Here is a 57,671-nt window from a genome sequence, read left to right as displayed (position 1 = left end):
GGCTTCCCCATCGGCACGGCGCCCGACCACCTGCCCGCCGCCTACCCCGACGGCGACGAGGAGCGGCTCGCCGCCCGCTGGCGCCGGGACGGCGTCCCGGCCGTGTACGAGCGCTGCGGCACGGCGGCCGGCGAGGCGGACCTGTTCCTCCAGGAGTGGCACGGCTGGTACGGGCAGCCGCCGGACCACCAGCTGGCGTTCGCCACCGCCCTCACCCGCACGGTGTCCGCAGCGATGGACATGGCGGGCGGCCGCCGCGACAGCCTGGACGGCAAGCCGGCCCCACGACGCCCCTGGGAGCGGGCGCTGAGCTGGTTCGTCTCCTCCTACCCCCTGCTCGGCGGGATCGCCTCCGGCATCACCCTCGTCGCCGACGCCGAACTCGCCCGCGCCCACGGCATCTCCGTCGCCGCCGTCAACGCCGAGGCCGGCGAGATCTACGTCAACCCGCTGCGGCGGTTCGACGACGAGGAATGGCGGTTCGTCCTCGCGCACGAGATGCTGCACGCCGCCCTGCGCCACGGCGACCGCTGCGGCGGCCGCGACCCGTACCTGTTCAACGTCGCCTGCGACTACGTCATCAACGGCTGGCTGGAGGAGATGCGGGTCGGCACCATGCCCGAGGGCCTGCTATACGACAAGGAGCTCGCCGGCCTGTCCGCCGAGGAGGTCTACGACCGGATCGCCGTCGACCTCCGGCGGATGCGCCGGCTGGCCACCCTGCGCGGCAAGGGGCTCGGCGACGTCCTCGGCGCCCCGCTCGGTCCGCCCCGGGACTGCGTCGACCTCGACGGCTTCTACCGCCGGGGTCTCGCCCGGGGCCTGGACCTGCACGATCAGCAGGAGCGCGGTTTCCTGCCCGCCGGCCTGGTCCAGGAGATCCGCGCGCTCAGCCACCCGCCGGTGCCCTGGGACGCCCGCCTCGCCCGCTGGTTCGACGAGTTCGTGCCGAGCCCCGAGCCGCTCCGGTCGTACGCGCGTCCCTCCCGGCGCCAGGCGTCCACCCCCGACATCCCCCGCGCCGGGCGCTATTTCCCGCCCGAGGAGATCGCCCGCTGCACCTTCGGCGTCGTCCTGGACACCTCCGGCTCCATGGACCGCGTCCTGCTCGGCAAGGCGCTCGGCGCCATCGCCTCCTACGCCGAGGCCCGCGACGTACCGGCCGCCCGCGTGGTGTTCTGCGACGCGGCACCGCACGACGCCGGCTATGTGCCGGTCACCGAGATCGCCGGGCGGGTGCGGGTGCACGGCCGGGGCGGCACCGTCCTGCAGCCCGGCATCGATTTCCTCCAGCGCGCCGACGACTTCCCGCCCGCCGCGCCGGTCCTGGTCATCACCGACGGCTGGTGCGACGTGCTGCGGGTCCGGCGCGAGCACGCCTATCTGATCCCGCAGGGCGCGCGGCTGCCGTTCACCGCGAGGGGGCCCGTCTTCCGGGTGAGTTGAGCCGTGATGTGATCGGATGGGGGCGGGCATCCGGTGATCCGGGCGCCCGGACCGAGCACCGCCGGACACCCGGCCGGACATTTTCGAAAGGATGCGTCATGGCAGCCACGCGCTCCGCACACACCGTTTGGGAAGGCAGTCTCTTCAAGGGCAGCGGGGTCGTCGCCTTCGACTCCTCCGGCAGCATCGCCGAGCAGCCGGTCACCTGGGCGTCGCGGGCCGAGGAGGCGAACGGGAAGACCAGCCCGGAGGAGCTGATCGCCGCCGCGCACTCCAGCTGCTTCTCGATGGCCCTCTCCAACGGTCTCGACAAGGCCGGCACCCCGCCGACCAGGCTGACCACCTCCGCCGACGTCACCTTCGTGCCCGGTGAGGGCATCACCGGCATCCACCTCACCGTCGAGGGTGCCGTCCCCGGCCTGGACGAGGCCGGTTTCGTCGCCGCCGCCGAGGACGCCAAGGTGAACTGCCCCGTCAGCCAGGCCCTGAAGGGCACGGACATCACCCTGACGGCGAAGCTCGCCTGACCCGCTCGCCGTACCACCGCAGGCCGCCCCCTTCCGGGGCGGCCTGCGGCACGTCCCCTCCCGGAGAGCCGACCGCCATGACGCCACGCCCCGCCGTCTCCGCCCACCGGGGAGGTTCCGAGCGCGCCGCCCCGGCGACCTGGGAGGCGTACGAGGACGCGCTCGCCTCCGGCGCGGAGTACGCCGAGTTGGACGTACGGCGCACGGCGGACGGGGTCTTCGTCGTCCACCACGACGCCCGCGTACACCGCACCGGCCCGTCGCTGTCCACGCTCACCCACGCCGAGCTGAACGAGCGCGCCGGGTACCCGGTGCCCGTCGTGGACGAGGTCATGGAGCTGGTCGCCGGGAAGCTCGTCGCCCATCTGGACCTCAAGGAGACCGGCCACGAGCGGGAGCTGATCGACCGCGCGGTCGCCCTGCTCGGCGAGGACGGACTCGTCGCCACCACCCTCGAGGACCGCTCCGTCGCCGCCATCACCGCCGCCCGTCCGCGGGTGCGCACCGTGCTGTCCCTCGGCCGGGACGGCAAGGACATCGCCCGGGGCCGGCTGGTGCGGACCCGGATCGGTGAACTGCTGCCCATGCGCCGCGTCCGCGCCTGCGGCGCCCACGGCGTCGCCGTGCACTGGCGGCTGGCCCGCGCCACCGTACTGCGCGAGGCGGCGCGCGGCGGACTGTTCACCATGGTGTGGACGGTCAACGAGGACGCGGCGCTGCGCGGCTTCCTCGGCGATCCGCGTGTGGACGTGCTGATCACCGACCGGCCCCGGCGTGCCGTGGTCCTGCGGGACGCGGAACCCCCTTGTTGACAACCACCCGCTCAACCTATTGACAACAGGCCGCTCAAGTTTTGTGCTGGAAGTCCGGAGAGGTGCCCTGGCGGAAGGGGACAGCGATGGGACGTGCGGTCGGAATCGACCTGGGAACCACGAACTCGGTGGTGGCCGTGCTGGAGGGCGGTGAGCCCACCGTCATCGCCAACGCGGAGGGCGCCCGCACCACCCCCTCGGTGGTGGCCTTCGCCAAGAACGGCGAGGTGCTGGTCGGCGAGGTCGCCAAACGGCAGGCCGTGACGAACGTCGAACGCACCGCCCGCTCGGTCAAGCGGTACATGGGCGACGCGCACTGGCGGTTCCCCGGGCAGGGCTCCGTCGACGGCACCCGCTACACGGCGCAGGAACTGTCCGCCAGGGTGCTGCAGAAGCTGCGCCGGGACGCCGAGTCCTACCTCGGCGAGGACGTCACCGACGCGGTGATCACCGTACCGGCGTACTTCGACGACACCCAGCGGCAGGCCACCAAGGAGGCCGGGGAGATCGCCGGCCTGAAGGTGCTGAGGATCATCAACGAGCCCACGGCGGCGGCCCTGGCGTACGGCCTGGACAAGGAGAACGACCAGACCGTCCTCGTCTTCGACCTGGGCGGCGGCACCTTCGACGTGTCGCTGCTCGACATGGGCGAGGGCGTCATCGAGGTGAAGGCCACCAACGGCGACACCCACCTCGGCGGCGACGACTGGGACCAGCGCGTCGTGGAGTACCTCGCCAAACGCTTCAAGGGGCAGTACGGCGTCGACCTGGCGCAGGACAAGATGGCCGTGCAGCGGCTGCGGGAGGCCGCCGAGAAGGCGAAGATCGAGCTGTCCTCGTCCACCGAGACCTCGATCAACCTGCCCTACGTCACGGCCTCCGCCGAAGGACCCCTGCACCTCGACGAGAAGCTCACCCGCGCCCAGTTCCAGGAACTCACCGAGGACCTCCTCGAGCGCTGCAAGAAGCCCTTCCACCAGGCCGTCAAGGACGCCGGCGTGCAGCTCTCCGCGATCGACCACGTCATCCTGGTCGGCGGCTCCACCCGGATGCCCGCCGTCACCGACCTGGTCCGCGAACTCACCGGCAAGGAGCCGCACAAGGGCGTCAACCCCGACGAGGTCGTGGCCCTCGGCGCCGCCCTCCAGGCGGGCGTCCTCCGCGGCGACGTCAAGGACGTACTCCTCCTCGACGTCACCCCGCTGTCCCTGGGCATCGAGACCAAGGGCGGCCTCATGACCAGGCTGATCGAACGCAACACCACGATCCCCACCCGGCGTTCGGAGATCTTCACCACCGCCACCGACAACCAGCCCTCGGTCGGCATCCAGGTCTACCAGGGCGAACGCGAGATCGCCGCGTACAACAAGAAGCTCGGCGTCTTCGACCTCACCGGCCTGCCCCCGGCCCCGCGCGGCGTCCCGCAGATCGAGGTGGCCTTCGACATCGACGCCAACGGCATCATGCACGTCTCTGCCAAGGACCTCGCCACCGGCCGCGAACAGAAGATGACCGTCACCGGCGGCTCGGCCCTCCCCAAGGACGACATCGACCGCATGATGCGCGACGCCGAGAGTTACGCCGAGGAGGACCGCAACCGCCGCGAGGCCGCCGAGACCCGCAACCAGGCCGAACAACTCGTCTACCAGACCGAGCGGTTCCTGCGGGACAACAGCGACAAGGTGCCCGGCGAGACCAAGGCCGAGGTCGAGTCGGCCGCCACGGAGGTGAAGCGGCTGCTGGAACAGCAGTCCTCCGACACCGCCGGGCTGCGCGCCGCCGTCGAGAAACTCGCCTCCGTCAGCCAGAAGATGGGCCAGGCGATGTACGCGCAGGCCCAGCAGACCCCCGCGGAGGGCACCGGACAGCACACCCCGCCGCAGGACGACGACGGCGTCGTCGACGCGGAGATCGTCGACGACGACAAGGACACCGGCCGGCGGGAGGACGGCGCGGCCTGACCGCCGTACGCCGCACCGGTCAGGGCTTGCGGGCGACCCCCGCGTACACCGGCACGATGCCCTCCGCCTGCGCCGCCACGTCCTCCGCCTCCGGACGCCACCCGTGCACCGGGATCACCCCCGGACCCAGCAGTTCGAGGCCGGTGAAGAAGCGTGAGAACGCGGCCAGCGAGCGTGGGTGGAAGGGCGTACCGCCGCGCCGGAAGTGCTCCGCCGCCTGCCCGACGGCGTCGGGGCTCAGATCGGGCGTGACCTGGGAGAGGATCAGAAAGCTGCCCGGCGCCAGCGCGGCCGTGTACCGCTGGAGCAGGCCGTACACGTCGTCGCCGTCCGGATCGTCGTCCAGGTAGTGGGTCAGCGCGACCAGCGACAGCGCCACGGGCCGGCCGAGGTCCAGCGACTCGGCGGCCCGGTGCAGCAGCGTGTCCGCGTCCCGCACATCGGCGTGCACGTACCGCGTGCTGCCCTCGGCGGTGCCGTGCAGCAGGGCCTCGGCGTGCCGCAGCACGATCGGGTCGTTGTCCGCGTACACCACGCGGGACTCCGCGGCGACGCCCTGCGCCACCTGGTGCAGATTGGGTTCCGTGGGGATGCCCGTGCCGATGTCCAGGAACTGGCGTGTCCCCGCCTCGGCGACGGTGCGCACGGCCCGGTGCATGAACCGGCGGTTGGCCCGCGCCCCGCGTAACACCGTGCCGTCCGACGCGAGGATCCTGCGCGCCAGTTCCTCGTCGACCGGGTAGTTGTCCTTGCCGCCGAGCCACCAGTCGTAGACCCGGGCCGGATGCGGCCGGCTGGTGTCGATGCGGGCGGGCGGGGTGTCGGATCCGGTCATGGGCGGTCTTCTCCTCATGGGCGCGAAGGCGTGCTCGGGCGCGCGGTTCAGTAGTGCTCGCGGCACTCCCGCAGCAGTTTCTCGGTGCGCTGTGTCGAGGCCGCCCGCGCCGTCATGTGGTCCAGGACCTCCAGATGCGCCGACACCTCCTTGCGGGAGTCCAGGTACAGGGCGCCGGTCAGATACTCGGTGAACACCATGTCCGGCAGCTCCGGCTCGGCGAACCGGAACAGCGAGAACGGCGCGTACGTCCCCGGGTGCGGGCCGTCCGCGAACTCGGCGATCTGCAGCGTGATCCGGTCCCGCGCGGACCACTCCAGGAGCTTGTCGAGCTGCTCGCGCATCACCCGGCCGTCGAGGCTCACCGGACGGCGCAGCACCGTCTCCTCCATCAGCACCCACAGGTGCGGCGGGTCGGGGCGCTCCAGCAGCCGCTGGCGCTCCATGCGCAGCGCCACGTGCCGCTCGACCGCTCCGGGACCGATGTTCCCGATCGTCCCGGCCTCCAGCACGGCACGCGCGTACCCCTCGGTCTGCAGCAGTCCCGGCACGAAGTGCGGCTCGTAGGAGCGGATGATACGGGCGGCGCCCTCCAGGCTCACGTACATGCTGAACCACTCGGGCAGCACGTCGCCGTACCGCTGCCACCAGCCCGGCCGGTTCGCCTCCTCGGCGAGCTCGACGAACGCGGCGGACTCGCCCTCGGGCACCCCGTAGGCGCTCAGCAGCAGCTGGACGTACGGGATCTTCAGCGCGACCTCGGCGGTCTCCATCCGCCGTACGGTCGCGGGCGCCACCCGCAGGACGCGGGCGGCCTCCTCCCGTGAGAGGTCCGCCGCCTCCCTCAGTTCCTGCAGCCGCCTTCCCAGGACCACCTGGCCCACGGTGGGTGCGGCCCGCCGCTCACTCACGCCACGCCTCCCCAACGCGCCCGGGCATGCGCCCAGTCTGCCATGTTCCTCCGACACTCTCACGAGCCGCAGGTGACCGCCCTGTTTCGCTGGTCCTCGCCGCATTACCCGGCAGGTAATCGACCGGGTTCGGTCCGCGGGGGATCGTGGGCGCACCGGGTTCCGGGCCGGCGCACTCCGGCCCGGGACCCGGCCACCGATCCCGACGGAGGATGATGCGTCATGTCCACGACCCAGCTCGCCGTGCTCGCCCGGACCGTGGAGCCGCAGCGGATGCTGCGCCGCTTCCTGGCCCTCGACGCCGTGGTGACCGGCGCCAACGCGCTCGCCTACCTCGCCCTTTCGGGACCGCTCGGCCGGTTCCTCGGGGCCGGTTCCGGCCTGCTGCTCGGGATCGGCGCGTTCCTCGCCGCGTACGCGGCCGGCGTGGGCCTGCTGGCCGCCCGGCCGCACCCGCCGGCGTTCGGCGTGCGGATCGTCGTCGAGGCCAACCTCGCCTGGACGGCGGTGAGTCTCGCCGCCCTCGCGCTGTGGCTCACCCCGACCGCGGCGGGCGCGGTGTGGACGGTCCTCCAGGCGCTCACCGTGGCGGGCTTCGCCCTGCTCCAGCACATGTCCCTGAAGGAGCGTCAGCTAAGCCAGGTCTGAAGGTACTTGGCCGTCGCCGGGTCCGCCGGGAGCAGTGTCTCCACGGCCAGCTCGGCGACGGTCACGTCCATGGGCGTGTTGAACGTGGAGATCGACGACACGAACGACAGCGTCCGCCCCTCGTGCTCGATCAGCATCGGCAGCGCGAAGTACGCCACCGGCTCGGCCGGTTCCTCCTGGCCGGCGGTGTCCGGTACGGGGAACGCCGCCACCTCGTCGTACAGCGCCCGCAGCCGCTCCGAGCGGTGCAGGGCGATCTGCCGCCGCATCTGCTCCAGCAGGTGCCCGCGCCACTCCCGCAGATTCCGGATCCGCGGCGCGAGACCCCGCGGGTGCAGGGTGAGCCGGACCGCGTTCAGCGGCGGCGTCAGCAGGGACTCCGGGACGCCGCCGAACAGCGCCATGACCCCCCGGTTGGCCGCCACGACGTCGTACATCGCGTCCACCACCAGCGCCGGATACGGCTCGAAGCCGCCGATCAGCCGCTCGATGCCCGCGCGCACCACCTCCAGCGCGGGGTCGTCCAGCGGGGTCTCCGGGTAGTGGGGCGCGTAACCGGCCGCCAGCAGCAGCGCGTTGCGCTCCCGCACGGGTACGTCCAGGTGCTCGGCCAGCCGCAGCACCATCTCCTGGCTGGGCCGGGAACGGCCGGTCTCGATGAAGCTGATGTGCCGGGCGGAGGAATCGGCGCGCAGGGCCAGCTCCAGCTGGCTGACCCGCCGCTGCTCCCGCCAGGCGCGCAGCAGCGGGCCCACGCCCTCGGTGCGGGAAGCGGTACCGGACGTGACAGTGGTCATGTCAGGACGGTAATCGAGAAACGGCCGTACCGGGGAGCCGCCCCGTCTCCGACCGGGCCCCGGGGGGTCTTCTGTGACAGCCTGGGAGTCCCGCACGAGACCCGCACCGGCGAAGGAGCGCAGCCCATGCCCGTCGAACCGCTGTCGCAGAAGGAGATCGAGGACCGGCTGGCCGAACTGCCGGGCTGGTCGCTCGACGGTGACCGGCTCACCCGCTCCTACCGGCTCGGCTCGCACGTCGCGGCGACCGCGATGGTCGTCCACATCGCCCAGGTGCAGGAGGAGCTCGACCACCACTCCGACCTCACCCTCGGCTACGACACCGTGGCCCTGTCCGTGCACACCCACAGCGCGGGCGGCGTCGTCACCGAGAAGGACCTCGAGCTCGCCCGCAGGGTGGAGGACCTGGCGCCCGCACACGGTGCACACTGAGGCGCGTGCTGGACTACGACGAGGAAGCGGAACGGTACGACGCCTCACGCGGCGGTGAACCGCGGGCGGCGGCCGCCGCCGACGCCGTGCTGGGCCTCGTACCGGGCCGTGCGCGGGACCTGCTGGACGTGGCGTGCGGCACCGGCATCGTGACCCGGCGGCTGGCCGCCGCCCGCGCCGGTCTGCGGGTGACGGGCGCCGACCTCTCCCGGGCGATGACCCGGACGGCCGTCGCCCGCCTGCCGGGCGCAGTGGTCCGCGCCGACAGCCGCCGGCTGCCCTTCGGCGACGCCCGGTTCGACGCCGTGGTCAGCGTGTGGCTGCTGCACCTGATGTCAGGACCCGAGGACGTACGGGCGGTCGTCGCCGAGTGCGCCCGTGTGCTGCGGCCCGGCGGGGTGTACGTCACCACCGTCCACAAGGGCGCCTCGCACAACGTCGGCAGCGACATCGACGCGATCCTCGCCGCCCGCCCGCGCAGCCCGGTCCCCGACGCCCCCGACGCCGTCGGGGCCTGCGCCGCCGCGCACGGTCTGCTCCCCGCGGGGGAGGCCCGCTTCCGGGGCCACGGGCAGGGCCGCAGTCCTCGCCGCACCATCGCCGACCTGCGACGCGGCTGGTTCGTCACCCTGCCGCCCGGTGAACCCCTCGCCGAGGAGTTCGCCGCCCGCCTGGCCGCACTCCCCGACCAGGACCGGCCCCGCCCCGACCCCGTGTTCGCTCTCCGCGCGTACCGGAAGCGGGAGGACGGCAACCTGGAGCGCCCCGGCGGCGACTGAGGGACGGAACCCATCCGTCCTCCCAGGAGGTCCGCCCCGTGACCCACCCCCACAGGCACCGCAGACGCCGTGTCGTCCTGCCCGCGGCGCTCGCCGCGGCCGCGCTGGCCGGCGCCGGTCTGACCGCGCTGTCGGACGCGCCCGCCGAGGCCGCCACCGCACGGCAGGTCGAGAAGCTGGACCGCGGCGTCGTCAGCGTCCACACCGGCAGCGGCAACCTGGTCGGCTGGCGCTGGCTCGGCACCGACCCGGACGACGTCGCCTTCAACGTCTACCGGGCCGGAACCAAGGTCAACTCCACTCCGATCACCGGCTCCACCACCTACTTCCACTCCGGCGCGCCCTCCCACGCCGACTACACCGTCCGCGCGGTGGTGAACGGCACCGAGCAGGGCGACTCGGTGCACGCCGTCCAGTTCCGCACCGGCTACAAGGACGTGCCGATCAGCCCGCCGGCCGGCGGCACCACCCCCGACGGCGTCTCCTACACCTACGAGGCCAACGACGCCTCCGTCGGCGACCTCGACGGCGACGGCGCCCTCGACATCGTGCTCAAGTGGCAGCCCACCAACGCCAAGGACAACTCCCAGTCCGGCTACACCGGCAACACGATCGTCGACGGCGTCAAACTCGACGGCACCCGGCTGTGGCGCGTCGACCTGGGCCGCAACATCCGCTCCGGCGCCCACTACACGCAGTTCCAGGTGTACGACTACGACGGCGACGGCAAGGCCGAGGTCGCCATGAAGACCGCCGACGGCACCAAGGACGGCACCGGGACGGTCATCGGCAGCTCCTCCGCCGACCACCGCAACTCCAGCGGGTACGTCCTGACCGGCCCCGAGTTCCTGACGATGTTCAACGGGCAGACCGGCAGGGCGATGGGCACCGTCGACTACGTCCCGGCCCGCGGCACGGTCTCCTCCTGGGGCGACTCCTACGGCAACCGCGTCGACCGCTTCCTCGCCGGCACCGCGTACCTGGACGGCGCCCGCCCCTCCCTGATCATGGCCCGCGGCTACTACACGCGCACGGTCGTCGCGGCCTGGGACTGGCGGGACGGCCGGTTCACCCGCCGCTGGACCTTCGACACCAACTCCTCCAGCAACAGCGGCAAGGGGTACGACGGCCAGGGCTCCCACGCCCTCTCCGTCGGTGACGTCGACAACGACGGCCGGGACGAGATCGTCTACGGCTCGATGGCCGTCGACGACAACGGCAACGCCCTGTGGACGGCCAGGACCGGCCACGGCGACGCCCAGCACCTCGGCGACCTCGACCCGTCGACCTCCGGCCTGGAGTACTACAAGGTCTCCGAGTCAACGAGCCAGCCCGCCGCGCTGTACATCAACCCCGCGAACGGCGCCGTTCGCTGGAAGCTGGGAGCCTGCTGCGACAACGGCCGCGGGGTCGCGGCGGACGTCTGGTCGGGCAACTCCGGGCCGGAGATGTGGTCCTCCTCCGACAGCTCCGTCCGGGACGAGGGCGGCGCCACCAAGGGCCGCAAGCCCTCCTCCGCCAACTTCCTCTCCTGGTGGGACGGCGACCCGGTGCGCGAACTCCTCGACGGCACCCGCATCGACAAGTACGGCACGTCCTCCGACACCCGCCTGCTGACCGGTTCGGGCGTGGCGTCGAACAACGGCACCAAGGCCACCCCGGTCCTGTCCGGTGACATCCTGGGCGACTGGCGCGAGGAGGTCGTCTGGCGCACCGGCGACAACAAGAACCTGCGCATCTACTCCACCCCCCACGACACGGACCGCAGGATCACCACCCTCCTCCACGACACCCTGTACCGCACGTCCCTGGCCTGGCAGAACACGGCCTACAACCAGCCCCCGCACACCGGCTTCTTCATCGGCGCCGACATGCCCACCCCGCCCAGGCCCACGGTCTTCACCCCCTGAGCGAACGCGCCCCGGCCCCCCCGCACCGAGTGCGGGCGGGCCGGGGCGCACCGGGTCACCTCACCGTGCAGGTCTCCCCGCCCAGTGTGAAGGCCGTGGGCTCGGTGTTGGCCGCCGATCTGCTCGCTGTGAAGCCGAAGGCCGCCGACGAGCCCGCCGCCACCGTGCCGTTCCAGCCGGTGTCGCGGACCGTCACCGCCGCACCCGACTGGATGTGGGACCCGTTCCAGAGCTGGGAGATCTTCTGGCCGTCCGCGAAGGACCAGGTCAGTGACCAGCCTTTCCAGGGGGCCGAGCCCGTGTTGGTCAGCCGGACGTCGGCCTGGAAGCCGTCGTTCCACTGGTTGGTGATCGTGTAGGTCACCTCGCAGGCGCCGGCCGGGTCCGGGTCCGTACCGCCGCCGGTGTCCGACGTGTCGCCGTAGACGACGCCGCGGCCGTTGGTCGCCACGTACACGCGGCCGTAGACCCGCGGGTCACCGGTGATGGCCGCGCCCGTCCAACCCCACTGGTGGGCGTCGTCGTTGACGCGGGTCCAGGTCGAGCCCCTGTCCGTGGAGCGGAAGATGCCGCGTACGCCGTCGATCTCCGCGCTGGTGAAGAGGGTCTGGTACGAGGCGCCCGGCGCCGCCTTGCCGAAGCCGACGGTGTCGGCCTCGTCGACGTCCGGCAGCTTGGTGAAGGTCGCGCCCGAGTCGGTGGAGTGCCACAGGCCGTACGGCCCGTCGCTCGCCCCGCCCGCCAGCCAGACCTCGCCCTTCGCACCCGGGAGCGCCTTGAAGCGCACGCTGTCACCGGCCGGGAGCCCCGTCGCGGACGAGGCCGTGAACGTCGCGCCGCCGTCCGTACTGACGTAGAACTTCCCGGACTTGAAGCCGTAGAACGTCTTCGGGTCCACCCGGTCGGACTCGACGACCGCCCCCGCCGGGATGCCGCTCGACGCCGACCAGGACGTGCCGAACCCGGTCGCGTGGTGCACGCCCGCGCCCTGCGGGCTCCACACGAACCGGCTGCCGTCGGCCGCCGCGGCGACCGTGCCGCCGCCGCTCACGCCCGAAGGGTCCGTCCCCGCGAACCAGTTGGCGCCGTTGTCGGTCGAGAACGCGATGTGCGGGCCGGAGTCCAGGTTGCCGGCCCGCACCACCGTGCTCGGGTTCGACTCGGCGAAGTCCAGACTCGTCGTCGACGTGAAGTTCGGCTGGGTGAACATCATCGGCGGCACCTTGGTCAGGTCCGTGTGCCGGAAGCCGCCGACGTCACCGAGCGCGCTGATCAGCGGGGCGCCCGACGGGGGAGAGATCAGGTCGTTGACGGCCGTCTCCTCCAGGCCCCGCACCATCGGGGTGATGGTGAACGACGTGTCGTCGTCCCAGTTCGTCAGGTTCTCCGTGCCGTAGACCGTCGCGCCCGTCCCGTACATCATCCGGTCGGAGTCGAACGGGTCGATCTCCAGCGCCTCCGTCATCCAGCCCAGCTTCGGCGTCTGCTCCGGCGGCGACGGGTTCGCGCCCCAGGTCAGCCACGGCGACGACGAGACGTCCATCGTGTAGCGGTTCTCGCGGTTCGGGTAGGAGGTGTAGCTCCACGCCTGCGTCCACGTGCCGCCGCTGTCCGTCGAGCGGAAGATCTGCGTGTCCGGCCACCAGGAGCTGTACGCCGTCGCCATCACCGTGCCCGGGTTCTGCCGGTCCACGGTCAGGCCGCTGAAGCCGTAGTAGGTGTCGGCCTCCGCCACCGGACTGATGTCCGTCCAGGTGCCGGTCGCCGTCGCGTACCGGTACAGCCGGCCCTTGCCGCCGTCGTACGGGCCGCCGGTGTCGCTGTAGGCCAGGTACAGGTAGCCGTTCTCGGCGTCGAGGACGCCCTTGTGCGCCAGGTAGCCCGTCGGCTGCCCGGCGATCCGCTGCCAGGTCGCGCCCGCGTCCGTCGAACGGTAGACCGCGTTCTCCTTGTCGGCGACCCCGACGTAGACCGTCCTCGTCGCCGTCCCCGCGCTGCCCGTCGACTCGTCGAAGGTGACCCAGGTGATGCCCTGGTTGTCGGACGCGTACCCGGACGTGTCACTCGGGTCCTGCGCGTAGTTCCCGGGGTTGGGGAACGCCGTCACCTCGGACCAGGTGGCGCCCGCGTCGGTCGACCGCCAGAGCCCGTGGCCGCTGGGCGCGCCCAGGTACAGCACGTCGTTGTCGTGGGGGTCGACCGCCAGCCGTTCCCCCATGCCCCGTCCCGGCATGTTCCCGCCCAGCTTGAACGGCAGGTCCGCCTTCTTCCAGCTCGCGCCCCGGTCCGTGGAGCGCAGCACCGCGCCGTTGCCCGGGTCCCAGTCGTTGGTGTACGTGCCGACCGCCGCGTACACCCGGTCGGGGTCGGCGGAGTCGGAGGCGAGGCTCACCACACCGGTGTGCCCCCAGTCGTCCCAGCCGACCGAGTCCAGCAGCGGCGTCCAGGTCTTCGTCGGCTCCTGCCAGCGGTAGGCGCCGCCGATGTCGGTACGGGCGTAGGCCAGGTCCTTCTCACCGCGGTTGAAGACGATGCCGGGCACGAAGCCACCGCCGTCGATGCGCGCGTTCTTCCAGGTGTAGGTGTCGGCGGCGAGCGTGGTGGCCGGCTCCGGTGCGCCGGCGGCCAGGGCGGGCGGGCCGCCCGCGAGCAGACCGGCCGCCAGCGCGAGCACGGCCGTGAGGACACGGGTTCTTCGCACGGAGGTTCCTTCCTCTTGGGGGGAGGGGGAGTGGGGAGAGCGTGCGAGGACCGGGCGGCCACCCCGTGCGCGAGGAGACCGCCCGGCCGTGTGTGGCCCCGGCGTCAGGAACCGGGGCCGGTCCGCGGAGCGTCGGCGGGGGCTATTCGAGAAGCTCCGCGTACGAGCCCATGGCCAGGGCGATGTCGGCCTGGGCCCAGAACCGGTGGTACGTGAAGGTGGGCGCGGCGCCGCCCGCCAGATAGGACTCGATCTTCGACCACGCCGGGTCGTCCTGGTAGAAGGACCGGATCGACTCGAACGTCGACGACGAGTTGATCGCGTCGCCGTTCGGCATGGTGCCGCTCCAGCCGTTCGGGACGTGGACGGGGTCGTCGAAGCGGTTGTAGTCGGCGCGGGTCTCCGGGACGGCGATGCCGAGCGCGTCCTGGTTGTTCTCCCACATGCCGTCCAGGAGCGCCTTCGCCGTGGCCGCCGCCTCCGTGTCACCGGAGCGGTCGGCGTAGTACGTCAGCGTCTTGGCGTACGCCGCGGCCACACCGACGTCGTTGGTGTAGTCGGCGACGGTGACGTGCAGCCCGCTGTTGGCGCCGGGCGAGGACGCGTTCCAGGTGTCGGGCTTGCCCGACCACTGCAGCGTCGACGGGATCCGGAAGGAGCCGTCCGGGTTGACCGTGGTCTCCGACAGCGCCCAGTCGACCCACTTGTCGAGGACCGACTTGGCGAGCGCGTTGCCGGTCTGCTGGTACAGCTCGGCGACCCGCTCCATCGACCACGCCTGGAAGCCGAACCACTGGTTGGACGGCGGGTCGTGGTAGACCGGCTTCTCGTCGTAGTGCATGCCGTAGAAGGTCGGCGTGCCGGACGGCGGGGTCGTGTACCGGCCCGCCCAGCTGTTGGTCGCGCCGCCCGCGATGCCGCCCTCGTCGGACTGCAGCCAGCGGTAGAACTCCAGTTGCCGCTGCATCGACTTGGCCCAGTCGCCCGCGCCCGTCGCCGACTTCGGCTTCAGCGGCGCGTACTCGCTCAGCGCGTACGCGGCGAGCGGGTTCTGGTAGCCGCCGTGCGCGTGGCTGGAGCCGATGCGCCAGGCCCAGCCCGCCGAGGAGTCGGTGGCACCGCCCCAGGCGTAGTACCAGGACAGCAGGTAGTGCGAGGCGTCCTTGCCGGTGCCGGCCGGGCAGGACGGACTGGTGCAGTTGCCGATCTTCTTGAAGTACTTGTCGAACATGGCGTAGCGCAGGTAGTCACCCATCTTCGCGGCCTTGGCGACCGTCGCGGAGACCTCGGACCCCTTGCCCTGGTCCTTGGCCCACAGGTCCGCCCAGTACGCGGCCTGCACGGCCCGCGCGTCGGCGTCCGGGGCGTTGGTGAACTTCCACTGCTTGGCGTACGAGGCGTCCTTGGTGAACAGGTCCAGGTAGCCGTTCTTCCCGCCGTACTTGAAGGCGTCGCAGGTGGGCTGCGGGACGGTTTCCCACACCGACTCCTGCGGGCCGCGCTGGAAGGTGTTGATGTACGACGGTCCGGTGTCCGCCGGACCCGCCTCGCACTTGCCGGGCGAGTTGCCGTAGCCGTACACGTTGTCGACGTCCTGGATCCAGTGCATGCCGTAGACGTCGTCCGTGCCGTAGGCGGACTTCAGCTCGGCCGCGATCGGGTCGGGGCCGACCGAGACGCCCGTGTCCAGTGCGGACGGGTACTCGTTCGGGGTGTCGTGCTCGGGTGCGTACGTCGCCGGCTTCGAGGCGTTGTAGAAGGAGTTCGTGGACTGGTCGGCGTGGGTCGGGATCATGAACTTCTCCATGATGTCCCAGGCCCCGTTGAACTTCGACCAGTCACCGGTCACCTTGCCGTACATCGCCTGGAGCCACAGCAGGTAGCTGTACGCCTCCGAGGTGGTCTCGTGGCCGTGGTCCGGCGCCTCGACGATCAGTGTCTCGACCGAGTGGTACGGGATGCCCTCCGGCGAGAAGTAGCCGTTCGCCGGGTCGGTGATCTTCCCGTACAGCTCCAGGAAACGCGCGTCGTACGCCTTCTCCGCGCCCAGTTGCGTCACCGTGACCGCCGCCTTGGCGTGGCCCGGCGCCGAGGACTCGAAGACCGCCGTGCCGCTGCCCGAGGAGTCGGCGGCGATCGTCACCTTCTGCGCGGTGTTCCAGTTCGAGGGCGTGAAGGTGAGCGAGGCGCCACCGGAGACCGAGAGCCCCGAGTTGCCGCTCGCACGGGCCGTCGTGACGGTCACGTTCGTGCTCGGCTGCTTGGACAGCTTCACCTCGTACGTGCCCGACTCGCCCTGCTGGACGCCGAGTTGGGACGGCGTGGCCACCACGGCGGGACCCGAGGCGACCGTGATGCCGACCGGGGTGGAACTCGCGGAGGCGCCCATGCTGTCGTACGCCTTCGCCACCAGTGAATGACTGCCCACGGTCAAACCGCCGACGGAGAGCGCGAAGGGCGCGCTGCTGTCCGAGCCCAGCAGTTCGGTGTCGTCGTAGAACTCCACCTTGGTGACGGTGGCCTGGTCGGCCGCCGCCGCGGTGGCGGCGAGCGGGACCGTCTCGCCCTGCGTGTAGACGGCGCCGGCCTCGGGGCTGGTCAGCACGGTGATCGGCGGCTGGTGGGCGCCGGCGCAGGTGGTGCCGTTGATCGCGAAGGACGTGGGGGCGGCGTTGCTGCCGCTGTAGGTGAACTGGCCGCCGGTCGTGACGGCGGCGCCGGCGGCGATCCGGGCGTTGTACCCGGCGTCCTTCACGGTCACGGTCTTTCCGGACTGCGACCAGCTGCCGTTCCAGCCGTTCGTGAGCTTCTGATTGCCGGCGTAGTCGTACGTCAGGGTCCAGCCGTCGATGGCGTCCGCACCGCGGTTGGTGAGGGTCAGCTCCGCGGTGAATCCGGAGCCCCAGTCGTTCGCCTTGTAGTCGACGCTGCACTGGACAGCCGCCGCCTGGGCGGGGGTCGAGCCGGTCGAGAGCATCGTCAGCGGAAGCGCGAGAGCAGCCGCGACGGCGGTCAGCAACCGCCGTAAGCCTCTGCGTCTCCTGGGTGGGGGATGCATGGTGCTGGTTCCTCCTGCGACTCGGACATGTCAAGCCTTGAACCAGTGGGAGCGCTCCCATAGTGAGGACGGGGTAGGGAGCGGTCAAGCCTTGGGGCGAATCGAAAACATTCGACGCCCCGAGCTGAGGGAAAGTCAGCGGTCCCCCTGTTCTTTGCCGTCACTTGGCGCTAGCTTCATGTGCACCAGTGGGAGCGGTTCCATCAGTCGACGCGTCCGTCACGACGCGTCCGAGCTGCAAGGAGTCGCTCATGCGCCACCCCCCGCGTTCAGTACCCTCGGCCATCCCCGTGCACGTGTGGAGCACCTGACGCGGGGTCGCTCGTTCCCGTGGGATCCACGTGCCGTCCGTGCTGCCCGGAAACTCCCGGCCGGCCCCGCAGGCCTGTCCCGACCAGGTCCGCACGGCACTCCCACCCGTAAGGCACCAGGCCGCGCGATCGTCCGCGCGCGCCCAAGAAGGACAGCCCCCTACGGATAGGAAACCCGCACCATGAGTCGCACCAGAACCGCGCTTCTCGCCGCCATGGCGCTGGTCGCCGGCGCCACCGGGACGGCGATCGCCGCCGTCCCCGGCGAAGCCGGCGCGGCCGCCGTCCCCTGCACCGTGGACTACAAGGTGCAGAACCAGTGGGACACCGGTTTCACGGCGTCCGTGACGATCACCAACAACAGCGCCGCCAAGTCGTCGTGGTCGCTGAAGTGGTCCTACGCCGGCAACCAGAAGGTCACCAGCGGCTGGAACGCCAAGGTGACCCAGTCCGGCGCGAACGTCACCGCCGCCAACGAGTCCTACAACGGCACCCTCGCCACCGGAGGTTCGGCCACCTTCGGCTTCCAGGGCAGCTACAGCGGCAGCAACGCCGTCCCCGCCACCTTCACCCTCGACGGCGTGACCTGCAACGTCGACTCCGGCGGCGGCCCCACCGACCCGCCGCCGGACCCGCCCGGCAACCGGGTGAACAACCCCTACGACGGCGCCAAGGTGTACGTGAACCCCGAGTGGTCCGCGAAGGCCGCCGCCGAACCGGGCGGCAGCCGCATCGCGAACCAGCCCACCGGCGTCTGGCTGGACCGCACCGCCGCCATCAACGGCGTCAACGGCGGCATGGGTCTGCGCGACCACCTCGACGAGGCCCTGCGGCAGAAGGGTTCCGGCGAGCTCGTCATCCAGCTGGTCATCTACAACCTGCCCGGCCGTGACTGCGCCGCCCTCGCCTCCAACGGCGAGCTCGGCCCGACGGAGATCGACAAGTACAAGACGCAGTACATCGACCCGATCAAGGCCATCCTCGCCGACTCGAAGTACGCCTCGCTGCGGATCGTCACCACGGTCGAGATCGACTCCCTGCCCAACCTGGTCACCAACGTGTCGCCGCGGCCCACCGCCACGCCCAACTGCGACGTGATGAAGGCCAACGGCAACTACGTGAAGGGCGTCGGCTACGCCCTGAACAAGCTCGGTGACGTGGCCAACGTCTACAACTACGTGGACGCCGGCCACCACGGCTGGCTCGGCTGGGACGACAACTTCGGCGCCTCCGCCGACATGTTCAAGCAGGCCGCGACCGCCGAGGGCGCGACCGTCGCCGACGTGCACGGCTTCATCGCCAACACGGCCAACTACAGCGCGCTGAAGGAGGACCACTTCTCCATCGGCGACAACGTGGCCGGCAAGTCGGTGCGCGAGTCGAAGTGGGTCAGCTGGAACCGCTACGTCGACGAGCTGTCGTACGCCCAGGCGCTGCGCAACCAACTGGTCTCGATCGGCTTCGACTCGGGCATCGGCATGCTGATCGACACCTCCCGCAACGGCTGGGGCGGTGCGAACCGGCCCACCGGGCCCGGTGCCACGACCAGCGTGGACACCTACGTCGACGGCGGCCGCTATGACCGCCGGTTCAACACGGGCAACTGGTGCAACCAGTCGGGAGCCGGACTCGGTGAGCGTCCGCAGGCCTCACCGGAGGCCGGGATCGACGCCTACGTGTGGATGAAGCCCCCGGGTGAGTCCGACGGCGCGAGCGAGGTCATCGACAACGACGAGGGCAAGGGCTTCGACCGGATGTGCGACCCGACGTACACCGGCAACCCGCGCAACGACAACAACATGTCGGGCGCCCTGTCGGACGCCCCGATCTCCGGGCACTGGTTCTCCGCCCAGTTCCAGGAGCTGATGAAGAACGCGTACCCGCCGCTGTCGTGACGGGCTGACCACCGGTCCGCCGGGGCCGGGCCTGCCAGGTCCGGCCCCGGCGGAGCGCCGCGCGCCTCGTTCACCACACCCTTTTTGCGGGAGCGGCAACATGGGTTGCCCGTCGCCGGTGCGTCGTCGCACCCTGACGGCATCCGAGCGGAGAGGCTGAACACCATGGCGCACGACCACGACCACCAGCACGATCACAAGCACCAGCACGGGCACGACCACGACTGGGCCGAGCTGGCCCCCCTGCTCGAATCCGAGGCGGAGCTGTTCACACCGCTCTACGAGCGGGCCCTGAACTGGCTGGCGAAGGAGGTGACGGAACCGGGACTGATCGTGGACGCGGGCAGCGGCCCCGGCGTCATCTCGTGCCTGTTCGCCGAGACCTTCCCGGGTGCGCGGATCGTGGCCGTCGACGGGTCCGAACCGCTGCTGGAGCGGGCCAGGGACCGTGCCGGGCGCCAGGGCGCCGGCGACCGCTTCGGCACCCTCGCCGGTGAACTCCCCGACGTGCTCGGCGAGCTGGACTATCCGGCCGACCTGCTGTGGGCCAGCCGCAGCGTGCACCACCTCGGGGACCAGGCCGCCGCGCTGGCCGCCTGCGCGGAGCGGCTGGCGCCCGGCGGCACGCTGGCCGTGATGGAGGGCGGTCTGCCCGTCCGGTTCCTGCCCCGCGACATCGGGTTCGGCCGGCCCGGTCTCCAGGCACGCGTCAACGGGGTGGAGGAGGAGCGGTTCGGCCGGATGCGGGCCGAACTGCCGGGCTCGGTGGCCGTCGTCGAGGACTGGCCGGCCCTGCTGACCTCGGCCGGCCTGCACCACGCCCGCTCGCGCACCTTCCTCCTCGACCTCCCCGCCCCGGTCACGGACCGCGCCCGTGCCCATGTGGTCGCCGCCCTCACCCGCACCCGCGAGGTGATCGGCGAGGACCTGGACGCCGACGACCGCGCCACCCTCGACCGCCTCCTCGACCCCGACGACAAGGCGAGCGTGCACCACCGCCCCGATGTGTTCGTCCTGGCGGCCCACACGGTCCACACGGCGGTGCGGCCCGTGTGACGCCGCCACCGTGGCCGTGCGGTCCGCCGGCCGGTCCGGCTGATCACCGCCGTCCGGACGCACACGACGGCCTCCCCCGCCACGGGGGAGGCCGTCGTGTGCGTGAGGTCAGCTGTTGACCTCCGCCGGGTCCGACCCGATGCGCCGGTCCTCGTTCAGCGCGCTGATCGCGGCGAGGTCCTCCGCGTCCAGGCTGAACCCGAAGACGTCGATGTTCTCCTCGATCCGGGACGGCGTCACCGACTTCGGGATCACGACGTTGCCCAGCTGGAGGTGCCAGCGCAGCACCACCTGCGCCGGCGTACGGCCGTGCTTCTGCGCGATCGCCACGATCGCCGGGATCTCCAGGATCCCCTTGCCGGAACCGAGCGGCGACCACGCCTCGGTCGCGATGCCCTGCTCCGCGTGGTACTCACGCGCGGCGTGCTGCTGCAGGTGCGGGTGCAGCTCGATCTGGTTGACCGCCGGGACGACGGACGTCTCCGCGATCAGACGGTCCAGGTGCTCCGGCAGGAAGTTGGACACGCCGATGGCGCGGACCCGGCCGTCGGCGAGCAGCTTCTCGAACGCCTTGTAGGTGTCGACGTACCGGTCCCGGGCGGGCGTCGGCCAGTGGATCAGGTAGAGGTCCACGTACGCGAGACCGAGCTTCGACAGGGACGCCTCGAACGCCCGCAGGGTGGAGTCGTACCCCTGGTCGCTGTTCCAGAGCTTGGTGGTGACGAAGAGGTCCTCGCGCGCGACGCCCGACTTCGCGAGGGCCCGTCCGGTGCCCTCCTCGTTGCCGTAGATCGCCGCGGTGTCGATGCTGCGGTAGCCGGCCTCCAGCGCCGTCGTCACGGCCGTCTCGGCCTCCGCGTCCGGCACCTGCCAGACGCCGAAACCCAGCTGGGGCATCTCGACGCCGTTGTTCAGGATGATCGGGGGGACCTTGCTCACGAGCTCTCGATCCTTCGGTTGCGGTCAGGTGTTACCCCCATCGTCAACGATCACGGCCCGTGATGCATTCCTGACCGGGAAATTCATGCCTGGTAAAGCGCCTCGACCTCGGTTTCGTACGTCTCCTCGATCGCCCTCCGCTTCAGTTTCAGCGACGGCGTGAGCAGCCCGTGCTCCTCGGTGAACGGCTGCGCCAGGATGCGGAACGTGCGGATCGACTCGGCCTGCGAGACCAGGGTGTTCGCCGCGACCACGGCCCGCCGCACCTCCGTCTCCAGATCCGCGTCGCGCACCAGCTCGGCCGCCGACAGCCGCGGTTTGCCGCGCATCGCCAGCCAGTGCTCGACGGCCTCCTGGTCCAGGGTGACCAGCGCGGCGATGTACGGGCGGTCGTTGCCGACGACGATGCACTGGTTGACCAGCGGATGATCCCGTACCCGCTCCTCCAGCACGCCCGGCGAGACGCTCTTGCCACCGGAGGTCACCAGGATCTCCTTCTTGCGGCCGGTGATGGTGAGATAGCCGTCCTCGTCGAGGGAGCCGAGGTCACCGGTGGCCAGCCAGCCGTCGTGCAGGACCTCGTCGGTGGCCTTGGGGTTGTTGAGGTAGCCGTCGAAGACGTTGTCGCCGTGCAGCCAGATCTCGCCGTCGTCCGCGATGTGCACGGTGACCCCGGGGATGGGCCGGCCGACCGTTCCGTAACGGGTGCGCTCGGGCGGGTTGGCGGTGGCCGCCGCCGTCGACTCCGTGAGTCCGTACCCCTCGTAGACGTGCACGCCCGCGCCCGCGAAGAACAGCCCGAGCCGGCGGTCCATCGCCGAACCGCCCGACATGGCGTGCCGGATCCTGCCGCCCATCGCCGCCCGGATCTTGGAGTAGACGAGCTTGTCGAAGAGCTGGTGCCGCACCCGCAGCGCCGCGGACGGACCGGGCCCGATGCCCCAGGCCCTCGCCTCCACCGCGTCCGCGTACGCGATGGCCACGTCGACGGCCTTCTCGAACGGTCCGGAGCGGCCCTCCCGCTCCGCCTTGCGCCGCGCCGCGTTGAACACCTTCTCGAAGATGTAGGGCACGGCGAGGAAGAACGTCGGCCGGAACACGGCCAGATCGGGCATCAGCGCCGCCGCGTTCAGCTGCGGCTGATGGCCGAACTTCACCTTCCCGCGGATCGCCGCGACCTCCACCATCCGCCCGAAGACGTGCGCGAGCGGCAGGAACAGCAGCGTCGACGCCTCGTCGCCCCGGCGGGAGTGGAACACCGGCTCCCAGCGCTCGATGACGGTGTCCGCCTCGTACATGAAGCTGCCGTGCGGGATCACACAGCCCTTGGGACGGCCGGTGGTGCCCGAGGTGTAGATGATCGTCGCGACGGAGTCGGGGGTGACCGCCTGCCGGTGCCGGTGCACCACCTCGTCGTCGAGGTGCGCGCCCGCTTCGTACAGCTCCTGCACCGCGCCCGCGTCGAGCTGCCACAGCCGGCGCATCCGCGGCAGCCGGTCGATGACGGTGGCGATCGTCATCGCGTGGTCCTCGTGCTCCACGATCGCGGCCGTCACCTCCGCGTCGTACAGCATCCAGAAGCACTGCTCGGCGGAGGACGTGGGGTAGACGGGCACGACCTGCGCGCCGATCGTCCACAGCGCGAAGTCGAAGAGCGTCCACTCGTACCGGGTACGGGACATGATCGCGACCCGGTCGCCGAACCGGACGCCCCCCGCGAGGAGTCCCTTCGCGAGGGCGAGCACCTCGTCGCGGAACCCCGCGCTGGTCACGTCCCGCCACCGGCCGGTGTCGTCCTTGCGGCCGAGCGCCACGCGCGACGGGTCCTCCTCGGCATACCGGAAGACCACGTCGGCCAGACCGCCCACCGGAGGCTCCAGGGCCGGCGGAGGGCTGGTGAACTCGCGCAATCCCGCTCCCCGCTCATCGGCGCCCGGACTGGTGCGGCGACCCCCTCGTCCCGCACGGCGCCGTGAAAGCTACCCCACGCGGACGGAGGGCGGGAGGGGGTCGGAAACCGGGCGGGGTTCATGTCCACGCTGGTCAGTGAAGGAAAAAGTGCTCACATGGGGAAGGGTCGGACAGAATCCTGACGACGGAGTAAGTTTCGGTGCCGTAATCTCCACCGAATCTGTACGACCGCATGACCGCCCCTTGGGGCGCCGCACCGGTCCCACTGGGGTCAGCGTGCGGCCGGGCCGAAACGTCACCCCCGTCCGCCCCGGTGCAGCCGGTCGCCGCCCGCGAGGATCGCCGACGCCAGCGCGTCCGCCGCACCCTGCGCGGAGGGACGGCGCCGCCCGTGCACCACCACGAAGTCCACCTCGCCCGGTTCCGGCAGCCCCGTCCGCTCCGGCATCCGCACCAGCCCCGGCGGGATCAGCCCGCGCGCGTGCACCATCACGCCGAGCCCGGCGCGGGCCGCCGCGAGCAGCCCGTTGAGGCTGCCGCTGGTGCACACGATGCGCCACTGACGGCCCTCCCGCTCCAGCGCCCGCAGGGCGAGGGCCCGGGTGATACCGGGCGGCGGATAGACGATCAACGGCACCGGACGGTTCGGGGCCGGCCGCAGACCCGGCGCGCCGATCCACACCAGCTCGTCGTGCCAGACCAGCTCGCCCCGCGGGTCCTTTGGCCGCCGCTTGGCCAGCACCAGGTCCAGCCGGCCCGCCGCCAGCCGCTCGTGCAGGATGCCCGACAACTCGACCGTCAGCTCCAGATCGACCTCCGGGTGCTCGTGCCGGAACCGCTCGAGGATCTCCGGCAGCCGGGTCAGCACGAAGTCCTCCGACGCGCCGAACCGCAGCCGTCCGCGCGGCCGGGCGCCGGTGAAGAACCGCGTCGCCTGCTCGTGCACGTCCAGGATCCGCCGGGCGAAGCCGAGCATCGCCTCGCCGTCCTCGGTCAGCTCCACCGAGTGGGTGTCCCGCGTGAACAGCTGCCGTCCGGTGGCCTCCTCCAGCCGCCGTACGTGCTGGCTCACCGTCGACTGGCGCAGCCCGAGCCGCCGCGCCGCCTGCGTGAAGCTCAGCGTCTGCGCCACCGACAGGAACGTCCGCAGATGCGTCGGGTCGTACATGCGGCCAGGGTAGCGGCGCCCATCGCGGAACGTGATGACAGTGAGAGCGGTATACCGGATTCCCGATCACGGTGGGAGGGAGCAGGATGGGGAGGGGACGTCCGTGAACACCTGAGCGCCGAGTACATGAGCAAGTGGAGCACCGTGAAACGCCTGCGTTGGCCGAACTGGATGCCGATCGATCCGTACATCCTGCTGCTGCTCGGGACGGTGGGCCTCGCCGCGCTGCTCCCCGCCCGGGGGACCGGCGCGGACCTCGCCTCCGGCGCCTCCACCGCCGCGATCGCCTTCCTGTTCTTCCTCTACGGCGCCCGGCTGTCCACCCGCGAGGCGCTGGACGGGCTGAAGCACTGGCGACTCCATGTCACCGTGCTGGCCTGCACCTTCGTCGTCTTCCCGGTGCTGGGCCTGGCCGCCCGCGGACTCGTCCCGGTGTTCCTGAACGACCCGCTCCACCAGGGTCTGCTCTTCCTCACCCTGGTCCCGTCCACCATCCAGTCGTCGATCGCGTTCACCTCGATCGCCCGCGGCAACGTGCCCGCCGCGATCTGCGCCGGTTCCTTCTCCTCGCTGGCCGGCATCGTCGTCACCCCGCTGCTCGCGGCGACGCTGCTGGGCGACAGCGGGGGCGGCTTCTCCGCCGGGTCGGTGGTGGAGATCGTGCTCCAGCTGCTGGTGCCGTTCGTCGCCGGGCAACTGCTGCGCCGCTGGATCGGCTCCTTCGTCTCCCGGCACCGGAAGGTGCTGGGGCTGGTCGACCGCGGCTCGATCCTGCTCGTCGTCTACACCGCGTTCAGCGAGGGCATGGTGCGGGGCGTCTGGCACCAGGTGAGCCCGGCCCGGCTCGGCGGACTGCTCGCCGCCGAGGCCGTCCTGCTCGCCGTGATGCTGCTGCTGACCTGGTACGGCGCCAAGGCGCTGCGGTTCGGCAGGGAGGACCGGATCGCGATCCAGTTCGCCGGTTCGAAGAAGTCGCTGGCTGCCGGGCTGCCCATGGCGAGCGTGCTGTTCGGGGCGCAGGCCTCGCTGGCCGTGCTGCCGCTGATGCTGTTCCACCAGATGCAGCTGATGGTGTGCGCGGTGATCGCCAAGCGCCGCTCGCACGACCCCGTCACGGAGGTCACCGCCCCGGACCGAGCCGGACGGTCACGAACCGGGGCCGGTACAGGGACACGTTCCGGCTGAGCATCACGGCGGCCCCGGACGTCTCCAGCCAGTTCACGTCGTAGCTGAGCACCAGCCGCCCGTCGTCGCTCAGCTCCGGGTGCGTCTGCGGGTTGTAGGCGGCGGTCCCGGCCCGGGGCAGCGCGGGGGTGAACTCGTGCGCCGGGCCGTGCCAGGGCCCGGCCGGGGAGCAGGCCCAGTACGACGCCACCGTGGTCAGCCCCCTGGCGCCCGTGGCCATGGTGAACAGGACGTACGTCCCGTCGTCCCGCACCACCGAGAAGGCGCTGCCCACGCCCGTGTCCCGCCCGTCGCCGAGCACCGGGCGCGGCCGGGCGCGGGTCTGCCACGCCGAGCCGGTCCAGAACTCCCAGGCGGCGGGGTCGGCGAGGCCGCCTTCGGGGACGCGGGCCGCATACGCGTGCGAGGCCGGGCGGGCGGCGGGGCGGCCGTCGTCGCCGCCGAAGACATACGTCCGGCCGTCCTCCGCGACGAGGGTGGTCCCGAACAGCACCCGCCGGGACGGGTCGGTGACCTGCCGCTGGTCGTGCACTGTCACGACCGACTCCAGCCGCAGGCCGGGGAGGGAGAGCGTGGCGACCTCGGTGGCGGTGGGCACGCCGTAGATCCACGGGGGCTGCCCGGCCGTGCGCACCCACAGCAGGACCCGCACGACCTGCTCGGACGAGCCGGGGGAGCGCGGCTCGACCCGGGCGGCGACCGGCCAGCGCCACCGGTCCGGGGCCGGGTCGGGGAAGAGCGGGGCGGGGAGGGTCGCCTCCAGGCGGCCGTCGCGCATGAGCACGGCCGAGTTGCGCACGAGGGGCGCGGTGGTGTCCCGCCAGGCGTACGACTCGCCGACCGGGTTGGGCGGACGGTGCACGCCGCCCAGATAGGTGTCGGAGAACAGCCACAGCAGCCGGCCGTCGGGCAGCCGCACCGAATGGGTGCCGTCGCCGCCGGTCCAGTCGTCGGTGCGGCCGGCGTCGTCGCCGTAGCGGGCGAACTCGGCGGTGAGGGTGTCGTCGGCGGTCCAGGAGGCGACCGTGCGGGGCCGGCAGTCCGCGCCGTCCGGTTCGCGGCCGTCGTCGTCCGGGTCGTCCGGCAGACCGGTGACCAGGACGGCACCGAGGACCAGGGTCAGCGCCAGCGCGATCCCGGTCCCCGTCCGCTGCCGTGCTCGTGCTGCGTCGTCGGGCACGCTCGGTGACGCTAGCGGGTACCGGGGGCGGGGTCCATGGCGCGTCGGAGCCGCCGGGGGAGGACCGCCCGGCGGCCTCGGGTACGAAGCTCCCCCCCGGCGGGGCGACGATCCGATGCGCGCCGCCCGCGCCCGGGAGGGCCGAGACGGGACCCCGCGGCGCAGGGGGCGCTCCCCGCCGGCAGGGGCCCCGCCGCCGTGCAGCGAGGGGAACCGGTCAGCCCCGGGCGGCCGCGGCCCGCAGGGCGATGCGGTCCTCACCCGCGTACACGTTCATGGAACCGCCCCGCAGGAAGCCCACCAGGGTCAGGCCCGTCTCCGCCGCCAGGTCCACGGCCAGCGAGGACGGCGCGGAGACCGCCGCCAGCATCGGAACGCCGGCCATGACCGCCTTCTGCGCCAGCTCGAACGAGGCCCGGCCGGAGACCAGCAGGATCGTCCGGGACAGCGGCAGGTTCCCGCTCTGCAGGGCACGGCCGACCAGCTTGTCGACCGCGTTGTGCCGGCCCACGTCCTCCCGTACGTCGAGCAGCTCACCGTCCTCGTCGAACAGGGCCGCCGCGTGCAGGCCGCCCGTGCGGTCGAAGACCCGCTGGGCCGCGCGCAGCCGGTCCGGCAGGCCCGCCAGCAGCTCCGGCTCCACGCGCAGCGCGGGAGTGTCCGCGATGGGATGGCGGGCCGTCGTGCGCACCGCGTCCAGGCTGGCCTTGCCGCACAGGCCGCAGGAGGAGGTGGTGTAGACGTTGCGCTCCAGCGTGATGTCCGGGATCACCACGCCGGGCGCCGTCTTCACGTCGACCACGTTGTAGGTGTTCGATCCTCCCCCACTCTCGGCTCCGCTCGAGCGGGAGGTGCCCCCACCCGTCGCGCCCGCGCAGTAGACGATGTTCTGCAGGTCGGAGGCGGTCGCGAGGACTCCCTCGCTCACCAGGAAGCCGGCCGCCAGCGCGAAGTCGTCGCCCGGTGTGCGCATGGTGATGGCCAGCGGTCTGCCGTTCAGCCTGATCTCCAGGGGTTCCTCGGCGACGAGCGTGTCGGGGCGGCTGGAGACCGCCCCGTCGCGGATGCGGAGCACCTTGCGTCGTTCCGTGACTCGTCCCATGTCCTCACCAGTTCCGCTCAGTCCCGGTTCTGTACGTGCTGGTAGCCGAAGCGGCCCTTGATGCACAGGTTGCCGTGGGTCACCGGATTGTCGTGCGGCGAGGTGACCTTCACGATCTCATTGTCCTGCACATGGAGGGTGAGGTTGCAGCCCACTCCGCAGTACGCGCACACGGTCGTCGTCTCCGACTGCCGCGACTCGTCCCAGGTACCCGCCGCCCGCATGTCGAACTCCGACTTGAACGACAGGGCCCCGGTGGGGCAGACCTCGACGCAGTTGCCGCAGTACACGCATGCCGAGTCGGTCAGCGGGGCGTCGTGCTCCACGGCGATCCGGGCGTCGAAACCGCGGCCCGCGACCGAGATCGCGAAGGTGTTCTGCCACTGGTCGCCGCAGGCGTCCACGCACTTGTAGCAGAGGATGCACTTGTCGTAGTCGCGGACGTACAGGTCGTTGTCGATCCTCGGCTCCTCGTCGAGGCGGGCCGCGTCGGGGCCGAAGCGGTCCGGTTCCGCCTCGTACTCCTCGATCCAGCCGGCGACACGGGGAGTCGTCGACAGGTCGACGGAGGACGCGAGCAGTTCCAGGACGACCTTGCGGCTGTGCCGGGCCCGCTCGGTGCCGGTGCGCACCTCCATGCCCGGCTCGGCCCTGCGGGAACAGGCGGGGACCAGGGTGCGGGAGCCCTCGACCTCCACCACGCAGACGCGGCAGGCGTTCTTGGGGGTGAGGGTGTCGCCCTCGCAGAGCGTCGGGATGTCCTTGCCCGCGGCCCGGCAGGCGTCCAGGACCGTCGACCCCTCGGGCGCCCGGACCGGCTCTCCGTCGAGGGTGAACTCCAGCAGACGGCGGGGGATCCCCAGCGGTGTCACGGTCATTCGTACGCCCCCAGACGGTCGATGGCGGATTCCACGGCGTTCCACGCGGTCTGTCCCAGACCGCAGATCGAGGCGTCCCGCATCGCGCGGCCGACCTCGCGCAGCAGGGCGATGTCGGCGGCGGCGTCGGCGCCCGTGCGTTCGGCGATCCGGTGCAGCGCCTCCTCCTGGCGGACGGTGCCGACCCGGCAGGGGACGCACTGGCCGCACGACTCGTCGCGGAAGAACTCGGCGATGCGCAGGAGGAGACGGGGGAGGGGGACCGTGTCGTCGAAGGCCATGACGACTCCGGAGCCGAGGGTCGTGCCGGCCTCCCGGGTGCCTTCGAAGGTGAGGGGGATGTCCAGTTCGTCGGGGCGTACGAAACCGCCGGCGGCTCCGCCCAGGAGGACCGCCCGGAGGTTGTCGCGGACGCCGGCGAGTCGGAGGAGCTCGCGCAGGGTCGCCCCGAAGGGGAGTTCGTAGAGGCCGGGGCGGGCCACACTGCCCGAGACGCAGAAGAGTTTGGGGCCGGTGGATTTCTCCGTGCCGATCGCCGCGTAGGCCTGGGCGCCCAGGGTGAGGACGGGCAGGACGTTGACCAGGGTTTCCACGTTGTTCTCCACCGTCGGTTTGCCGAACAGGCCCTTCTCCACCGGGAAGGGGGGTTTGGTGCGGGGCTCGCCGCGGTAGCCCTCGATGGAGTTGAACAGCGCTGTTTCCTCGCCGCAGATGTACGCGCCCGCGCCGCGGCGGATCTCGATGTCGAAGGCGTGGCCCTGGCCGAGGATGTCGTCGCCGAGCAGGCCGCGGGCGCGGGCCTGGGTGATGGCGTGCCGCATGCGGGCTGTCGCTCGCGGGTATTCGCCGCGGAGGTAGAGGTAGCCCTTGTGCGCGCCGGTCGCGTAGGCCGCGATGGTCATGGCTTCGACGAGTGCGTACGGGTCGCCCTCCATGAGGACGCGGTCCTTGAAGGTGCCCGGTTCGGACTCGTCGGCGTTGCAGACGAGGTAGTGGGGGTGGTCCGGCTGGGCCGCAGCGGCCTGCCACTTGCGGCCGGTGGGGAAGGCGGCGCCGCCGCGGCCGAGGAGGCCGGAGTCGGTGACCTCGCGGATGACGGCGGCGGGGCCGAGGGCGAAGGCGCGGCGGAGGGCGGTGTAGCCGCCGTGGGCCCGGTAGTCGTCGAGGTCGGCGGGGTCGGCTGTGCCGATGCGGTGGAGGAGGGAGAGGGTGGGGTCTCCGGCCTGGGGGACGGCTGCGGTGGGCGGGGGTTCGGGGGGCGCGTTCTCGGGGGCGGTGGCTGCTTGGATTGCCGTGTCGGGGGTGGCGGGGGCGCATACGGCTGTGGCCCTTGGGGTTTCTTCGCCCCCGCCGCCCCTTCCCGTCCCGTCCCCGGGGGCTGTGCCCCCGGACCCCCCTTTCGGCCCTGAACGGGCCTCGTCCTCAAACGCCGGACGGGCTGAGTTGTCCCCGGCCCGGATCACCAGGGCCGCCGGTGCCCGTTCGCACAGGCCCAGGCAGGGGCTTCGTTCGACCTGGACACCGGACTCCGGGCCCAGGCGGGATTCGACGTCCGCGCAGAGCTCGGTCGCGCCCGCCGCCGTGCAGGCCAGGTCCGTGCAGAGGTGCAGGACCGTCGCCGGGCGGGGGCGGACCGAGAACATTGCGTAGAACGTGGCGACGCCGTACGCCTCCGCCGGGGGGACCGTCAGACGGCGGCACAGGTAGCCCAGGGCGCCCTCGCTGATCCAGCCGACCCGGTCGTTGACCGCGTGCAGCCCCGGCAGCAGCAGGTCGCGGCGGTCGCGGGCCTCGCGGCCGCCGCGGGCCCACCTGAGGTCGGCGTCGGAGCGGTCGGCGCCCTTCCAGGAGGACTCGGGCGGGCCGAGCAGGGCGTCGACCGCCGCACGCTCCTCGTCCGTCGGTCTGCTGTCACCGAAGTGCAGGTCCATGGGGGCTCACCTTCTCGATCCGGATCGCCGACGCCTTGAACTCCGCCGTCCCCGCGATCGGGCAGTTCGCCTCGATCGTCAGCTGGTTGGTGTCCACCTCGTCGGGAAAGTGGAACGTCATGAACGCGAGCCCCGGCCGGAGTCCCGTGTCGACCCAGACCGGCGCCAGCACCGAACCGCGCCGCGAGGTCACCCGCACCTCCTCGCCGACCACCACCCCGTACCGCTCGGCGTCCTCCGGGCACAGTTCGACGTACTCGCCGCGCCGCAGCGGGGACGCGAAACCGCCGCTCTGCACACCCGTGTTGTAGGAGTCGAGGCGGCGGCCCGTGGTCAGCCGGATCGGGTACCGCTCGTCGGTGAGGTCGACCGGCGGGTCGTGCTGGACGATGCCGAAGGGAGCCGGCCTGCCCCGGAGTTCCGGGTCCGTCTCCCACAACCGGCCGTGGAGGTAGGTCGGTTCCAGCGCGTCCGTGGCCGGGCACGGCCACTGGATGCCCTGGTGTTCGTCCAGACGCTCGTACGTCATCCCGTAGTGGTCCGGGGAGACCGAGCGCAGCTCGTTCCACACCGCTTCGGCGTCGGCGTACTTCCAGTCGTGGCCGAGGCGGGAGGCGAGGTCGCAGAGGATGTCGATGTCCTCGCGCGCCTCGCCGGGCGGGACCACGGCCCGGCGGACGCGCTGCACCCGGCGCTCGCTGTTGGTGGTGGTGCCCTCGGTCTCCGCCCAGCCGGCGGTCGCGGGCAGGACGACGTCGGCCAGTCCGGCGGTCTTCGTCAGGAAGATGTCCTGGACCACCAGGAAGTCCAGCTCCTTGAGCCGGCGCACCGCCTGTTCGCTGTCCGCCTCCGACTGGGCGGGGTTCTCGCCGATGCAGTAGACGGCGCGCAGGGAGCCGTCCTCCATGGCCTCGAACATCTCCGTCAGGGTCAGGCCGTGGTGCGGCTGGATGACGGTGTCCCAGGCCGACTCGAACTTCAGGCGCGTGCCGGTGTCGAGGAGGTCCTGGAAGCCGGGCAGACGGTTGGGGATCGCGCCCATGTCGCCGCCGCCCTGCACGTTGTTCTGGCCGCGCAGGGGCTGCAGTCCCGAGCCGTAGCGGCCGACGTGGCCGGTGAGCAGGGAGAGGTTGATCAGGGCGCGGACGTTGTCGGTGCCGTTGTGGTGCTCGGTGATGCCGAGGGTCCAGCAGAGCTGGGCGCGCTCGGCGCGGGCGTAGGCGTGCGCCAACTCCCTGATGGCCGCCGCCGGTACGCCCGTCACCTTCTCGGCCAGGGAGAGCGTCCAGGGTTCGACGAGCGTCCTGTACTCCTCGAAACCCGTGGTGGCCCGCCGTACGAACGCCTCGTTGACCAGGCCCGCGTGGATGATCTCGCGGCCGACCGCGTGCGCCATCGCGATGTCCGTACCGACGTTCAGACCGAGCCAGCCCTCCGCCCACTCGGCGGTGGACGTCCGGCGCGGGTCAACCGTGTACATCCGGGCGCCGCCCCGGACACCCTTCAGCACGTGCTGGAAGAAGATCGGGTGCGCGAAACGGGCGTTGGAGCCCCACATCACGATGACGTCGGTGTGCTCGATCTCCTCGTACGACGACGTGCCGCCGCCCGAGCCGAACGCCGCCGACAGGCCGGCGACGGACGGGGCGTGGCAGGTGCGGTTGCAGGAGTCGACGTTGTTGGTGCCCATCACGACCCGGGCGAACTTCTGCGCCACGTAGTTCATCTCGTTGGTCGCGCGGGAGCAGGAGAACAGCCCGAACGCGCCGCGCGCCGCCGCCAGGCCCCGCGCGGTACGGTCCAGGGCCTCGTCCCAGCTCGCCCGGCGGAAGGGCTCGTCGCGCGAGTCCCGGACCAGGGGGTGGGTGAGGCGGGTGTAGGTCTTCGGGTTCCGGTCGCGTTTCCTCATGCGGCGCTCCTCAGCGCGAGCAGGTCCGACAGGGCGTGCACGGTGCGCAGGGTGGGCACCGGGACGCCGGTGATCTCCGCCAGCTCGACGACGGCCGCGAGCAGGACGTCGAGTTCGAGCGGCTTGCCGCGCTCCAGGTCCTGGAGCGTGGAGGTGCGGTGGTCGCCGACCTTCTCCGCGCCCGCGAGCCGGCGCTCGATGGAGACGCCGACCTCGCAGCCGAGGGCCCCGGCGACCGCCAGCGTCTCGGCCATCATCGTCTCGATGACCTGCCGGGTGCCGCCGTGCAGGCACATCTGCCGCATGGTGGCGCGCGCCAGGACGCTGATCGGGTTGAAGGAGATGTTGCCCAGCAGCTTCAGCCAGATGTCGCCCCGCAGTTCCGGCTCGACCGGGCACTTCAGGCCACCCGCCCGCATCGCCTCGCTCAGGGCCAGACAGCGCGCGGAGACACTCCGGTCGGGCTCGCCGATCGAGAAGCGGGTGCCTTCCACATGGCGTACGACGCCGGGCTGTTCGAGCTCGGTGGCCGCGTAGACGACGCAGCCGACGGCGCGTTCGGGCGCGAGCACCGCACTGACCGCGCCGTCCGGGTCCACGCTCTCCAGGCGGCGGCCGTCGTACGGGCCGCCGTGCCGGTGGAAGTACCACCAGGGGATGCCGTTCTGGGCGGCCACGACCGCCGTGGTGTCGTGCAGCAGCGGCTCGATCAGCGGCCCGCACGCCGCGTACGAGTTGGCCTTCAGACCTAGGAACACGTAGTCGACCGGGCCGACTTCGGCCGGGTCGTCGGTGGCGCGGGGGTGCGCGGTGAAGTCGCCGCGCGGGCTGCGCACCCGTACTCCGTACTGCCTCATGGCCGCCAGATGCGGACCACGGGCGACGAGATGCACGTCGGCGCCCGCACGGTGGAGCGCGGCACCGACGTAGGCGCCGATCGCCCCGGCACCGAGGACTGCGACTTTCATGGCGAGGGGAGCTCCGTTCGGTCGAGGGACACCGAGGACCACGGGAACCGCCGAGTCTCTGTCGACGAAATATTGTCTACAGTATGGAGGTGGCGCCAGCAAGGCTTTGTGCAGTACCAGTGGTTGTCTGCTCAACCGTCTTCTCAACGGTCTCTCCCGTCCCTACGGTGGGGGACTCATGAGTCCCCCCGTCGCACCGCCGGGCTGGAGCCGCTGGCTCGTCCCGCCCGCCGCGCTCTCCGTCCACCTCTCCATCGGCCAGGCCTACGCGTGGAGCGTGTTCAAGCCGTCGCTGGAGTCCGCGCTCGACCTCAGCGGCACCCAGAGCGCGCTGCCCTTCCAGCTCGGCATCGTCATGCTCGGCCTGTCCGCCGCGTTCGGCGGCACCCTCGTCGAACGCCGGGGCCCGCGCTGGGCGATGACCGTCGCCCTGGTCTGCTTCTCCTCCGGCTTCCTGCTCTCCGCGCTGGGCGCGGCCACCGAGCAGTACTGGCTGATCGTGTTCGGCTACGGCTTCGTCGGCGGCATCGGCCTCGGTATCGGCTACATCTCGCCCGTCTCGACGCTGATCAAATGGTTCCCGGACCGGCCCGGCATGGCCACCGGCATCGCCATCATGGGCTTCGGAGGCGGTGCGCTGATCGCCTCGCCCTGGTCGGCGCAGATGCTCGAGTCCTTCGGCGGCGACAACGCCGGCATCGCGCTCGCCTTCCTCGTGCACGGACTGACGTACGCCGTGTTCATGCTGCTCGGGGTGGTGCTGGTGCGGGTGCCGCGCACCGCGCGCCCGGGGAGCGCGGTCGGCGCGCCCGCCGCGCTCCCCGGGCCGCAGGTGTCGGCCCGTTCGGCGGTGCGCACCCCGCAGTTCTGGCTGCTGTGGCTCGTGCTCACCCTGAACGTCACCGCGGGCATCGGCATCCTGGAGAAGGCAGCCCCGATGATCACCGACTTCTTCGCGGACACCTCCGCACCGGTGTCGGCGACCGCCGCCGCGGGATTCGTCGCCCTGCTGTCGGCGGCCAACATGGCGGGCCGCATCGGCTGGTCGACCACCTCCGACCTCATCGGCCGCAAGAACATCTACCGGGTCTACCTCGGCGTCGGCGCGCTGATGTACGCGCTCATCTGGCTGCTGGGCGACTCCTCCAAGCCGCTGTTCGTGTTGTGCGCCCTGGTGATCCTCTCCTTCTACGGCGGTGGCTTCGCCACAGTCCCGGCGTACCTGAAGGACCTCTTCGGCACCTACCAGGTCGGGGCGATCCACGGCCGGCTGCTCACCGCCTGGTCCACGGCCGGTGTGCTCGGACCGCTGATCGTGAACTGGGTCGCCGACCGCCAGGAGGAGGCGGGCAAGCACGGCCCGTCCCTGTACGGGCTGTCGCTGGTCATCATGATCGGGCTGCTCGTCGTCGGGTTCGTCGCCAACGAGCTGGTCCGGCCCGTCCACCCCCGTCACCACGTTCCCGGCCCCGGGGCACCGAAGGAGGCCGCCGATGACCGGCGACAGCAGCCAGAGTCCGCCTAGCCCCGATCGCCGCGGGCTGATCGCCTTCGCCTGGCTGTGGGTGGGGGTGCCGCTCGCCTACGGGCTGTACGAGCTCGTACGGAAGGCGAGCCAGCTGTTCACCGGGTGACCGCGGATCCCGGGCGGCCCCGGGCCTGACGGAAGCCGACAAGCCTCACCCCCGTTTCCTGTCGCTTCACCTGCCCTCGTACCGGTGAGTCACTGATCAGACTGGTGCATCCCGCACCCGACCCACCGAGGGGGACCCACCCATGATCGGCTCGCGCATCGCCGCCGTCGGCCACTACCAGCCCGCCCGGGTCCTCACCAACGAGGACCTGGCGGGCATGGTCGACACCAGCGACGAGTGGATCACGAGCCGGGTGGGCATCCGCACCCGTCACATCGCCGGCCCCGACGAACCGGTCGACGAGCTGGCCGCGCACGCCGCCGCCAAGGCACTGGCGGCGGCCGGCCGGACACCCGCCGAGGTCGACCTGGTCCTGGTCGCCACGTCCACCGCCATCGACCGCTCGCCCAACATGGCCGCCCGCGTCGCGGCCCGCCTCGGCATGCCCGGGCCCGCGGTCATGGACATCAACGTGGTGTGCGCCGGATTCACCCACGCCCTCGCCACCGCCGACCACGCCGTGCGGGCCGGCGGCGCGAGCCGGGTGCTGGTCGTCGGCGCCGACAAGATGTCCGAGGTGGCCGACTGGACCGACCGCTCCACCTGCGTCCTCGTCGGTGACGGTGCGGGCGCGGCCGTGGTGGAGGCCGGCGCTCCCGGTGAGGAGGCGGGGATCGGCCCGGTCCTGTGGGGTTCGGTGCCCGAGATGGGGCACGCGGTGCGGATCGAGGGGACGCCACCGCGGTTCGCGCAGGAGGGGCAGAGCGTCTACCGCTGGGCGGCCACCCGGCTGCCGGTCATCGCCCGCCAGGCCTGCGAGAAGGCGGGGCTGGCGCCCGAGGACCTCGCCGGGGTCGTACTGCACCAGGCCAACCTGCGGATCATCGAACCCCTCGCCCGCCGGCTCGGCGCCGTCAACGCCGTCGTGGCCCGCGATGTCACCGAGTCCGGCAACACCTCGGCCGCCAGCATCCCGCTCGCCTTCTCCAAGCTCGTCGAACAGGGCGCGGTGTCGAGCGGCGACCCGGTGCTGCTCTTCGGCTTCGGCGGGAACCTGTCGTACGCGGGGCAGGTCGTGCGCTGTCCCTGAGCCCCGGGCCGGTGTGACGAGGCCGACTCCGCGACCCCCTGGCACCGCATGCGCCGTAGACTGTAGACGAAAGACAATCACTACCGGCGTTGCGGTGCACCGGCGTTCGCGGCCGTGCACGGCGCCGCCGAGGAGGGGGACCGCGATGTTGTCGACCGGACTGCCCCAGGGGGCGGTGCCCAGGCTCGAGCGGCCCGGACCGCTGCGCGACCGGGTCTACGAGGCGCTGCTCGAACTCATCACCACCCGCGCCCTCCAGCCCGGCCAGCATCTCGTCGAGAGCGAACTCGCCGGCCACCTCGGTGTCTCCCGCCAGCCGGTGCGCGAGGCGCTGCAACGGCTCAACACCGAGGGCTGGGTCGATCTGCGGCCCGCGCAGGGTGCGTTCGTGCACGAGCCGACCGAGGAGGAGGCCGACCAGCTCCTCACCGTCCGTACGCTGCTGGAGGCGGAGGCGGCCCGGCTGGCCGCGAGCAACGCCGACGGCACGGGTGTGGAGGCCCTGGAGGAGATCCTGGCCGAGGGCCTCGAGGCCGTCGACGCCGACGACGTGGACGCCGCCGTCGCCCTCAACGCCCGTTTCCACGCCAAGGTCATGGAGCTGGCCGGAAACGCCGTGCTCGCCGAACTGGCCGCCCAGGTCGACCGGCGTGTGCGCTGGTACTACACGCCCGTCGCCCGGCAGCGGGGCGGGCAGTCCTGGGTCGAGCATCGCGAGCTCATCGCCGCCATCGCCGCCCATGACGAGCAACTGGCCACCCGGCTGATGCGCGAACACACCGAGCACACCCGGCGCTCGTACCATGCGCGCGCGGAGTCCTGAGCAGTCCCGACGGCACCTTTCGCCCTGTTTTCGACCTGCTTTCAGGCGCCCTCGCACGGTCCTTTGTCCTGCGAGTGGAAAAAGTAGGGGGCAATTCCTGCGCGACTTCTTCCCACCTCCGGCAGGCGCTGCTACTTTCCCATCCGAAAGCACGCCACACGCGTGGCCGGAATCCGGCGCGCACAGGCCGATCGAGGCGGGGAGGGGTTCGTGAGACGTATGACAGCTCGACCCGCCAACGCCCACCAGGCGCGACTGCTCAGACTGTTGCGTGACGGTGGACCCAACTCCCGTGCCCAGCTCGGCGACCAGGTCGACCTCTCCCGGTCGAAACTGGCCGTGGAGGTGGACCGGCTGCTGGAGACGGATCTCGTCGTGGCCGACGGACTCGCCGCCTCGCGCGGCGGCCGGCGCTCCCACAACATCCGCCTCAACCCGCACCTGCGTTTCCTCGGCGTCGACATCGGCGCGACCTCGGTCGACGTCGCCGTCACCAACGCCGAGCTGGAGATCCTCGGGCACATCAACCAGCCCATGGACGTACGCGAGGGACCGGTCGCGGTCTTCGAGCAAGTACTCGTCATGGCCGCGAAGTTGAAGGCCTCGGGGCTCGCGGAGGGGTTCGACGGCGCCGGCATCGGCGTCCCGGGTCCGGTCCGCTTCCCCGAGGGCATCCCGGTGGCTCCGCCGATCATGCCGGGCTGGGACGGCTTCCCCGTGCGGGAGGCGCTCAGCCAGGACCTCGGCTGCCCGGTCATGGTCGACAACGACGTGAACCTGATGGCGATGGGGGAGCAGCACGCGGGCGTCGCCCGCACCGTCGCCGACTTCCTCTGCGTCAAGATCGGTACCGGCATCGGCTGCGGCATCGTCGTCGGCGGTGAGGTCTACCGCGGTACGACGGGCAGCGCGGGCGACATCGGGCACATCCAGGCCGTGCCCGACGGCCGTCCGTGCGCCTGCGGCAACCGGGGGTGTCTGGAGGCCCACTTCTCCGGCGCGGCCCTCGCCCGGGACGCCATGGAGGCCGCCGAACAGCGGCTCTCCGCCGAACTCGCCGGCCGGCTGGAGGCGAACGGCACGCTCAGCGCCGTCGACGTCGCGGCCGCGGCCGCGGCCGGTGACGCCACCGCCCTCGATCTGATCCGCGAGGGCGGCAACCGCACCGGCCAGGTCATCGCCGGCCTGGTCAGCTTCTTCAACCCCGGCCTGGTGGTGATCGGCGGCGGGGTGACCGGTCTCGGCCACACCCTGCTCGCCGCGATCCGCACCCAGGTCTACCGCGGCTCGCTGCCCCTGGCCACCGGCAACCTGCCCATCGTGCTGGGGGAGTTGGGGCCCACCGCCGGAGTCATCGGCGCGGCCCGGCTCATCAGCGACCACCTGTTCTCACCCGCGTAAGCAGTCTCACCGCTTCCTCGTCGCACCTGCTCCGAGCTCCACCGCAATCGCGTCACGGCACCTGCTCCACCGCACCCGCTTCCAGCACCTGCTCCCAGCACCCGCTTCCATCGCACGGAACAATCCGCCCGTACAGGCACGCCACCGCCCTACCCCGCCCTGCCCGAAAACGCCTGCCCCGCAAGGGGATCGCCCTGACACCGGCCCGTACGCCCGCCGAGGGGAATCCGCATGGCACCACAACCACCGCTGCTCAGCATGTCCGGCATCACCAAGTCGTTCCCCGGAGTCCGGGCCCTGGACGGCGTCGACCTCGACGTCCAGGCCGGCGAGGTGCACTGCCTGCTCGGCCAGAACGGCGCCGGGAAGTCCACCCTGATCAAGGTGCTGGCCGGCGCCCACCAGCCCGACACCGGCACCATCCGCTGGCGCGGAGAGGACGTCACGCTGCGCTCGCCGATCGCCGCCATGCGCCTCGGCATCGCCACCATCTACCAGGAACTCGACCTGGTGGAGCACCTGTCGGTGGCCGAGAACGTCCACCTGGGCCACGAGCCGACCACCGCCGGCTTCGTCGTCCGGACGGGAACGGCCAAGTCGTCGACGGCTCAGCTGCTGAAGCGGCTCGGACACCCGGAGATCGACCCGGCCCGGCTGGTCGGCGAACTCCCGGCGGCGCAGCAGCAGATCGTGTCCATGGCGCGGGCACTCTCCCACGACGTACGGCTCATCGTGATGGACGAGCCGTCCGCCGCCCTCGACCCGGACGAGGTCGACAACCTCTTCCGTATCGTCGGCGACCTCACCGCCGACGGAGTCGCCGTCGTCTACATCTCGCACCGCCTGGAGGAGATCCGCCGCATCGGCGACCGGGTGACCGTGCTGAAGGACGGCCGCGCCGTCGCCGGCGGGCTGCCCGCGAAGTCGACGCCGACCCGCGAGGTCGTCGCGCTGATGACCGGACGCAACGTCGAGTACGTCTTCCCAAAGCGGCCCACCGCCGCCCCGCGGGGCGAACCGGTACTCACCGTCGAAGGGCTGTCCCGCCGGGGCGAGTTCGCCCCGCTCGACCTCCAGGTGCGCCCCGGGGAGATCGTCGGGCTCGCCGGGCTCGTCGGGTCCGGACGCTCCGAGATCCTGGAGACCGTCTACGGCGCCCGCAAGCCGGACACCGGCCGCGTCCTCGTCGACGGGCGCCCCCTGAAGCCGGGCAGCGTACGGGCCGCCGTGCGCGCCGGACTCGGGCTCGCCCCCGAGGAACGCAAGGCGCAGGCCCTGCTGATGCTGGAGTCCGTCACCCGCAACGTGTCGGTCTCCTCCATGTCCCGCTTCGCCAGGGCCGGCTGGATCGACCGCGGCGCCGAACTGAGGGCGGCACGCGCGGCGGTCCGCGAGCTGTCGCTGCGGCCCGACAACCCGGACGTGCCCGTACGCACCCTGTCCGGCGGCAACCAGCAGAAAGCCGTGCTGGCCCGCTGGCTGCTGCGCGGCTGCCGGGTGCTGCTGCTCGACGAACCCACCCGGGGCGTCGACGTCGGCGCCCGCGCCGAGCTCTACGCGGTCGTCCGCCGGCTGGCGGACGAAGGCCTGGCCGTGCTGCTGGTCTCCAGCGAGGTGCCCGAGGTGCTCGGCCTCGCCGACCGCGTCCTGGTGCTGCGCGAGGGCAGCGTCGTCCACACGGCGCCCGCCCGCGAGCTCGACGAACACCGTGTACTCGATCTGGTCATGGAAGGAAGCCCGGCGTCATGACGCAGCCCGTCTCCCCGCCGCGGGACAGTGCCCCCAAGGTGCCGTCGGCCGGCGAAAAACCCGCCTGGCGCGCCGTGTTGTTCCGCGCCGACGTCCGCACGCTGTCGTTGCTCGGCGTGCTCGCCGTACTGATCCTCATCGGCGGCATCACCAAACCGGACGAGTTCCTGGACACCCGCAACCTCCAGCTCGTCCTCACCCAGGCCTCCGTCATCGGCGTCGTCACCGTCGGCATGACCTTCGTCATCATCTCCGGCGGCATCGACCTGTCGGTCGGCGCGATCGTCGCCCTCGCCTCGGTGTGGGCCACCACGGTCGCCACCCAGGAGTACGGCTTCGGCGGCATCCTCTTCACCGCCGTCCTCGTCGGACTGGGATGCGGGCTGGTCAACGGGGTGCTCATCGCGTACGGCGGGATGGTCCCGTTCATCGCCACCCTCGCCATGCTCGCCTCCGCCCGCGGTCTCGCCCTGCAGATCACCGACGGACGGACGCAGATCGTCACCGTCGACGGCGTCCTCGACCTCGGCGAACGCGACTCCTACGTGCTCGGCATCCCGCCGCTCGTCCTGGTGTTCGCCGCGGTGACCGTCGTCGGCTGGCTGGTCCTCAACCGGACCACCTTCGGCCGCCGCTCCGTCGCCGTCGGCGGCAACGCGGAGGCCGCCCGGCTGGCCGGCATCGACGTACGCCGCCAGCGGCTCTACCTCTACCTGCTGTCCGGGCTGTGCTGCGGCATCGCCGCCTTCCTGCTGATCGTGCTGGCCGGCTCCGGCCAGAACACCAACGGCAACCTCTACGAACTCGACGCCATCGCCGCCGCGATCATCGGCGGCACCCTGCTCACCGGGGGCCGCGGCACCATCGTCGGCTCCGTCCTCGGCGTCCTGATCTTCACCACGATCACCAACATCTTCGCCCTGAACAACCTGCAGAGCGACGTCCAGCAGATCGCCAAGGGCGCGATCATCGTCGCCGCCGTGCTGGTCCAGCGCCGTACCGCGAGCACGACCTGAAGAAGGGGTTCACCGCCATGCCAGAGTTCACCAGCCGCAGAGGTCTTCTCTTCGGAGCCGCCGCCGTGTCCGCCGGCGTCCTCGTCACCGGCTGCACCAGCAACGAGTCCAGCGACGACGAGCCCGCCGCGAACGACCAGCCGGCCGCCGACGACAAGCCCGGCAAGCCGGTCACCATCGGCTTCGCCGGACCGCAGGCCGACCACGGCTGGCTCAACGCCATCAACGACAACGCCAAGAAGCGGGCGGAGAAGTACTCCGACGTCACCCTGGAGATCACCGAGGGCTCCAACGACACCGCCCAGCAGATCGGCCAGATCGAGACCCTCATCAACAAGAAGGTCGACGTCCTGGTGATCCTGCCCGCCGACGGCAAGGCGCTCACCCAGGTCGGGCTGAAGGCGATGCGCGCCGGCATCCCGGTCGTCAACCTCGACCGGATCTTCAACACCCCGCAGGCGTACCGCTGCTGGGTCGGCGGCGACAACTACGGCATGGGCCTGAACGCCGGTCACTACATCGGTGAGAAGCTCAAGGACAAGCAGGGCGCCAAGGTCGTCGAGCTGGCCGGCCTGGACAACCTGGAGCTGACCAAGCAGCGCACCCAGGGCTTCGACGACGCGCTGAAGAACTACCCCAACATCAAGAAGGTGGCCCGGCAGGCGGCCGAGTTCACCGTCGAGTCCGGCCAGGCCAAGATGGCCCAGCTGCTCCAGGCGCAGTCGCAGATCGACGCGCTGTGGAACCACGACGACGACCAGGGCGTGGGCGCGCTGCGCGCCATCGAGCAGGCCGGGCGCGACGAGTTCCTGATGGTGGGCGGCGCGGGCGCGCTCGCCGCCTTCGAGGCCATCAAGGCCGACAACGGTGTCCTGAAGGCCACCGTCCTGTACCCGCCGACGATGGCCGCCTCCGCGATCGACCTGGCCCGCGCCCTCGGCCAGGGCAAGGGCGTCGGCGGCCTCGCCGAGTTCGAGATCCCCTCGTCGGTGACCTGCTACTCGGCCGTCGTCGACAAGGAGAACGTGGACCAGTACATGCCCACCGGCTTCAAGTGAGGAGCCCCGCCCCACGGGCCTGACCAGCCCCCGGGCGGGGGCCGCCCCCGCCCGCCACGACGACGAGGAGGACATCCGAATGGCACAGCCGCAAGCGTCCGACGGGGCGGAGACGGGGAAGCCACCGCTGCGCATCGGCATGGTCGGTTACGCCTTCATGGGCGCCGCCCACTCCCAGGGCTGGCGCACCGCGGGCCGCGTCTTCGACCTGCCGCTGACTCCCGACATGGCCGTGATCTGCGGCCGGGACGCCGACGCCGTGCGCGCGGCGGCCGACCGGCACGGCTGGGCGGAGACCGAGACGGACTGGCGCGCCCTCGTCGAACGGGACGACGTCGACCTCGTCGACATCTGCACCCCCGGCGACAGCCACGCCGAGATCGCGCTCGCCGCGCTCGCCGCGGGCAAGCACGTGCTGTGCGAAAAGCCCCTCGCCAACACCGTCGCGGAGGCCGAGGCGATGACCCGCGCCGCCGAAGAGGCGGCGGCGCGGGGACAGTTGGCGATGGTCGGCTTCAACTACCGCCGGGTTCCCGCGACCGAGCTGGCCCGGCGGATGGTGGCCGAGGGCCGGATCGGGACACTGCGGCACGTGCGGGTCGCGTATCTGCAGGACTGGTTGGTGGACCCGCAGTTCCCGCTGACCTGGCGGCTGCGCCGCGAACACGCGGGCTCCGGCTCGCTCGGCGACCTCGGCGCGCACATCGTCGACCTGGCGCAGTACCTGGCCGGCGAGCAGCTGGCGGGCGTCTCCGCGCTCACCGAGACGTTCGTACGGGAGCGGCCGCTGCCCACCGCTCCCAGTGCCGGTCTGGCCTCCGTCTCCGCCGCCGGCACCGGTCGGGTCACCGTCGACGACGCCGCCCTGTTCACGGGCCGCTTCGCCTCCGGTGCCCTCGCCTCCTTCGAGGCCACCCGGTACGCCACCGGACGCAAGAACGCCCTGCGCATCGAACTCAACGGCGAGCGCGGCTCGCTCGCCTTCGATCTGGAGCGGCTCAACGAGCTGGAGTTCCACGACGGCACCGAGCCCGGCACACACGCCGGCTTCCGCCGCATCCTCGTCACCGAACCCGACCACCCCTACCTCGAGGCATGGTGGCCGCCGGGCCACGGCCTCGGCTACGAGCACACCTTCGTGCACCAGGCGCGCGACCTGGTCCACGCGATCGCCGGGGGCCGGGGCCCCGAACCCTCCTTCGCCGACGGGCTCCAGGTGCAGCGCGTCCTGGCGGCGGTGGAGGAGAGCGCCGAGAAGAACTCCGTCTACACACCGATAGCCGCCTGAGGAGGAAGGACAGAGATGCCGCGCAACTTCACGCTGTTCACCGGCCAGTGGGCGGACCTGCCGCTGGAGGAGGTCTGCCGACTCGCCCGCGACTTCGGCTACGACGGCCTCGAACTCGCCTGCTGGGGCGATCACTTCGAGGTGGACAAGGCGATCGCCGATCCGGCGTATGTCGCCGGCCGCCACCAGCTCCTGGAGAAGTACGGCCTGAAGTGCTGGGCGATCTCCAACCACCTGGTGGGGCAGGCGGTGTGCGACGCCATCATCGACGAACGCCACCGGGCGATCCTGCCCGCCCGCATCTGGGGTGACGGCGAGGCCGAGGGCGTACGGCAGCGGGCCGCCGCCGAGATCAAGGACACCGCGCGCGCCGCGGCCCTCCTCGGCGTCGACACCGTCATCGGCTTCACCGGCTCGGCCATCTGGCACCTGGTCGCCATGTTCCCGCCCGCTCCCGAGTCGATGATCGAGCGCGGCTACGAGGACTTCGCCGAGCGGTGGAACCCGATCCTGGACGTCTTCGACGCCGAGGGCGTGCGCTTCGCGCACGAGGTCCACCCCAGCGAGATCGCCTACGACTACTGGACGACCGTACGCGCCCTGGACGCGGTCGGCCGCCGGCCGGCCTTCGGCCTCAACTTCGATCCCTCCCACTTCGTGTGGCAGGACCTCGACCCGGTCGGTTTCCTCCTGGACTTCCGCGACCGGATCTACCACGTCGACTGCAAGGAGGCCCGCAAGCGGCTCGACGGCCGCAACGGCCGCCTCGGCTCCCACCTGCCGTGGGGCGACCCCCGGCGCGGCTGGGACTTCGTCTCCGCAGGTCACGGGGACGTCCCCTGGGAGGACGTCTTCCGCGTGCTGCGCTCCATCGACTACCGGGGTCCGGTCTCCGTCGAGTGGGAGGACGCCGGCATGGACCGCCTCCAGGGCGCCCCCGAGGCGCTGAACCGCCTGAAGGCCTTCGACTTCGAGCCGCCCAGCACCTCCTTCGACGCCGCGTTCAACAGCTGATCCGCGCCCGGCGCAGGTCGGGGACGAGGGCCGGAGCACCCGCCGGCCCTCGGATCCGGCCTGCCCGGATCCCGCTTTGTCCTGAGTTGGGGAAAAGTTCAACCAGTCCCGTTCCAAGGGGTGTTCGCCCCGGAAGAACGCGGTTACCGTCCCTGAAGTGTTCAGGACACTCATGCCTCCGGGGTGACGGTGTACCCCGGCGCCCGCACGCACCACACGTCTTCGCACCTGTTCCGTACGGCTCCACCCCGTTCTCGGAGGGACTTCGTGCACAGAAGCAGACTCACATCCACCCACGCCACGAGGCGTCCCAAGCTTCGCACCACGCTCGCCCTGTTCACCGGCCTGCTGCTGGCCGTGGGCACCCCGGCGACCGTGGCCGGCGCCCACCCCGGCCACCCGGAACACGACGAACCGGCCGCCGCCGAGGGACAGTTCCAGCAGGTACCGCTCGCCAAGGGCGAACCCGAGACGGGCGAGCCGATGTCGCTCGCCGTGCTCCCGGACCGCAGCGTCCTGCACACCGCACGCGACGGCACACTGCGCCTCACCGACCAGGGCGGCGTCACCAAGGTCGCCGGCAAGATTCCCGTCTACAGCCATGACGAGGAGGGCCTGCAGGGCGTCGGTATCGACCCGGACTTCGCGAACAACCGGGCGATCTACCTCTACTACGCCCCGCCGCTCGACACCCCCGCGGGCGACGCCCCGGAGACCGGCACCGCCGAGGACTTCAAGAAGTTCGACGGCGTCAACCGCCTCTCCCGCTTCGTCCTCAACCCCAACGGCACGCTGAACCTGGCCAGCGAGAAGAAGGTCCTGGACGTCGCGGCCTCCCGCGGCACCTGCTGCCACGTCGGCGGCGACATCGACTTCGACGCCGAGGGCAACCTCTACCTGTCCACCGGCGACGACACCAACCCCTTCGCCTCCGACGGCTTCACGCCGATCGACGAGCGGGCGAACCGCAACCCGGCCTTCGACGCCCGCCGCAGCTCAGGCAACACCAACGACCTGCGCGGCAAGATCCTGCGCATCAAGGTCGCCGAGGACGGCTCGTACACCGTCCCGGAGGGCAACCTCTTCGCCCCGGGCACCGAGAAGACCCGTCCCGAGATCTACGCGATGGGCTTCCGCAACCCGTTCCGGATGAGCGTCGACGACAAGACCGGCACCGTCTACGTCGGCGACTACGGCCCCGACGCCGGCGCCGCCGACCCGAACCGGGGTCCCGCGGGACAGGTCGAGTTCGCCAAGGTCACCGAGGCCGCCAACTTCGGCTGGCCGTTCTGCACCGGGAACAACGACGCCTACGTCGACTACGACTTCGCCACCGGTGCCTCCGGCGAGAAGTTCGACTGCGCCGCCCCGAAGAACACCTCCCCGCACAACACCGGCCTCGTCGACCTGCCGCCCGCGCAGGCCGCGTGGATCCCGTACGACGGCGGCTCCGTACCCGAGTTCGGCAGCGGCTCCGAGTCCCCGATGGCGGGCCCGGTCTACCGCTACGACCCCGAGCTCGAGTCCTCGGTGAAGTTCCCCGAGGCCTACGACGGTGACTTCTTCGCGGGTGAGTTCGGCCGCCGCTGGATCAAGCGGATCGAGCAGAACGGGGACGGCACGGTCGCGAAGATCAACGACTTCCCGTGGACCGGCACCCAGATCATGGACATGGAGTTCGGCCCCGACGGCGCGCTCTACGTCCTGGACTACGGCGTCTCCTGGTTCCAGGGCGACGAGCACTCCGCGCTGTACCGGATCGAGAACGCCGAGGACGGCTTCTCCCCGATCGCCGAGGTCAGCGCGGACAGGACGTCCGGCGCGGCCGGTCTGAGGGTCAAATTCACCGGCACCGCCAAGGACGCCGACTCCCCGGACCTCACCTACAGCTGGGACTTCGGCGACGGAACCAAGGGCGAAGGGCTCACCCCCACCCACCGGTACAAGAAGGTGGGCACCTACACCGCGACCTTCACGGCGAAGGACCCCGAGGGCAACACCGGTAACGCCAGCACCCGGATCGTGGTCGGCAACACCGAGCCGACGGTGAAGATCGAGGTGCCGGGCAACGGCAGCCTGGCCGCCTTCGGCGAGCCCGTCCCGTTCAAGGTGACCGTCACCGACCCCGAGGAGACCATCGACTGCTCCAAGGTCAAGGTCACCTACAGCCTCGGCCACGATTCCCACGCCCACGAGCTGACCAGCGAGATGGGCTGTGAGGGCACCCTCAAGCCGCCCGCCGGCGACGGCGGTCACGACCCCAACGCCAACATCTACGGCGTCGTCGGCGCCAGTTACACGGACGGCGGGGCGAACGGCCAGGAGGCCCTGACCGGCACCGCCCGCACCGTGCTCCAGCCGCTGCACCGCCAGGCCGAGCACTTCTCCGCCCAGCAGGGCGTGTCGGTGATCGACAAGACCGGCGCCAACGGCGGCAAGACCGTCGGTGACATCGACGACGGTGACTGGATCTCCTTCAGCCCCTACCGGTTCAAGGGCCAGAAGAAGATGACCGTACGGGCCTCCTCCGGCGGCTCCGGCGGCTTCGTCGAGCTGCGCACCGGCTCGCCCACCGGCAAGCTGCACGGCTCGGCGTACATCCCGCCGACCGGCGGCTGGGAGACGTTCCAGAACGTCGACGTGCCGCTGCGGTCGCTGCCGAAGAAGACCACGGAGATCTACCTGGTCTTCCGGGGCGGCGAGGGCGCGCTGTACGACGTGGACGACTTCGAGTTCTCCACCGAGCCGTTCAAGAAGGGCAAGAAGGTCCTGGTCTTCTCCAAGACGGCGGGCTTCCGGCACGACTCCATCCCGGAGGGCGTCGCCGCGCTGAAGGAGCTGGGTGCCCCGGCCGGCATCTCGGTCACGGCGACCGAGGAGGCCCGGCAGTTCACCACCACCAACCTCGCCAAGTACGACGCGGTGGCCTTCCTGTCGACCACCGGTGACGTGCTCGACGCCGACCAGCAGAAGGCGTTCGAGAACTACGTCAAGAACGGCGGCGGCTACCTGGGCATCCACGCCGCCGCCGACACCGAGTACGACTGGGAGTTCTACGGCGGCCTCGTCGGCGCCCACTTCGACTCGCACCCGGCCATCCAGAAGGCCACCGTGCGCGTCCACGACCACGACCACCCGTCCACCGCGCACCTGGACGACGCGTGGGAGCGCACCGACGAGTGGTACAACTACCGCACCAACCCGCGCGAGCAGGCCAAGGTCCTCGCCACCCTCGACGAGACAACCTACCAGGGCGGCACCATGAAGGGCGACCACCCGATCGCCTGGTGCCAGAGCTACGGCGGCGGCCGGTCCTTCTACACCGGCGGCGGCCACACCAAGGAGTCGTACGCCGAGGAGGCCTTCCGCACCCATCTGCTCGGCGGCCTGCAGTACGCCACCGGCCAGGTGAAGGCGGACTGCAAGCCGGACAAGGGCTACCGGGACATCTTCAACGGCCGGACCCTGGACGGCTGGAAGCAGGCCGGCCCCGGAAAGTTCGACGTCAAGGACGGCACCCTGGTGTCCGAGGGCGGCATGGGCCTGCTCTGGTACCAGGCCAAGGAGCTGAAGTCGTACTCCCTCAAGCTCGACTGGAAGATGCGGGGCGACGACAACTCCGGGATCTTCGTGGGCTTCCCGGCCTCCGACGACCCCTGGTCCGCGGTGAACAAGGGCTACGAGATCCAGATCGACGCCACGGACGCGGCCGACCGCACCACGGGCTCCGTCTACTCGTTCAAGTCGGCGGACATCAAGGCCCGTGACCAGGTCCTGCGGCCGCCCGGCCAGTGGAACTCCTACGAGATCAAGGTCCAGGGCGAACGCCTCCAGGTGTTCCTCAACGGAGTCAAGATCAACGACTTCACCAACAAGGACCCCGAGCGGAGCCTGACCGACGGCTACATCGGCCTGCAGAACCACGGCGCCGCCGACCAGGTCTCCTTCCGCGACATCCAGCTGAAGGAACTGCCCTCCTAGGGCGAACCGCCCCCTGAGGGGCAACCGGAACGGCGGCGGGCGGAGGACGCCGGACCTCCGCCCGCCGTCCCGCCGGGCCCCCGCGCCCGGCACCCCGCTCGTCCCCTTCCGGCGCTCGCACCGGGTTCGCGTACGACAAGGAGGCTGCCCATGTCCGCCGAACCGTTCCTCCCCACCCCCTCCCCGGCCCCCCGCTTCGGCGTCTGGCTCATCGGGGCGCGCGGATCCGTCGCCACGACCGCGATCGCGGGCTGCGCCGCCGTCGCCGCCGGGCTCCACCCGCCGACCGGCATGGTCACCGAGGCCCCCGACTTCACCTCCTGCGGTCTGCCCCCGCTGTCGTCCCTCGTCTTCGGCGGTCACGACACCGTCGACTGCCCGCTGCCCAAGCGTGCCGAGCACCTGGCCGACGGCGGCGTCCTGCCGTACGGTCTGCCGTCCGCCGTGCACGCCGAACTCGTCGCCGCCGACCGGGAGATCAGGCCCGGCGGCCCCCCGCCCGGTGACACCGGCCGCACCCAGGACCAGTGGATCGACGTGTTCGCGGCCGACATCCGCGACTTCGTGCGCCGCCAGGACCTCGCGGGCGCCGTCGTGATCAACGTCGCCTCCACCGAGCCGGCCCCCACCGACGGCTCCCTGCCGCCCAGCTCCCTCTACGCGGCGGCCGCCCTGCGCGCCGGCTGCCCCTACGTCAACTTCACCCCGTCCACGGGCCTGCACCACCCGGCGCTGGCCCCGCTCGCCGCGTCCTCGGGCCTGCCGTACGCGGGCCGCGACGGCAAGACCGGACAGACCCTGCTGCGCTCCGTGCTCGGCCCGATGTTCCTGCAGCGCGCCCTCGCCGTGCGCGCCTGGTCCGGCACGAACCTCCTGGGCGGCGGTGACGGCGCCGCCCTCGCCGACCCCGCTGCCGCCGCCGCCAAGAACGCCGGCAAGGAACGCGTCCTCGCCGACACCCTCGGCGCCGCCCCCGAGGGCGAGGTCCACATCGACGACGTACCGGCTCTCGGCGACTGGAAGACGGCCTGGGACCACATCGCCTTCGACGGCTTCCTCGGCGCCCGCATGGTCCTGCAGACCACCTGGCAGGGCTGCGACTCGGCCCTTGCCGCCCCGCTCGTCCTCGACCTGGCCCGGCTGGTCGCCCGCGCCCGGGAGAAGGGCCTGACCGGCCCGCTGAGCGAGCTGGGCTTCTACTTCAAGGACCCGGTCGGGGACGGCCCGGCGTCCCTGGCCGAGCAGTACACGGAGCTGAGGCGCTTCGCCGGGCGGCTGCGGGCCGACACCGACGCACGCGGGGCGCAGCGATGAGCCGCACGGTGCCGGGCGCCCAGGACATGCCCGCACGGGGCGAGCCTGCGCAGGACACGGCCGTGCAGGACACAGCCGTGCAGGACATGTGCGCGCAGGACACGGCCGTGCAGGACACAGCCGTGCAGGACATGTGCGCGCAGGACACGGCCGTGCAGGACACAGCCGTGCAGGACATGTGCGTGCACGACACGGCCGGGCAGGACATGTGCGTGCAGGACACGCCCGCGCAGGCAGGGGTCGCGCTGGACACGGCCGCGCAGGCTGGGCCCGTGCGAGGCACCCCCGTACGAGGCACCCCCGCGCAGGGCGGCTTCGCGCCGGCAGACGGCCCGGCCCCCGGGGACGCTGTCGTGTCCTCCGGCGGCGCCGCGTCCCGCACCGCCCGCGCGGGCGCGTGGGCGGAACTACTGCGGCTGCCCGCGCTGTTCACCGTCCCCGGCGACGCCCTGGCCGGCGCGGCGGCGGCCGGTGTACGCCCCGGCCCGCGGACCCTGCTCGCGATCGGCTCCTCCCTGTGTCTGTACGAGGCCGGCATGGCCCTCAACGACTGGGCGGACCGCGCCGAGGACGCCGCGGAGCGCCCGCACCGCCCGCTGCCGTCCGGCCGCATCCGGCCGGCCGCCGCCCTCACCGCCGCCGGTGCCCTCACCGGCGCCGGACTGGCGCTCGCCGCCCGTGCGGGACAGCCCGCCCTCGCGGTGGCCGCGCCCCTGGCGGCAACCGTCTGGGCCTACGACCTCGCCCTGAAGCACACGCCCGCCGGTCCCGCGGCCATGGCCGCCGCCCGCGGACTCGACCTGCTCCTGGGCGCCGCGGCCACCGGCGGCGGCACCCGCGCCGCACTGCCCTCCGCCGCGCTGCTCGGCAGCCACACCCTCGCGGTCACGGCCGTGTCCCGCCGGGAGACCACCGGCGGCTCGGCCCTGGCCCCGCTGGCGGCCCTCGCGACGACGGGGGTGCTGACCCGGTTGGTCACCCACCGCCGCACCCGACTCCCGGCAGGCCGGTGGGCAGCAGCCGCCCCCGGCCTGCCGGGCTCCAACCCGGGTGAGGGAACGCCCCGGGCCGCCGGCGCCCTCGCCACCGCCCTGGGCGCCGCCTACGCCGCCACGGCCGCCCGCCCCTACGTCCACGCCGCGCTCAACCCGTCGCCCCCGCTCACCCAACGCGCCGTCGGCGGCGGCATCCGGGCCACCGTCCCGCTCCAGGCCGCACTCGCCGCCCGTTCCGGCGCGATCGCCACCTCCCTCCTGGTCGCGGCCCTCGCCCCGGCCGGCCGGATGTTCGCGAGGAGGGCCGGTATGAGGAAGGTGAGCATCACGTGAGCCCGAACCCGAGCCGGGGCGCGAACCCGGACGCCTCCGGGGACGGTCGTGTCCCGGTCCCGGTCCCGGCCCCGGAGGCCGGCAGGGACGGTCCGGCCCCGGAGGCGAGCCGGGAGGTGGACGGCCGTCCGGCCCGGCACGTGAGCCGGGAGGGGAGCGGGGACGGTCAGGGCCCGGGCTGGGACACGAGCCGAGCCGCACGCGCGGACGGGGCCCGGGACGTGAACCGGTGCGCCCGTACCCCCCTCCGCTTCGGCTACGGCACCAACGGCCTCGCCGACCTCCGCCTCGACGACGCCCTCGCCCTCCTCGCCGACCTCGGCTACGACGGCGTGGGCCTGACCCTCGACCACATGCACCTCGACCCGCTCGCCCCGGACCTCGCCGCCCGCACCCGCCGGGTCGCGCACCGGCTGGACGAGCTCGGGCTCGGCGTCACCGTGGAGACCGGCGCCCGCTACGTGCTCGACCCCCGTCGCAAGCACGGCCCGTCGCTGCTGGACGCCGACCCGGACGACCGCGCCCGCCGCGTCGACCTCCTCCTGCGGGCGGTCCGCGTCGCCGCCGACCTCGGCGCGCACGCCGTGCACTGCTTCAGCGGGATCGTCCCCGACGGCACCGACGAGGACACCGCCTGGAAACGCCTCGCCGAGACCCTCGCCCCCGTCCTGGACGCCGCCACCACCGCCGGCGTCCCCCTCGCCGTCGAACCCGAACCCGGCCACCTCCTCGCCACCCTCGCCGACTTCCACCACCTGCGCCGCACGCTCGGCGACCCCGAGCCCCTCGGCCTCACCCTGGACATCGGCCACTGCCAGTGCCTCGAACCCCTCCCGCCCGCCGACTGCGTACGCGACGCCGCCCCCTGGCTGCGCCACGTCCAGATCGAGGACATGCGCCGAGGCGTCCACGAACACCTCCCCTTCGGCGACGGCGAGATCGACTTCCCGCCCGTCCTCGCGGCCCTCGCCGACACCGGCTACCAAGGGCTGACGGTTGTCGAACTGCCCCGCCACTCCCACGCCGGCCCCCACTTCGCCGCCCACTCCCTCCCGTTCCTCCGCCACGCCGCCCCTTCCGTTCCCGTCCCCGTCCCCTCGCACGGCGATCCCTCCGCCACCCCCGAAGGGAGTAGAACCCCATGACCCGCCCCCGTGCCACCCCGGCCACCCCGGAGGCAGACACCACCGGCGGACCGGCGGCCTCCGGTGACGGCACCACCCTCGCCCTCACCCCGCCCGCCGAACTGCGCCGCCGCCTCGACGACCGGCTGGGCGGAGCCGCCCGCGCCTGGCTCGACCAGGCCCTGGACGAGGCCGCCGCCCACCCCGGCGCCCACGGGCCCATCTCCGTGTGGGAGCTGCGCCTGGCCGAGGCCGGCCGCCGCTGCGGCCCCGCCCACGCCGACGCCGCCCGCGTCCTCATCCTGCACGCGGCCCACGCCGACGCCGACGCCCTGAACCGGGTCTACTTCCAGGGCACCGCAGACGAACGCCGGGCTGTCCTGCACGCCCTGCCGCACCTCGTGCCCGACGGCCCCGACGCCCTCCCGTTCGTCGAGGACGCCCTGCGCACCAACGACACCCGGCTCGTCGCCGCCGCACTCGGCCCCTACGCCGCCCGGCACCTGGACGCCCACGCCTGGCGGCACGCGGTCCTGAAGTGCCTGTTCACCGGCGTCGGCCTCGACCACGTGGCGGACCTGGCCCGGCGCGCCCGGGGCGACGGCGAACTCGCCCGCATGCTCGGCGACTACGCCGCGGAACGCACCGCCGCGGGCCGCCCCGTCCCCGAGGACCTGCACCGCGTCCTGGCCCTGACCGAGTCCGCCCCCGCCACCCCGCCGCACGGCTCGGACGACCCCCACGGCAAGGAGTCCTGATGCGCATCTTCGACCCCCACATCCACATGACGTCGCGCACCACCGACGACTACGAGGCCATGTACGCCGCGGGCGTCCGCGCCGTCGTCGAACCCTCCTTCTGGCTCGGCCAGCCCCGCACCTCCCCGGCCTCCTTCCTCGACTACTTCGACGCCCTCCTCGGCTGGGAACCCTTCCGCGCCGCCCAGTACGGCATCGCCCACCACTGCACGCTCGCCCTCAACCCCAAGGAGGCGAACGACCCGCGCTGCACGCCCGTCCTCGACGCGCTGCCCCGGTATCTCGTCAAGGACAACGTGGTGGCCGTCGGCGAGATCGGCTACGACTCCATGACCCCCGCCGAGGACACCGCCCTCGCCGCCCAGCTCCAGCTCGCCGCCGACCACGGCCTGCCCGCCCTGGTGCACACCCCGCACCGCGACAAGCTCGCAGGACTGCGCCGCACCCTGGACGTGGTCCGCGAGTCCGCGCTGCCCGCCGACCGCGTCCTGGTCGACCACCTCAACGAGACCACCGTCAAGGAGGCCAAGGACAGCGGCGCCTGGCTCGGCTTCTCCGTCTACCCGGACACCAAGATGGACGAGGAACGGATGGTCGCCATCCTGCGCGCCCACGGCCCCGAGCAGGTCCTGGTGAACTCCGCCGCCGACTGGGGGAAGAGCGATCCGCTCAAGACGCGCAAGGTCGCCGACCTGATGCTCGCCGAGGGCTTCACCGAGGACGACGTCGACCGGGTGCTGTGGCGCAACCCCGTCGCCTTCTACGGGCTCAGCGGCCGCCTGAACCTCGACGTCGACGCCACCGACGCCACCCACGAGGGCAACTCCGTCCTGCGCGGCGCACCGAGGGACGAGCCCCAGCCGGCCGGCGCCCCCGCCGCGGAGGCGTGAGCCATGCGCTTCCGCCACCCCGACGGCTCCACCGTCCACCTCGCCTACTGCACCAACGTGCACCCCGCCGAGACCCTGGACGGTGTCCTCGCCCAGCTCCGTGACCACTGCGAGCCGGTCCGCCGCCGTCTCGGCCGGGACAGGCTCGGCATCGGCCTGTGGCTCGCCAAGGACGCCGCGCACGCCCTCGTCACCGACCCCGCCGCCCTGCGCGGACTGCGCTGCGAACTCGAACGGCGCGGCCTTGAGGTCGTCACCCTCAACGGCTTCCCCTACGAGGGCTTCGGCGCCGAAGAGGTCAAGTACCGCGTCTACACACCGGACTGGGCCGACCCGGAGCGCCTGGAGCACACCACCTCCCTGGCCCGCGTCCTCGCCGGACTCCTCCCCGACGACGTCACCGAGGGCAGCATCTCCACCCTGCCCCTCGCCTGGCGCACCGCCTACGACGAGCAGCGCGCACAGACGGCCCGCACCGCCCTGCGCACCCTCGCCGAACGCCTGGACGCCCTCGAAGAGCTGACCGGACGCTCCATCCGCGTCGCCCTGGAACCGGAACCCGGCTGCGTCGTCGAGACCACCCGTGACGCCATCGCCCCGCTCACCGCGATCGCCCACGACCGCGTCGGCATCTGTGTCGACACCTGCCACCTCGCCACCTCCTTCGAAGACCCGCACACCGCCCTGGACGACCTCACCCGGGCCGGTGTGCCCGTGGTCAAGTCCCAGCTCTCCGCCGCCCTGCACGCCGAGCAGCCCCACCTCCCCGAGGTCCGCGAGGCCCTGGCCGCCTTCGCCGAACCCCGCTTCCTGCACCAGACCCGCACCTCCACCCTCGCCGGCCTGCGCGGCACCGACGACCTCGACGAGGCCCTGGCCGGCGACGCCCTGCCCGACGCGGCACCCTGGCGCTCCCACTTCCACGTCCCGCTGCACGCGGCCCCCGCCGCGCCCCTCACCTCCACGCTGCCCGTCCTGAAGTCCGCCCTGACCGGGCTCGTCGGCGGCCCGCACCCGCTCACCCGCCACCTCGAGGTCGAGACCTACACCTGGCAGGCCCTCCCGACCGAGCTGCGCCCCCGCGGACGCACCCAGCTCGCCGACGGCATCGCCGCCGAACTCACCCTGGCCCGCGACCTCCTGACGGACCTCGGCCTGAAGGAACTCCCATGAGCGACCCCACCCCCCTTCTCGTCCTCGACGTCGTGGGCCTCACCCCCCGTCTTCTCGACCACATGCCCCACCTCAAGAGGCTCGGACAGTCCGGCTCCCGCGCCCCGCTCGGCACCGTCCTGCCCGCCGTGACCTGCGCCGCCCAGTCCACCTTCCTCACCGGCACCATGCCCTCGGAGCACGGCATCGTCGGCAACGGCTGGTACTTCCGCGAGCTCGGCGACGTACTGCTGTGGCGGCAGCACAACGGCCTCGTCGCCGGCGACAAGCTCTGGGACGCAGCCCGCCGCGCCCACCCCGGCTACACCGTGGCCAACATCTGCTGGTGGTACGCCATGGGCGCCGACACCGACATCACCGTCACCCCCCGCCCCGTCTACTACGCCGATGGCCGCAAGGAACCCGACTGCTACACCCGGCCGCCGACCCTGCACGACGAACTCACCGACAAGTTCGGCACCTTCCCCCTGTTCCACTTCTGGGGCCCCGGCGCCGACCTGGTCTCCAGCCAGTGGATCATCGACGCCACCCGCCACATCATGCGCACCCGCCACCCCGACCTGACCCTGTGCTACCTCCCTCATCTCGACTACGACCTGCAGCGCTTCGGCCCCGACGACCCGCGCTCCCTGAAGGCGGCCGCCGACCTCGACGCCGCCGTCGCCCCGCTGCTGGACGACGCCCGCGCCGAGGGCCGTACCGTCGTTGCCCTGTCCGAGTACGGCATCACCCGCGTGAACCGGCCCGTGGACATCAACCGGGCCCTGCGCCGCGCGGGCCTCCTGGAGGTGCACACCCAGGACGGCATGGAGTACCTCGACCCGATGGCCTCCCGCGCCTTCGCGGTCGCCGACCACCAGCTCGCCCACGTCTACGTGCGCCGCCCCGAGGACCTCGACGCCACCCGCGCCGCCCTCGACGGACTGCCCGGCATCGAGCACCTCCTCGACGACGAGGGCAAGAAGACCCACCACCTCGACCACCCGCGCGCCGGCGAACTCGTCGCCGTCGCCGAACCCGACGCCTGGTTCACGTACTACTACTGGCTCGACGACGACCACGCGCCCGACTTCGCGCAGCTCGTCGAGATCCACCGCAAACCCGGCTACGACCCGGTCGAACTCTTCATGGATCCCCTCGACCCCTATGTCAAGGTCAAGGCGGCCACCGCACTGGCGCGCAAGAAACTCGGCATGCGCTACCGCATGGCGGTCGTGCCCCTGGACCCCTCACCTATTCGCGGCAGCCACGGCCGCCTCCCCGCGAGCGACGACGACGGTCCGCTCCTCATCTGCTCCACCCCCCGTGCTGTCGGAGACCGCGTCGCGGCCACCGACGTCAAGCAACTCCTGCTCCGGCTCGCCGGACTCGGCTGACGCACCAGCAGGTACGGCACCCGAGATCCGACTACCGAGAGTGAAACACACGGCACTGACAACGGCCGGCCCCGGCGGGACCGGAGCCGGCCACGACCGAGAAGGCAGGCCACTCGTGACCCCGTACTCCGACCCTTCACGCACCGAAGCCGCCGACGCCCCCGACGAGGGACTGCGCCGCACCCTCGGTGTGGACCGGCGCCGTTTCCTCAGCACCTGCACCGCCGTGGCGGCCGGAGCCGTCGCGGCCCCCGTCTTCGGCGCCGCCCCCGCCCTCGCCCACGACCGGGGCAGAGACCACGGACACGGACACGGGCGCGGGCAGGTGCTCGTCCCGCCGCACAAGCGCGGCATCATCCTCTACACCGTCCGTGACGCCACCGCCCGCGATCCGCTCGCCACGGACCTGCCCTCCGGCTTCCGCGAGGTGTTCAAGCAGCTGGCCCGCCACGGCTACCGCCAGGTGGAGTTCGCCGGCTACCGCCAGCACGCGAACGCGCCCGGCGGCGCCGACCTGGAAACCGTCGAGGGCGCCAGGCTGCTGCGCCGCTGGCTCGACGACCACGGGCTGCGCGCCCAGGGCAACCACGGCTTCATCCCGCCGTCCTGGCCGCTGACCACCGCGGACCTGGACACCTTCAAGAAGCACCTGGAGATCGCCAACATCATCGGCATGGACCACATGGGCACCGGCGGCGACCCCACCGGCAGTTCCTACCGCGCCGACTGGGACGTGGCCGCCGACAAGTGGAACGCCCTCGGCGCGATCGCCCGCCGCGAGGGCATCAAGCTCTACACCCACAACCACGACAGCGCCTACGGCTTCCTGCTCGACGGCGGCCCGCGGGACGACCAGGGCCGGCCGACCCGCAGTTCCGGCATCCGGAAGCTGGAGTACTTCCTGAAGGTCACCGACCCGAGGGCGGTCTGGCTGGAGATGGACATCTTCTGGGCGCACGTCGCCCAGTACAAGTTCCACACGTACACCGCCCACGACGGCTCGACCAGGAAGAGCGTCTTCGACCCGGCCGGTCTGGTCGCCCGCAACAACAAGCGCTACCCGCTGTTCCACGCCAAGGACGGCGTCGTCAGCACGACCAACGGCATGGGCTACGACATGGTGCCCTTCGGGACCGGCGTCATCGACTACACGACGTTCTTCTCGCGGGTCGGTGAGCGGAACTACCACAACCCGATGGTCGAGGACGACAACTCCCCGAGCGCCACCGATCCCGCGCAGTCGCTGCGGGAGGCCAAGATCAGTTACGACAACATGGCGGCCCTGCGCAAGCGGCGCCGCTGACCCGGAACACGGACCGGGCGGCCCGGTGGCTGCAGGAACAGCGCCACGAATCCGGCGAAGATCGAGATGCAGCCGGCCAGGGTGAAGGCGCCGTTGTAGCC

General features: G+C 71.9%; 44 protein-coding genes (1 of these 44 running past the window's edge). 30 read left to right on the top strand and 14 right to left on the bottom strand.

Annotated features, from left to right (window positions below; all coding sequences use genetic code 11):
- The 4 genes from ACFXAE_RS24245 to dnaK all read left to right on the top strand — a co-directional run.
- Positions 1–1,446: the 3' portion of a hypothetical protein gene (locus ACFXAE_RS24245; RefSeq protein ID WP_384718364.1), read on the top strand. It extends 354 nt beyond the left edge of the window; only the last 1,446 of its 1,800 coding nucleotides appear in the window; the start codon falls outside the window, past its left edge; the stop codon is at positions 1,444–1,446.
- 98 nt (positions 1,447–1,544) lie between these two features.
- Positions 1,545–1,973, top strand: coding sequence for an OsmC family protein (locus ACFXAE_RS24240; protein WP_384718362.1), 429 nt, complete (start codon positions 1,545–1,547; stop codon positions 1,971–1,973).
- Positions 1,974–2,050: 77 nt separating this feature from the next.
- Positions 2,051–2,785, top strand: coding sequence for a glycerophosphodiester phosphodiesterase family protein (locus ACFXAE_RS24235; protein ID WP_384718360.1), 735 nt, complete (start codon positions 2,051–2,053; stop codon positions 2,783–2,785).
- Between the two features lie 86 nt (positions 2,786–2,871).
- Positions 2,872–4,746 (top strand): molecular chaperone DnaK, encoded by a 1,875-nt coding sequence (gene dnaK / locus ACFXAE_RS24230; protein ID WP_384718358.1) that lies wholly within the window; start codon positions 2,872–2,874, stop codon positions 4,744–4,746.
- Positions 4,747–4,765: 19 nt separating this feature from the next.
- Here the strand turns inward: dnaK and ACFXAE_RS24225 are convergent, their stop codons facing one another.
- Both ACFXAE_RS24225 and ACFXAE_RS24220 read right to left on the bottom strand, forming a co-directional pair.
- Positions 4,766–5,581: an SAM-dependent methyltransferase gene (locus ACFXAE_RS24225; RefSeq protein ID WP_384718356.1), complete on the bottom strand. Its 816-nt coding sequence runs from the start codon at positions 5,579–5,581 to the stop codon at positions 4,766–4,768.
- Between the two features lie 47 nt (positions 5,582–5,628).
- A complete protein-coding gene (locus tag ACFXAE_RS24220) occupies positions 5,629–6,492 on the bottom strand; it encodes a helix-turn-helix domain-containing protein (RefSeq protein WP_384718354.1) in 864 nt (287 codons plus the stop codon).
- Positions 6,493–6,714: 222 nt separating this feature from the next.
- Here ACFXAE_RS24220 and ACFXAE_RS24215 point away from each other — a divergent pair, with 222 nt between their 5' ends.
- Positions 6,715–7,140, top strand: a complete 426-nt coding sequence (locus ACFXAE_RS24215; RefSeq protein WP_384718352.1) for a hypothetical protein — start codon at positions 6,715–6,717, stop codon at positions 7,138–7,140.
- Here ACFXAE_RS24215 and ACFXAE_RS24210 read toward each other — a convergent pair.
- Positions 7,122–7,937, bottom strand: coding sequence for a helix-turn-helix domain-containing protein (locus ACFXAE_RS24210; protein ID WP_384718350.1), 816 nt, complete (start codon positions 7,935–7,937; stop codon positions 7,122–7,124). The two genes, ACFXAE_RS24215 and ACFXAE_RS24210, sit on opposite strands and share 19 nt — an antisense overlap.
- Before the next feature lie 126 nt (positions 7,938–8,063).
- Between ACFXAE_RS24210 and ACFXAE_RS24205 the strand changes: the two genes are divergently transcribed.
- From ACFXAE_RS24205 to ACFXAE_RS24195, 3 genes are read left to right on the top strand one after another with little or no spacing between them, the layout of a single operon-like run.
- Complete coding sequence (locus tag ACFXAE_RS24205) at positions 8,064–8,369, top strand: 4a-hydroxytetrahydrobiopterin dehydratase (RefSeq protein WP_384718348.1); 306 nt, start codon at positions 8,064–8,066, stop codon at positions 8,367–8,369.
- 5 nt (positions 8,370–8,374) lie between these two features.
- Positions 8,375–9,148, top strand: coding sequence for a class I SAM-dependent methyltransferase (locus ACFXAE_RS24200; protein ID WP_384718346.1), 774 nt, complete (start codon positions 8,375–8,377; stop codon positions 9,146–9,148).
- 38 nt (positions 9,149–9,186) lie between these two features.
- Positions 9,187–11,058 (top strand): rhamnogalacturonan lyase, encoded by a 1,872-nt coding sequence (locus ACFXAE_RS24195; protein WP_384718344.1) that lies wholly within the window; start codon positions 9,187–9,189, stop codon positions 11,056–11,058.
- 55 nt (positions 11,059–11,113) lie between these two features.
- Here the strand turns inward: ACFXAE_RS24195 and ACFXAE_RS24190 are convergent, their stop codons facing one another.
- The gene (locus ACFXAE_RS24190) at positions 11,114–13,759 is read right to left on the bottom strand and encodes a cellulose binding domain-containing protein (RefSeq protein ID WP_384718342.1); all 2,646 of its coding nucleotides are present in this window, start codon (positions 13,757–13,759) and stop codon (positions 11,114–11,116) included.
- Positions 13,760–13,901: 142 nt separating this feature from the next.
- Positions 13,902–16,817 (bottom strand): glycoside hydrolase family 48 protein, encoded by a 2,916-nt coding sequence (locus ACFXAE_RS24185; protein ID WP_384718340.1) that lies wholly within the window; start codon positions 16,815–16,817, stop codon positions 13,902–13,904.
- Positions 16,818–17,310: 493 nt separating this feature from the next.
- On the opposite strand from ACFXAE_RS24185, the gene ACFXAE_RS24180 reads away from it, so the two are divergent.
- Together ACFXAE_RS24180 and ACFXAE_RS24175 are read left to right on the top strand one after the other, a co-directional pair.
- Entirely contained in the window at positions 17,311–19,023 is a 1,713-nt protein-coding gene (locus ACFXAE_RS24180) for a glycoside hydrolase family 6 protein (RefSeq protein ID WP_384718338.1), read from the top strand.
- A gap of 165 nt (positions 19,024–19,188) precedes the next feature.
- Complete coding sequence (locus tag ACFXAE_RS24175) at positions 19,189–20,079, top strand: class I SAM-dependent methyltransferase (protein ID WP_384718336.1); 891 nt, start codon at positions 19,189–19,191, stop codon at positions 20,077–20,079.
- A gap of 108 nt (positions 20,080–20,187) precedes the next feature.
- Here the strand turns inward: ACFXAE_RS24175 and ACFXAE_RS24170 are convergent, their stop codons facing one another.
- From ACFXAE_RS24170 to ACFXAE_RS24160, 3 genes are all read right to left on the bottom strand, one after another.
- Positions 20,188–20,976, bottom strand: a complete 789-nt coding sequence (locus tag ACFXAE_RS24170; RefSeq protein ID WP_384718388.1) for an aldo/keto reductase — start codon at positions 20,974–20,976, stop codon at positions 20,188–20,190.
- Between the two features lie 125 nt (positions 20,977–21,101).
- Positions 21,102–22,928: an AMP-dependent synthetase/ligase gene (locus ACFXAE_RS24165; protein ID WP_384718334.1), complete on the bottom strand. Its 1,827-nt coding sequence runs from the start codon at positions 22,926–22,928 to the stop codon at positions 21,102–21,104.
- A 296-nt stretch (positions 22,929–23,224) separates the two neighbouring features.
- Positions 23,225–24,097 (bottom strand): LysR family transcriptional regulator, encoded by an 873-nt coding sequence (locus tag ACFXAE_RS24160; protein ID WP_384718332.1) that lies wholly within the window; start codon positions 24,095–24,097, stop codon positions 23,225–23,227.
- A gap of 126 nt (positions 24,098–24,223) precedes the next feature.
- Between ACFXAE_RS24160 and ACFXAE_RS24155 the strand changes: the two genes are divergently transcribed.
- On the top strand, positions 24,224–25,282 hold the full coding sequence (locus ACFXAE_RS24155; protein ID WP_384718330.1) for a bile acid:sodium symporter family protein: 1,059 nt from the start codon (positions 24,224–24,226) through the stop codon (positions 25,280–25,282).
- Here the strand turns inward: ACFXAE_RS24155 and ACFXAE_RS24150 are convergent.
- From ACFXAE_RS24150 to ACFXAE_RS24125, 6 genes are all read right to left on the bottom strand, one after another.
- Positions 25,218–26,462, bottom strand: coding sequence for a DUF4185 domain-containing protein (locus tag ACFXAE_RS24150; protein ID WP_384718328.1), 1,245 nt, complete (start codon positions 26,460–26,462; stop codon positions 25,218–25,220). The genes ACFXAE_RS24155 and ACFXAE_RS24150 overlap by 65 nt on opposite strands.
- 217 nt (positions 26,463–26,679) lie before the next feature.
- Complete coding sequence (gene fdhD, locus ACFXAE_RS24145; RefSeq protein ID WP_384718326.1) at positions 26,680–27,564, bottom strand: formate dehydrogenase accessory sulfurtransferase FdhD; 885 nt, start codon at positions 27,562–27,564, stop codon at positions 26,680–26,682.
- A gap of 17 nt (positions 27,565–27,581) precedes the next feature.
- Complete coding sequence (locus ACFXAE_RS24140) at positions 27,582–28,442, bottom strand: 2Fe-2S iron-sulfur cluster-binding protein (protein ID WP_384718324.1); 861 nt, start codon at positions 28,440–28,442, stop codon at positions 27,582–27,584.
- The gene (locus ACFXAE_RS24135; RefSeq protein ID WP_384718322.1) at positions 28,439–30,373 is read right to left on the bottom strand and encodes an NAD(P)H-dependent oxidoreductase subunit E; all 1,935 of its coding nucleotides are present in this window, start codon (positions 30,371–30,373) and stop codon (positions 28,439–28,441) included. Before ACFXAE_RS24135 ends, ACFXAE_RS24140 begins: the two co-directional genes overlap by 4 nt.
- Positions 30,354–32,282, bottom strand: coding sequence for a molybdopterin oxidoreductase family protein (locus ACFXAE_RS24130; RefSeq protein WP_384718320.1), 1,929 nt, complete (start codon positions 32,280–32,282; stop codon positions 30,354–30,356). Before ACFXAE_RS24130 ends, ACFXAE_RS24135 begins: the two co-directional genes overlap by 20 nt.
- A complete protein-coding gene (locus ACFXAE_RS24125) occupies positions 32,279–33,250 on the bottom strand; it encodes a 2-dehydropantoate 2-reductase (protein WP_384718318.1) in 972 nt (323 codons plus the stop codon). The genes ACFXAE_RS24130 and ACFXAE_RS24125 overlap by 4 nt, the downstream gene beginning before the upstream one ends.
- Positions 33,251–33,428: 178 nt before the next feature.
- Here ACFXAE_RS24125 and ACFXAE_RS24120 point away from each other — a divergent pair, with 178 nt between their 5' ends.
- The 19 genes from ACFXAE_RS24120 to ACFXAE_RS24030 all read left to right on the top strand — a co-directional run bounded on the left by ACFXAE_RS24120 (position 33,429) and on the right by ACFXAE_RS24030 (position 57,570).
- Entirely contained in the window at positions 33,429–34,775 is a 1,347-nt protein-coding gene (locus ACFXAE_RS24120) for an OFA family MFS transporter (RefSeq protein WP_384718316.1), read from the top strand.
- On the top strand, positions 34,744–34,884 hold the full coding sequence (locus ACFXAE_RS24115) for a hypothetical protein (protein WP_384718314.1): 141 nt from the start codon (positions 34,744–34,746) through the stop codon (positions 34,882–34,884). The genes ACFXAE_RS24120 and ACFXAE_RS24115 overlap by 32 nt, the downstream gene beginning before the upstream one ends.
- A gap of 142 nt (positions 34,885–35,026) precedes the next feature.
- Complete coding sequence (locus ACFXAE_RS24110; RefSeq protein WP_384718312.1) at positions 35,027–35,974, top strand: beta-ketoacyl-ACP synthase III; 948 nt, start codon at positions 35,027–35,029, stop codon at positions 35,972–35,974.
- Between the two features lie 145 nt (positions 35,975–36,119).
- The gene (locus ACFXAE_RS24105) at positions 36,120–36,797 is read left to right on the top strand and encodes a GntR family transcriptional regulator (protein WP_384718310.1); all 678 of its coding nucleotides are present in this window, start codon (positions 36,120–36,122) and stop codon (positions 36,795–36,797) included.
- 219 nt (positions 36,798–37,016) lie between these two features.
- Positions 37,017–38,198 (top strand): ROK family protein, encoded by a 1,182-nt coding sequence (locus tag ACFXAE_RS24100; protein ID WP_384718308.1) that lies wholly within the window; start codon positions 37,017–37,019, stop codon positions 38,196–38,198.
- Between the two features lie 231 nt (positions 38,199–38,429).
- On the top strand, positions 38,430–39,947 hold the full coding sequence (locus ACFXAE_RS24095; protein WP_384718306.1) for a sugar ABC transporter ATP-binding protein: 1,518 nt from the start codon (positions 38,430–38,432) through the stop codon (positions 39,945–39,947).
- On the top strand, positions 39,944–40,963 hold the full coding sequence (locus ACFXAE_RS24090) for an ABC transporter permease (RefSeq protein ID WP_384718305.1): 1,020 nt from the start codon (positions 39,944–39,946) through the stop codon (positions 40,961–40,963). Before ACFXAE_RS24095 ends, ACFXAE_RS24090 begins: the two co-directional genes overlap by 4 nt.
- Positions 40,964–40,980: 17 nt before the next feature.
- The gene (locus ACFXAE_RS24085; RefSeq protein WP_384718303.1) at positions 40,981–42,021 is read left to right on the top strand and encodes a substrate-binding domain-containing protein; all 1,041 of its coding nucleotides are present in this window, start codon (positions 40,981–40,983) and stop codon (positions 42,019–42,021) included.
- A gap of 79 nt (positions 42,022–42,100) precedes the next feature.
- On the top strand, positions 42,101–43,309 hold the full coding sequence (locus ACFXAE_RS24080; RefSeq protein WP_384718301.1) for a Gfo/Idh/MocA family protein: 1,209 nt from the start codon (positions 42,101–42,103) through the stop codon (positions 43,307–43,309).
- A 15-nt stretch (positions 43,310–43,324) separates the two neighbouring features.
- Positions 43,325–44,323 carry a sugar phosphate isomerase/epimerase family protein gene (locus ACFXAE_RS24075; RefSeq protein WP_384718299.1) on the top strand — a complete coding sequence of 333 codons (999 nt, stop codon included), beginning with the start codon at positions 43,325–43,327 and terminating at the stop codon, positions 44,321–44,323.
- A gap of 267 nt (positions 44,324–44,590) precedes the next feature.
- Entirely contained in the window at positions 44,591–48,304 is a 3,714-nt protein-coding gene (locus tag ACFXAE_RS24070; protein ID WP_384718297.1) for a ThuA domain-containing protein, read from the top strand.
- A gap of 150 nt (positions 48,305–48,454) precedes the next feature.
- Entirely contained in the window at positions 48,455–49,618 is a 1,164-nt protein-coding gene (locus ACFXAE_RS24065; protein ID WP_384718296.1) for an inositol-3-phosphate synthase, read from the top strand.
- A gap of 206 nt (positions 49,619–49,824) precedes the next feature.
- On the top strand, positions 49,825–50,946 hold the full coding sequence (locus tag ACFXAE_RS24060) for an SCO3242 family prenyltransferase (protein WP_384718386.1): 1,122 nt from the start codon (positions 49,825–49,827) through the stop codon (positions 50,944–50,946).
- Between the two features lie 221 nt (positions 50,947–51,167).
- Complete coding sequence (locus tag ACFXAE_RS24055; protein ID WP_384718384.1) at positions 51,168–52,091, top strand: sugar phosphate isomerase/epimerase family protein; 924 nt, start codon at positions 51,168–51,170, stop codon at positions 52,089–52,091.
- Positions 52,088–52,828 (top strand): EboA domain-containing protein, encoded by a 741-nt coding sequence (locus ACFXAE_RS24050; protein WP_384718294.1) that lies wholly within the window; start codon positions 52,088–52,090, stop codon positions 52,826–52,828. Before ACFXAE_RS24055 ends, ACFXAE_RS24050 begins: the two co-directional genes overlap by 4 nt.
- Entirely contained in the window at positions 52,828–53,718 is an 891-nt protein-coding gene (locus tag ACFXAE_RS24045) for a TatD family hydrolase (protein WP_384718292.1), read from the top strand. The genes ACFXAE_RS24050 and ACFXAE_RS24045 overlap by 1 nt, the downstream gene beginning before the upstream one ends.
- A 3-nt stretch (positions 53,719–53,721) precedes the next feature.
- Entirely contained in the window at positions 53,722–54,891 is a 1,170-nt protein-coding gene (gene eboE, locus ACFXAE_RS24040; RefSeq protein WP_384718290.1) for a metabolite traffic protein EboE, read from the top strand.
- A complete protein-coding gene (locus tag ACFXAE_RS24035) occupies positions 54,888–56,267 on the top strand; it encodes an alkaline phosphatase family protein (protein WP_384718288.1) in 1,380 nt (459 codons plus the stop codon). Before eboE ends, ACFXAE_RS24035 begins: the two co-directional genes overlap by 4 nt.
- A gap of 115 nt (positions 56,268–56,382) precedes the next feature.
- A complete protein-coding gene (locus ACFXAE_RS24030; protein ID WP_384718286.1) occupies positions 56,383–57,570 on the top strand; it encodes a sugar phosphate isomerase/epimerase family protein in 1,188 nt (395 codons plus the stop codon).
- Positions 57,571–57,671: the final 101 nt, after the last annotated feature.

This window comes from Streptomyces sp. NPDC059454 (assembly GCF_042749965.1).
In the GTDB taxonomy this organism is placed as follows: Bacteria; Actinomycetota; Actinomycetes; order Streptomycetales; family Streptomycetaceae; genus Streptomyces.
This window is presented reverse-complemented; position numbering and strand designations above follow the sequence as displayed.

What these genes read in the sequence shown, in the direction of transcription:
- ACFXAE_RS24240 (WP_384718362.1), top strand. Translation starts at nt 1,545, where the DNA reads ATGGCAGCCACGCGCTCCGCACACACCGTTTGGGAAGGCAGTCTCTTC.
- ACFXAE_RS24235 (WP_384718360.1), top strand. Translation starts at nt 2,051, where the DNA reads ATGACGCCACGCCCCGCCGTCTCCGCCCACCGGGGAGGTTCCGAGCGC.
- dnaK (WP_384718358.1), top strand. Translation starts at nt 2,872, where the DNA reads ATGGGACGTGCGGTCGGAATCGACCTGGGAACCACGAACTCGGTGGTG.
- ACFXAE_RS24225 (WP_384718356.1), bottom strand. Translation starts at nt 5,581, where the DNA reads ATGACCGGATCCGACACCCCGCCCGCCCGCATCGACACCAGCCGGCCG.
- ACFXAE_RS24215 (WP_384718352.1), top strand. Translation starts at nt 6,715, where the DNA reads ATGTCCACGACCCAGCTCGCCGTGCTCGCCCGGACCGTGGAGCCGCAG.
- ACFXAE_RS24210 (WP_384718350.1), bottom strand. Translation starts at nt 7,937, where the DNA reads ATGACCACTGTCACGTCCGGTACCGCTTCCCGCACCGAGGGCGTGGGC.
- ACFXAE_RS24205 (WP_384718348.1), top strand. Translation starts at nt 8,064, where the DNA reads ATGCCCGTCGAACCGCTGTCGCAGAAGGAGATCGAGGACCGGCTGGCC.
- ACFXAE_RS24185 (WP_384718340.1), bottom strand. Translation starts at nt 16,817, where the DNA reads ATGCATCCCCCACCCAGGAGACGCAGAGGCTTACGGCGGTTGCTGACC.
- ACFXAE_RS24180 (WP_384718338.1), top strand. Translation starts at nt 17,311, where the DNA reads ATGAGTCGCACCAGAACCGCGCTTCTCGCCGCCATGGCGCTGGTCGCC.
- ACFXAE_RS24175 (WP_384718336.1), top strand. Translation starts at nt 19,189, where the DNA reads ATGGCGCACGACCACGACCACCAGCACGATCACAAGCACCAGCACGGG.
- ACFXAE_RS24170 (WP_384718388.1), bottom strand. Translation starts at nt 20,976, where the DNA reads ATGCCCCAGCTGGGTTTCGGCGTCTGGCAGGTGCCGGACGCGGAGGCC.
- ACFXAE_RS24160 (WP_384718332.1), bottom strand. Translation starts at nt 24,097, where the DNA reads ATGTACGACCCGACGCATCTGCGGACGTTCCTGTCGGTGGCGCAGACG.
- ACFXAE_RS24155 (WP_384718330.1), top strand. Translation starts at nt 24,224, where the DNA reads ATGAGCAAGTGGAGCACCGTGAAACGCCTGCGTTGGCCGAACTGGATG.
- fdhD (WP_384718326.1), bottom strand. Translation starts at nt 27,564, where the DNA reads ATGGGACGAGTCACGGAACGACGCAAGGTGCTCCGCATCCGCGACGGG.
- ACFXAE_RS24140 (WP_384718324.1), bottom strand. Translation starts at nt 28,442, where the DNA reads ATGACCGTGACACCGCTGGGGATCCCCCGCCGTCTGCTGGAGTTCACC.
- ACFXAE_RS24135 (WP_384718322.1), bottom strand. Translation starts at nt 30,373, where the DNA reads ATGGACCTGCACTTCGGTGACAGCAGACCGACGGACGAGGAGCGTGCG.
- ACFXAE_RS24130 (WP_384718320.1), bottom strand. Translation starts at nt 32,282, where the DNA reads ATGAGGAAACGCGACCGGAACCCGAAGACCTACACCCGCCTCACCCAC.
- ACFXAE_RS24125 (WP_384718318.1), bottom strand. Translation starts at nt 33,250, where the DNA reads ATGAAAGTCGCAGTCCTCGGTGCCGGGGCGATCGGCGCCTACGTCGGT.
- ACFXAE_RS24120 (WP_384718316.1), top strand. Translation starts at nt 33,429, where the DNA reads ATGAGTCCCCCCGTCGCACCGCCGGGCTGGAGCCGCTGGCTCGTCCCG.
- ACFXAE_RS24115 (WP_384718314.1), top strand. Translation starts at nt 34,744, where the DNA reads ATGACCGGCGACAGCAGCCAGAGTCCGCCTAGCCCCGATCGCCGCGGG.
- ACFXAE_RS24110 (WP_384718312.1), top strand. Translation starts at nt 35,027, where the DNA reads ATGATCGGCTCGCGCATCGCCGCCGTCGGCCACTACCAGCCCGCCCGG.
- ACFXAE_RS24105 (WP_384718310.1), top strand. Translation starts at nt 36,120, where the DNA reads ATGTTGTCGACCGGACTGCCCCAGGGGGCGGTGCCCAGGCTCGAGCGG.
- ACFXAE_RS24100 (WP_384718308.1), top strand. Translation starts at nt 37,017, where the DNA reads ATGACAGCTCGACCCGCCAACGCCCACCAGGCGCGACTGCTCAGACTG.
- ACFXAE_RS24095 (WP_384718306.1), top strand. Translation starts at nt 38,430, where the DNA reads ATGGCACCACAACCACCGCTGCTCAGCATGTCCGGCATCACCAAGTCG.
- ACFXAE_RS24090 (WP_384718305.1), top strand. Translation starts at nt 39,944, where the DNA reads ATGACGCAGCCCGTCTCCCCGCCGCGGGACAGTGCCCCCAAGGTGCCG.
- ACFXAE_RS24085 (WP_384718303.1), top strand. Translation starts at nt 40,981, where the DNA reads ATGCCAGAGTTCACCAGCCGCAGAGGTCTTCTCTTCGGAGCCGCCGCC.
- ACFXAE_RS24080 (WP_384718301.1), top strand. Translation starts at nt 42,101, where the DNA reads ATGGCACAGCCGCAAGCGTCCGACGGGGCGGAGACGGGGAAGCCACCG.
- ACFXAE_RS24075 (WP_384718299.1), top strand. Translation starts at nt 43,325, where the DNA reads ATGCCGCGCAACTTCACGCTGTTCACCGGCCAGTGGGCGGACCTGCCG.
- ACFXAE_RS24065 (WP_384718296.1), top strand. Translation starts at nt 48,455, where the DNA reads ATGTCCGCCGAACCGTTCCTCCCCACCCCCTCCCCGGCCCCCCGCTTC.
- ACFXAE_RS24060 (WP_384718386.1), top strand. Translation starts at nt 49,825, where the DNA reads ATGTGCGTGCAGGACACGCCCGCGCAGGCAGGGGTCGCGCTGGACACG.
- ACFXAE_RS24050 (WP_384718294.1), top strand. Translation starts at nt 52,088, where the DNA reads ATGACCCGCCCCCGTGCCACCCCGGCCACCCCGGAGGCAGACACCACC.
- ACFXAE_RS24045 (WP_384718292.1), top strand. Translation starts at nt 52,828, where the DNA reads ATGCGCATCTTCGACCCCCACATCCACATGACGTCGCGCACCACCGAC.
- eboE (WP_384718290.1), top strand. Translation starts at nt 53,722, where the DNA reads ATGCGCTTCCGCCACCCCGACGGCTCCACCGTCCACCTCGCCTACTGC.
- ACFXAE_RS24035 (WP_384718288.1), top strand. Translation starts at nt 54,888, where the DNA reads ATGAGCGACCCCACCCCCCTTCTCGTCCTCGACGTCGTGGGCCTCACC.